This is a genomic window from Ensifer sp. (assembly GCF_035999135.1).
Taxonomy (GTDB): domain Bacteria; phylum Pseudomonadota; class Alphaproteobacteria; order Rhizobiales; family Rhizobiaceae; genus Ensifer.
In genome coordinates this window covers 1-43,963 of sequence record NZ_DASYGZ010000009.1, presented here as the reverse complement: position 1 = coordinate 43,963, position 43,963 = coordinate 1, and the positions used below count along the sequence as shown (strand labels likewise).

The window sequence follows — 43,963 nt, the reverse complement described above, 5'->3', positions numbered from 1 at the left end:
TCAGCCCGCCTTGTTGACCCGCATGTACCAGTCGACCAGTCGCCGGACCTGACGCTCGGTGTAGCCGCGCTGGGTCATGCGCTGGACGAATTCGGCATGCTGTTTCTCGGTCGAGCTGTCCTTCTTCGAGCCGAAGCTGATGACCGGCAGCAGGTCTTCCACCTGGCCGAACATGCGCTTCTCGATCACGTCGCGAAGTTTTTCGTAGCTCGTCCAGGAGGGGTTGCGCCCGTGGTTCTTGGCACGGGTGCGCAGGGTGAATTTCACGACCTCGTTGCGGAAGTCCTTGGGGTTGGCGATGCCGGCGGGCTTTTCGATCTGCGACAGTTCGCTGTCGAGGATTTCCCGGTTGAGGATCTGCCCGGTGTCCGGGTCTTTAAAGTCCTGATCCTCGAGCCAGGCGTCGGCATAGGCGATGTAGCGATCAAACAGGTTCTGCCCGTACTCGCTGTAGCTTTCCAGATAGGCCTTCTGAATTTCGTGGCCGATGAATTCGGCATAGCGCGAAGCGAGTTCCGACTTGATGAAGTCGAGATAGCTTGCCTCGGTCTCCTTCGGGAACTGTTCGCGACGGATCGCCTGTTCCAGGATGTACATGAGGTGCACGGGGTCGGCCGCGACCTCCTTGGTGTCGTAGTTGAAGGTCTCCGACAGCACCTTGAAGGCAAAGCGGGTGCTGATCCCGGTCATGCCCTCGTCGACGCCGGCGGCATCGCGGTATTCCTGCACCGACTTGGCCTTGGGATCGGTGTCCTTCAGGTTCTCGCCGTCATAGACCCGCATCTTGGTGTAGAGCGGCGAGTTCTCGTGGCGGGCAAGGCGGGTCGACACCGTGAAGCGGCTGAGGCTTTCGAGCACTTCCGGCGCGCAGGGGCTCTTCGTCAGTTCGCTTTCGCGCAGGAGCTTTTCATAGATCAGGCGTTCTTCGGTGACGCGCAGGCAGTAGGGGACCTTCACCACCAGGATGCGGTCGAGGAAGGCCTCGTTGTTCTTGTTGTTCTTGAACTGCAGCCATTCGGATTCGTTCGAATGGGCAACGACGATGCCCTGGTAGGGGAAACCTCCGAAGCTCTCGGTGCCGTTGTAGTTGCCTTCCTGGGTCGCGGTCAGAAGCGGGTGCAGCACCTTGATAGGCGCCTTGAACATCTCGACGAATTCGAGCAAGCCTTGCGTCGTGCGGTTGAGGCCGCCGCTGTAGGAGTAGGCGTCGGGGTCGGCCTGGCTGTAGTTTTCGAGCTGGCGGATGTCCACCTTGCCGACCAGCGAGGAAACGTCCTGGTTGTTCTCGTCGCCGGGTTCAGTCTTGGCGATCGCCACTTGGCGCAGGCGCGACGGCATCAGCTTGACGACGCTGAACTTCGATATGTCGCCGTCGACCTCGTCGAGCCGCTTTGTCGCCCAGGGCGAAATCAGGCCGGTCAAGCGGCGTCTCGAGATCCCGTATTTGTCCTCGAGCAGGTCGGCCATGCGGTCCGGATGGAAGAGGCCAAGGGGCGATTCGAAGATGGGGCTGACCTTGCCACCGACCGCCAGCGTGTAGATCGGCTGCTGCTCCATCAGTTTTTTCAGCCGCTCGGCGAGCGACGACTTGCCGCCGCCGACTGGACCGAGCAGGTAGAGGATCTGCTTGCGTTCCTCGAGCCCTTGGGCCGCGTAGCGGAAGTAGCCGACGATCCGCTCGATCGTGTCTTCCATGCCGTAGAAGTCGGCAAAGGCCGGGTAGATCTTGACGGTTCGGTTGGAGAAGATGCGACCGAGGCGCTCGTCCGAGCTGGTATCGATCAGAGTTGGATTGCCGATGGCCGTGACCATCCGCTCCTGCGCGGTGGCATACATGCTTTTGTCGTCACGACATGCGAGGAGGTATTCCTGAAGGCTGATTTCTTCTTGCGCTGCACTGGTATAGATCTCCGAGAAGAGATCGAAGACGTCGCATTCGCTCTTTTGCATCATGCTCTCCCGCGGCCGCTGGCTGAGACGGGGATCGCTGCTTATCGGCTCGCTCATTCGAATAAACGGCGTCCCATTCGCAAAGTTCCTAAAGAGTACTCGCTTTCTTGTGATTCTCGAAGGGGTTGCTTTCAATGTTTGAAAGATCGTGAACGGAGCGTCACGAAATTTGATCGCGTTCCTGCGTCAGCCGCGGGCATGCAGGCTCGCGATCGCCTGCAACTACCTTTTGGCGGACCTTCACGTTTGCGTGCGCGCGAAGGTAGCGGCGCTGATTTTCTCCATCCGGCGGCGGAAATGGAAATCCATTCCTTATAATTCATATAGTCTATGTGTTTTATAGATTAATGCGGTGAGCAACCGCTTTAATCAGGAACACGGCGACATGTCCTATCTGCTCAGCCTTCTCGACAAGAGCCCGCTCGACCCCGGACAAACCGCGGCCGAGGCACTGCAGGCAACGGTGCGGCTTACGGCCCGCGCCGAGGAGTGCGGCTATCATCGCTTCTGGGTCGCCGAGCACCACAACATGTCGAGCCTTGCAAGCTCGGCGCCGGAAACGCTGATTGCCTACCTGCTGGCAAAAACGTCGAAGATCCGCATCGGTTCCGGCGGCGTGATGCTGCAGCATTACAGCGCCTACAAGGTGGCCGAGAGCTTCAATCTGCTCGCAAGCCTCGCGCCCTCTCGCGTCGATCTCGGCGTCGGCAAGGCACCTGGCGGTTTTCCGCTTTCGACAAGGGCGCTTCAGGCAGGAATTGACCCGGCCCTGCGACCGAAATTCGCCGACCAGCTGGCGGACCTCAACCGCTATCTGCTGCCGCAAGAGGGAGAGCATCCCGACCTGCTCGCGACGCCGCTGCCGCCGGCTGCTCCGGAGCGCTTCCTGCTCGGCGCGAGCGTCGACAGCGCCGTGCTGGCCGCCGAAAAGGGCTGGAAGCTCGTTTTCGCCGGGCATCTCAACGGCGATCCCGACAATCTGCAAAGGACGTTCGATGCCTATGAACGCGCCACTGGTGGCGAGCGGCCGTTGCTTGCGCTCGCGGCCTTTGCCGCCAGCAGCGAAGAGCAGGCGCGTGAGCATGTCTCTGATCTGAAGATCTTCAAGGTGCTCTTCGGCAACGGCCAGAGCGTCAATGTCGGCAGCGAGGAGCAGGCGGCCGAGTATGCCCGCCAGGCCGGCATCAGCGACTACCGCGTCGAAGAAAAGAAGCCAAGCGTGCTCACCGGCACGCCGCGGCAGGTACGCCAGGAACTCGACGAGCTGCACCGCCGCTACGGGGTGCAGGAATTCGTCATCGAAACACCCTCCGTCGGCGCCGCCGAGCGCCTCGCTTCGATCGAACTCATCGCACGCGAGCGGCTGTCTCTCGCCGCCTGATCATTCCGGGAAGGATCTGTCATGACCAAGAAGAACGTCACTTTCGGCATCATGCTGCAGGGGCCGGGCGGACACATGAACGCCTGGAAGCACCCAAGCGGACCCGCCGACGCCAGCGTCAATTTCGGCTTCTTCGTGGACACGGCGCGCAAGGCGGAAGCCGCCGGCATCGCCTTCGCCTTCGTTGCCGACGGCCTGTACATCAACGAACAGTCGATCCCGCATTTCCTCAACCGTTTCGAGCCCCTGACGATCCTGTCGGCGCTTGCCGCCTCGACCGCGAAGATCGGCCTCGTCGGCACGGTCTCGACTTCCTACAGCGACCCGTTCACGGTCGCTCGGCAGTTCGCCTCACTTGATCTGCTAAGCGGCGGTCGCGCCGGCTGGAACGCGGTGACCTCGCCGCTCGAAGGCTCTGGCCGTAACTACGGGCGCGAGCATCCGGAACACGAGCTGCGCTACGAAATCGCCGACGAATATCTCGATACGATCAAGGGCCTCTGGGACAGCTGGGACGACGACGCCTTCGTGCGCGATCGCGCAACCGGCGTCTATGCCGACAAGACGAAACTGCGCCGGCTCAACCACAAGGGACGGTTCTTCCGGATCGAGGGGCCGCTCAACATCGAGCGTTCGCGGCAGGGCCAACCGGTCGTTTTCCAGGCGGGGGCCTCCGATTCCGGCGTCCGGCTTGCGGGCAAACACGCCGATGCGGTGTTCACCAATGGCGGGCCGATCGGGGACGCCAAGGTCTTCTACAGGCAGGTGAAGCAGAGCGCGGTGGCGCAGGGGCGCCGTGCGGCGGAAATCGGCATCTTTCCCGGCATCGGTCCGATCGTCGGCGCCACGGCCGAGCAGGCCGAAGCAAAATATCGCGCCATCCGCGATCTCGTAACGATCGAGGAAGCGCTGCTCTATCTCGGCCGGTTCTTCGACCATCACGATTTCAGCGCCTACCCGCTCGACGCACCGTTCCCAGACATCGGTGACATCGGCAAGAACAGCTTTCGGGCCACGACCGACCGCATCAAGAAGACGGCGCGCGAAACCGGCGCAACGCTGCGCGAGATCGCGCTCGACGTCGCAACGCCGAGAACCGCCTTCATCGGAACGGCCGAACATATCGCCGACGAGATCATCCGCTGGATCGACGAGGACGCCGCCGATGGTTTCATCCTCGGCTTCCCGGTGATTGCGGAAGGCCTCGCTGATTTCACGGCCCACGTGCTGCCGATCCTCGAAGAGCGAGGGTACTTCAAGCGCGGGCTCGAAGGCGCGACGCTGCGCGATCACCTGGGGCTGCCGTATCGCGAAAGCCGGTATGCGACGCCGGCGGTGGACGTCGAGCAGGGAAGGGCCGTCGGGGCCTGATGGTCCCGGCGGACATCGGCCCATGAACCTCATCCTCACCGATACACAAAGGTCAGCCGCCGTCGAGCGTGGCCTGGGCACCTTCCTCGACGAGATCGTCGCTATCCGGCGCGACCTGCACCAGCATCCCGAACTTGCCTTTCAGGAGAAGCGCACCAGCGGTCTCATTGGCGACCTGCTGACCGGCTGGGGTTACGAGGTTAACAACGGCATCGCCGGGACCGGGATTGTCGCCACCCTCCGGCGCGGACAGGGCGAAAGGGCGATCGGCCTTCGCGCCGACATGGACGCCCTGCCGATCGAGGAAGCGACCGGACTTGCCTATGCCAGCCGCCACAAGGGTGTGATGCACGCCTGCGGCCATGACGGACACACGGCGATTCTGCTCGCCGCCGCGCGTTTTCTCGCCGAGGAGGGACGGTTCGACGGCACGCTGCGGCTGATCTTCCAGCCGGCCGAAGAGATCGGCGCCGGTGCGCGAAAAATGCTGTCGGAGGGTTTGTTCGAACGCTTCCCGGTCGATGCGATCTTTGGCCTGCACAACTGGCCGGGTGCGCCCGCCGGCCGTTTCGGCTTCGTCGAAGGCCCGGCCATGGCGTCCGTCGACCAGGCCAATATCACGGTCGTCGGCAAGGGCGGCCATGGCGCCGAGCCGCACCTGACGGTCGACCCGGTTCTGGCGACGGCATCGCTGATCACGGCGCTTCAGAGCCTCGTTTCGCGCAATGTCGATCCGCAGCATATGGCCGTCGTCACCGTCGGCTCCATTCACGGCGGCCAGGCGTCGAACGTCATTCCCGAGAGCGTGTCACTGAAGCTGACCCTGCGCGCGTTTAATGGCGACGTTCGCCGCCTGCTCGGCGAGCGTGTCCAGGCGCTGGCGCGGGCGCAGGCCGAGAGTTTCGGAGCGAGGGCTGACGTCGACTACCGGCTTGGCTTCCCGGCGTTGGTCAACCACGCCGCCGAAACGGATTTTGCCCGCACCGTGGCGCTTGGGGCCTTTGGGCCCGACGCAATCGTTGCCGACTTCAAGCCGCGTACGGCCAGCGAGGACTTCGCGTTCTTTCTCGAGGAGAAGGCCGGCAACTACGCCTTCGTCGGCAACGGCGACAGCGCGGCGCTCCACAGCGCTCAATACGACTTCAACGACGCGATCATCGCACCGGCTGCCCGCTACTGGGTCCGGCTGGTGGAAACTTTCCTCGCATGACGACCAAGGGATGGCGAAAGACATGAGTGACACGTTTCTCTACACCACGCCCCTCGATCCCCGCGCCAAGCCGCTGATCGACGAGCTGATCGTCGAATATGACAGCCGCTACGGCAATTATTTCAGCGAGGAAGGGGCGGCTGCCGAAATGAACCGCTACCCGGCGGAAGCCTTCGCCCCGCCGCATGGCGGCAACTTCGTGCTTCTGATCCGCAACGGCGAAACCATCGGCGGTGGTGCTTTCAAGCACTATGACGACCAGACCGCCGAGTTCAAGCGCATCTGGACCCGCTCCGACCTCAGGCGCCAGGGTCTGGCGCGCAAGGTGCTCTTCGAACTCGAGGCGCAGGCGGCGCGGCAGGGCTATTCGCGTGTCTATCTGACCACCGGCTTTCGCCAGCCGGAGGCGGTCGGGCTCTATCTCGCCAACGGCTACACCGCGCTCTTCGATGTCGAGACCGACCCGGAGGTCTACAAGACGCTGCCCTTCGAAAAGAACATTTCCCATCTCGTCGCGACGCTGGCGTTTCTGGCCGAAGTGCCGCCGCCCCAGGCCGCAAGCCACGCCTGACCCCGACCGATCGCGCCGCCTGCTCGGCCGGCCGCCAACCGATTTCTGAGAGAGGATCCACCATGGCAGTTCTGAGCGATCTTGCCGGCGCGCCCGGTGTCAGCCGGACGAGCGAGCCGAACCCGGGCTATGCCCACTACCGCATCGTGCCGGCGCGCCATCCCGGCCGCGCGCTCGGCACGCTGTTTGCAGCCCTCGCCATCTCGGGCGTGCTCTATTCGGTGCTGACCAATCCGCGCTGGGGCTGGCCGGTTTTTGCCGAGTGGTTCTTCGCCGAGCCGGTGCTGGCGGGCCTTGGCCGCACCCTGCTTCTGACGGCGCTGGCGACAGTCTCCGGTTCGCTGCTCGGGACGGCCCTTGCGCTTGCCCGCGTGTCGCGCTCGCCGCTGCTTGCCGGCCTGTCCTTCGGTTACATCTGGTTGCTGCGCTCGATCCCGCTGATCGTGCTTTTACTGGTGCTCAACAATCTCGGCTACCTCTACGAGAGCATCCAGATCGGTGTGCCGTTCACCGACACGGTCTGGCTGAACTACCCGACGACCCAGCTTTTGACACCGTTTGCCGCCGCGTTCCTCGGCCTCACCCTCAACCAGTCGGCCTTCTTCGCCGAGATCGTGCGCGGCGGCATCCTGGCCGTCGACCAGGGCCAGCACGAGGCAGCGGCCGCCCTCGGCCTGCCGCGCCGCCGCCAGGCCGTTCGCATCGTGCTGCCGCAGGCCATGCGCTCGATCCTGCCCACCGGCTTCAACGAGATCATCGGTCTCGCCAAGGGCACGTCCATGGTCTACGTGCTGGCGCTGCCCGAGCTCTTCTACACGGTTCAGGTCATCTATCGCCGCAATCTCGAGGTCATCCCGCTCCTGATGGTGGCGACCGTCTGGTACCTGGTGATCATGACCGGGCTCTCGATCGCCCAGCATTACATCGAGCGCTACTATTCGCGCGGCGCGGTGCGCAATCCGGTGCCGCTGCCGTTCCAGGCGTTGATCACACGCTTTCGCCGGCCGCTGCCGGAGGTGGTGCGCCCGGCTGCCGCAACCACAAAGGTTGGTTTCCGCGACGCCCAGGCGCTTCGCGCCGGCGGCGCGGTGCATGTGCACGGCATCTCGAAGAGCTTCGGTTCGCTGAAGGTCCTCGATCGGGTCGAACTGAACCTGCCGGCCGGCAGCGTCACGGCGATCCTCGGACCGTCCGGTTCGGGCAAATCCACGTTGCTCAGAGCCATCAACCATCTGGAACGCGTCGACGACGGTTTTATCGCGATCGACGGCGAACTCGTCGGCTACAGCCAGAAGGGCGACACGCTCTATGAACTGAAGGAAAAGGACATCCTGAAACGGCGCGCCGATATCGGCATGGTGTTCCAGAACTTCAACCTCTTCCCGCATCTGACCGTGCTCGAAAACCTGATCGAAGCGCCCATCCACGCCCGCGGCATTAGCCGGGAGGCGGCCGTGCACCTCGCCCAGGAACTGCTCGCCCGCATCGGCCTCAGCGACAAGATCGACGCCTATCCGCGTCAGCTCTCGGGCGGCCAGCAGCAGCGTGTCGCGATTGCCCGTGCGCTGGCGCTGCGTCCGAAGGTGCTGCTTTTCGACGAGCCGACCTCGGCGCTCGATCCGGAACTCGTCGGCGAAGTGCTCGACGTGATCAAGGAACTGGCGCGCACCGGCACGACACTTGTCATCGTCACCCACGAGACCGGCTTTGCCCGCGAGGTCGCCGACACCGTCGTCTTCATGGAGGCGGGCCGCGTGCTGGAGGCCGGGCCGCCGGCCCAGATCTTTGCCGATGCCAAACATGCGCGCACCCGCGAATTCCTCGCGCGCGTTCTCTGACAACGACTGCCGTGCATGTCCCGACGGCGAAGCTTCGTCATCATCCGCAACCAATGATTGAAAAGGAGAGAATTATGCCGACATTCAACACTGCAAAGTTGCTTCTGGCCGGCGCCGTTACGGCGCTGACCCTCGGACTTGGCCCCGTCCATGCCGAGGAGAAGTTCGACCTCAGCCCCGACACATCGAACCGCGTACGCACGGAAAAGAACGACGCGGCGATCAAGGCGATCGCCGCCGACTTCAAATTCGTCAATCCGGGCAAGTTCACCGTCGCGATCAATCCGTGGGACCCGCCGATCGCCACCTACGCCTCGGATTCGAAGACCGTCGTCGGCGCCGATCCGGATATCGCTTCGTTGCTCGCCGACAGCTTCGGCCTTGAGCTTGAACTGGTTCCCGTCGCCTGGGCCGATTGGCCGCTCGGCGTCGCCTCCGGCAAGTACGATGCCGTGATCAGCAACGTCACGGTGACCGAGGAGCGCAAGGAGAAGTTCGATTTCTCCACCTACCGCAAGGACGTACTTGGCTTCTTCGTCAAGTCCGACAGCAAGATCGAAGCGATCAAGGAGCCAAAGGACGTTGCCGGGCTGAAGGTGATCACCGGCGCCGGCACCAACCAGGAGAAGATCATTCTCGAATGGGACCGGCAGAACGTCGCCGCCGGGCTGAAGCCGATCGAGGTGCAGTATTACGACGACCGCGCCGCGGGCGATCTGGCGCTGCAGTCGGGCCGCGCCGATGTCGAGTTCAATCCCAATGCGACACGCGCCTATGCCGCATCGATCAAGAACAACACCAAGGTCGTCGGCATCGCCAGCGGCGGCTGGCCGCTGACGGCCGAGATCGCGGTCACCACCCGCAAGGGCGGCGGTCTTGCCGATGCCGTCACCGTCGCGCTCAACGACCTCATCAAGAGCGGCAAATATGCCGAGGTGCTGAAGCGTTGGAGCCTTGGCGCGGAAGCGGTCGATGCTGCTCAGACCAACCCGCCCGGCCTGCCGAAGAGCGGTTCCTGATCTTGTCCCCGCGGATCGGCGGTACCACCGCCGATCCGGATTTTACATTTCAATCGGAGACCTCCCGCATGTTCGGCAAGTCCGCCTTTCGCCCCCTTCTCGCCGCCACTGCGGCAGCCCTTCTGCTGGTCGGCTCGGCCGTTGCCGATACCGGCTTTGATCTCAGCCCCGAACAGCCGGGCCGCATCCACGCTGTTCGCAACGAGGCGGCTGTCGCTGCAATCCCCGCCGATTTCAAGTTCGTGACGCCGGGCAAGTTCACCGTCGGGGTCAGCCCGGGCGGTCCGCCGCTTGCGACCTACGCCACCGACGCGCGCACCGTCATCGGAGCCGATCCGGAATATGCCGGAGCGATCGCCAACAGCTTGGGGTTGGAGCTCGAACTCGTGCCCACAGCCTGGATCGACTGGCCGCTGGGGCTGACATCCGGCAAGTACGACGCGGTCATCTCCAATGTCGGCGTCACCGAGCAGCGCAAGGAAAAGTTCGATTTTTCGACCTATCGCCAGGGCCTGCATGGTTTCTTCGTCAAGGCCGACAGCGGCATCACGGCGATCAAGGAGCCGAAGGATGCGGCGGGCCTCAGGATCATCGTCGGCGCCGGCACCAATCAGGAGCGCATCCTGCTCAAATGGAGCGATGAGAATGTCGCGGCCGGGCTGAAGCCCCTGGAGCTGCAATATTACGACGACGAGGCGACGAGCCTGGTGGCGCTCGCCTCCGGTCGCGCCGACGTCATCGTCCAGCCGCATGCGCAGCTCGTCTTCATCGCGGCGCGCGACCAGAACATCAAGCGTGTCGGCACCTTGAGCGCCGGCTGGCCGGAGCGCTCCGACGTGGCGATCACTACCCGCAAGGGCAGCGGTCTTGCCAATGCGTTGACGATCGCCACCAATGGCCTGATCGAAAACGGCACCTACGGAAAGGTGTTGGAACGCTGGCGTCTGCAGGAAGAGGCATTGCCGAAGTCGGAGACCAATCCGCCCGGCCTGCCGAAGTTCTGAGGCGCCAGGGATGACCAACATATCCATCAGCCAGATCGGATTCCTCAGCCCCGGGAACTATGCGCCCGACAATCCGCTGGATGGGCTCGAGAAAACCCTGTCGCTGCTGCAGTATGGCGAGGCGCTCGGCTTTGCCAGCGCCTGGGTTCGCCAACGGCACCTGGAGCCCGGCATCTCGTCGGCCGCCGCCTTCCTGGCGGCCGCCACCCAGAGAACGAGCGACATCGAACTCGGCACTGCCGTCATTCCGATCGGGTACGAGAATCCCTATCGACTGGCCGAGGATCTTTCGACCGTCGACATTTTGTCGCGCGGCCGGCTGAATGTGGGCCTCAGCGCCGGAAAGCCGCCGCATCTCGATCTCATCGGTCCGCTTGCCTTCGATGGCGACTGGTCGGGCTATGATTTCTCGCATCAGCGGGTGCTTCGCTTTCAGGAGAACCTGCGCAGCAACCTGTTGGGCGACGAGGACACGGTCATCAAGACGCCGTTCGGTGCCAAACGCCCGCGGCTGCAGCCGCATGCCAAGGGTCTCGCCGACCGGCTCTGGTATGGCGGCGGTTCGCTGCGCTCGGCCGCCTGGGCCGGAAGCCACGGCTTCAACCTCCTGATCGGCAACGTGACGACAGGCGAGGAAACGGACGCATTCTTCGTGGCGCAGGCGCGCCAGCTTGAACTCTACCGCTCCTCGGGTGGTGAGGGCAGGCGCGTGGCGCTTGGTCGGGTGATCGTGCCGATCGATGGTGCCGATACAATCACCCGCAGACGCTATCGCGACTATGCGGCCGGCCGGCACGAGCGGACGCTGACGCCGCAAGGCGAGCGCCGGACGCTCTACGCCGGCGATCTGGTCGGCAGCGCCGAGGAAATCCTGGAGCGGCTCTATGCCGATCCGATCCTGCCCGGCGTCAGCGAGCTGCGGCTGGAACTTCCCTATGAATTCGCCGAGGACGAGTATCGGCAGATCCTCGAGGATTTCGTGCGGCTGATTGCGCCGGAACTCGGGTGGAACCGCGTGGAGACCTCGAGGCCAGCGTCGAGCGACGCCGCGCCGCTCCGTCGTCCGGCCCGCGGGGGCTGATTTGGGATCCGGCCGGAGGTCGATACCGCGGATCAGGCGTGCTTCCGCGCACCCAGATGATGTCCCAGGAACGCGAGCACCGCGTCGCGCATCGACGCGGTCTCGACGTGCCCGACGCCGGGTTCAGTCAAAAGCGAAAGAGCTTCCTCGGCTCCGGCGGCGCGATAGGCCGCATGGGTCTCCGCATAGGCGAGCTCCAGTGCCCGGGGCGGTGTCAGCGGATCGTCAAGCCCGACGCAGATCAGCTGCGGTCGTGGCGCGACGAGGCCGGCGATCGCGCCGGTCGAGGTCTCCGACAGCAGGCCGGGGATCGTAAGGTAGTGCCCGTGGCGATCGTGGGCGCCGGTTTCGACCAGTGACGCGAAATCGGCATAGCAGCAGAGATGGGCGATTGCAGCGATCCGTTCGTCGAGTGCCGCCAGGAAGTAGGAGAGCGTCGCACCCATCGAAATCCCGGTCATACCGATCCTGCCGGCATCGACATCGGCACGCGATGAAAGCCAGTCGAGCGCCGCCCGCTGCTCTGCGAGCATCTGGCCGAACAGGGTGCGGCCGTACCAGAGGGCTGCCTTGGCCGCCGCACTTTCGGTGACGATCGAGCGCTCGCCGAAGGTCGGCATGTCGATGCAAAGGGTGACGAAGCCGTGTTCGGCGAGGAGAGGTCCGGGCGGGCCGAGCAACGCCGGGCGGCCTTCAAGCAGTTCGCTGGCGCCGATCTCGTAGCGTCCGCCATGGGCATGGGCATAGAGAATTGCAGGACGGCGATCACCGGTACCGGATGGGCGCGTCAGCAAGCCCCTGATCTCGGCGCCGTTGCGAAGGCTGCGAAAGCGCAGCCGTTCGACACTGTGTGAACCCCGATCCTCCGTCTCACACGCTTCCAGCACGAGCTCGGTCTCGGCAAGGCCGAGAAGCGTGTTGAGGCGCTCGGGAGAGATGGACATCGCGGCAGTCTATCGAACCAGCCAGCCGCCGTCGACCGGCAGCACCGTGCCGGTGACATAGCTGGAGGCGGGGGCGGCAAAGAACAGCACCGCGGTGGCGAGATCATCCGGTGTGCCCCAGCGCCCCATCGGAATGCGGGCGGAGATCTGGGCGTTGCGATCGGGGTCGTTGCGCAGCGCCTCGGTGTTGTCGGTCGCCATATAGCCCGGCGCGATAGCATTGACGGTAATCCCGCGCGGCGCCAGTTCGTTGGCCATCGCCTTGGTCAGCCCGGCAATGCCGTGCTTGGAGGCGGCATAGGCCGGAACGCGGATGCCGCCCTGGAAGGTCAGCATCGAGGCGACGTTGACGATGCGGCCCGCGCGTCCGGTCGCAACCATGTGTCTGGCCGCTGCCTGCGACAGCAGAAAGGCCGCCTTGAGGTTGACGTCGAGCACGCTGTCCCAGTCTTCTTCGGCGTAGTCGAGCAGGTCCGCGCGGCGGATGATGCCGGCATTGTTGACAAGGATATCGACGCCGCCGAAAGCCCTCGCGACGTCGGCGATCGTCGCGGCGGCATCGAAGGGCTTCGAGAGATCGACGACGAGTTCGCGAAAGCGCACGCCGGCGTCCCGCATCAGGGCTGCCGTCTCGGGCATCGGCGACGAGCCGATGGCCGCAATATCCGCGCCGGCCCCGGCGAGCGCCAACGCCATGCCCTGGCCGAGCCCGGTGCGGGCTCCGGTGACGAGCGCGGTCTTGCCGGAGAGATCAAACAGCGTGTTCAAGGCGAAGCCCCTTGTCGTTGAAGAGGTGGATGGGCGCGGCCGTAAGCGATAGCCGGATGTCGTCGCCCTGCACGAGGTTATGCTGGCCGGGAGCAACGACCAGCAGCTTCTGGCCGGCGACGTCGGCATGCAGAACGGTTTCCGAGCCGAGCGCTTCGACGAGACGGATCTTCGCCGGAATGCTGTTTTCGCCGGCATCGAGCGTGATGTGATGTGGCCGCACGCCCAGCGTTACGGGCGCACCGGTTGCCACAGCACCACCCGCCATTGGAACCTCCAGGCGGTGTCCACCCTTGAGCGTCGCGACTGCCCTGTCGAAGCCTGCCGCTTCCAGCGTGCCTTCAAGGAAGTTCATGTGCGGCGAGCCTATGAAGCCGGCGACGAAGCGGTTGGCGGGCCTGTTGTAGAGTTCGAGCGGCGTGCCGATCTGCTCGATGCGTCCGGCGCGAAGCACGACGATGCGGTCGGCGAGCGTCATCGCCTCCACCTGGTCGTGCGTCACATAGATCATCGTCGCCGAAAGGCGGGCATGCAGCGCCGCAAGTTCGGCGCGGGTCGAGCCGCGCAGTTCGGCGTCGAGGTTCGACAGCGGCTCGTCGAGCAGGAAGGCGACCGGACGACGGACGATCGCCCGGCCGATCGCAACGCGCTGGCGCTGACCGCCCGAGAGCTGTCCGGGGCGGCGCTCGAGATAGGGCTCGATCTCCAGCATGCGTGCGGCCTCGGCGATGCGCGCGGCGATTTCCGCCTTCGCCATGCGGGTGTTCTCAAGCCCGAAGGCGAGGTTCTGGCGCACGCTCATATGCGGATAGAGCGCATAGGACTGGAACACCATGGCAAGGCCGCGGTCGGCAGCCGGCACGTCGTTGACCACCTTGCCGTCGATCGCGAGCTCTCCGCCGGACGGCTTTTCGAGCCCGGCGATCATGCGCAACAGCGTGGACTTGCCACAGCCGGACGGCCCGACGAAGACGAGGAATTCGCCGTCCTTGATCTCCAGGTTGATGTCATGAAGCACGTCGACGGCGCCGAACGACTTGGTCACATTGGTAAGCTTGATGTGGCCCATGTGTGCCCCCTTATTTCAGTCCGGTGCCGGCAATGCCGGTGGTGATGAAGCGTTGCAGGAAGATGAAGACGAGCACGACCGGGATCATCGTCACGACGGTCATGGCGAGGATGAAATGCCACTGCACGTTCAGCTCGCCGGAATAGATGCTCAGGCCCACCTGCAGGGTGTAGAGTTCCTTGCGCGACAGCACGATCAGCGGCCAGAGGAAGTCGTTCCAGCGCCAGACGACCGAGAAGATCGCAAGCACCGCAAGGGCGGGCGCCGTCAGCGGCAGGATGATGCGCCAGTAGATCTGCCATTCGGACGCTTTGTCCATGCGCGCCGCGTCGATCAGCTCGTCGGGGATGGTCAGCATGTACTGGCGCAGGATGAAGACACCGGTCGGCGTGGCGACCGTCGGCAGGATCACGCCCCAGAGATTGTTGAAGAGCCCGAGCGCCGAAACGATCGAATAGAGCGGCACCATGATCACCGAGAGCGGCACCATCAGCGTCGCGAGGATCAGGAGCATCGCGAAGGTGCGGCCGCGGAACTCGTATTTGCTGAGCGCGAAGGCGGCCATCGAGTTGACGATCAGCGTGATCAGCGTCGCCGTCACCGTGACGAAGACGGAGTTCCAGAGATAGCGGACGAAATCGAAATGGGTGAAGGGCTCGCTGTAGTTCGAGGTGGCAAACGACATGGTGCGCACCGGCGTGCGGTCGGCGATCTTGACCTTGATGATCTCTGTCGGCTTTTCGGGCGCCACCATCTGGGCGACGATGCCGATGCGGCGGACCTCGGCGAGCACCGTCTTGCTGCCATCCGGCATGGTCACCTCGTAAAGATCGAGCGGCTTGTCGTAGCCTTCGACCGATGCCTTCTGCGTGACATAGGGCATGATCGAAGGCGGGAATTCGGCAAGGGCCGCCGGCGACTTGAAGGAGGAGCCGACGAGCCAGACGACCGGGCCGAACATGATGAAGAGACCGCCGATCAGCCAGACCCAGGTGAAGACGTCGGTCCAGTGCCAGCCGTTGCGGCCGCGGCGGCGGAAGATGAATTCGGCGACGCGGCTCATTTGCGACCTCCCTTGTTCTCGCCTTTGCGCCCAAGGCCGAGCTGTACCAGTGTCAGGACGACGAGAACGGCGCCCATCAGGATCGAGGCGGCGGCGGCAAGGCCCGGATTGCGCAATTGCGTCGCAAAGCCGGTCTCGTAGATGTACTGCGTGATGTAGAGCGTGCTGGTGCCCGGCCCGCCCCCGGTCAGCACGTAAACCTCGTCGAAGATCTGCACGGCGCGGATCAGCACGAGCACGATCACGACGAGCAGGTTGGGCATCAGCAGCGGCAGGGTGATGCGCCAGAAGGCGCGCGCCGGGCGCGTACCATCCATTTCGGCCGCCTCATAGAGATCCTTCGGGATCGCCTGCAGACCGGCAAGCAGGATCAGCGTGTAAAAACCCATATGCGCCCAGATCGACACGCCGATGGTGGCTGCAAACGACCAGTTGCGGTCGTTGAGCCAGGTGTGCGGCTCGAGCCCGAGGCTGTAGAGGCCGAAATTCAGAAGGCCCTGTCGCTGCAGGATCCACTTCCAGATCAGACCGACGACGACGGGCGACAGCAGCACCGGGAAGAAGAACACGGCCCGCCAGAAGCTGCGCGCCGCAAGCTCCCGGTTGAGGATGAGGGCCGTCACCAGCGAAAACAGGATCATCAATGTGACCTGCAGCACCACAAACCAGGCGGTGTTGCCGACGGCGGTCCAGAAAGTGTCCTCGGCGCAGGAGTTCGGGTCTGTGTAGTTCACGCAGTCGAAGAGCCGCGCATACTGGTCGCCCCCGACGAAACTCCGGTCCGGCAGGAAGAGCGCCGTTCCGCCGGACATGGAATAGGCGAAGTTGATGAAGAAGGGCAAAAGCACGAAGACGCCGAAGATCAGCATGTTCGGCATCAGGAAGAACGTCGCCATGCCGCCGATGCCGAGCCGCCGCTGCACCCAGCGCAACGGCGCATCGATGGCCCCCATCACCAGGCGAACGGGGACCATGACCGCTTCGCCAAGGCCCGAGCCTGCTCTTCCTCTGGGAACATCTGCCTTCATGCCTGGCTTCCTCACCACCTTGCGTGCTCACGTGCACGATATGCAAAGACCGCTGCCGGATCTTGATGCGCTGGTCACCGGATGGGCAATCGCTGTTTGCCACAGGAATTCCAGCGCTTCGGCCTGTTTTGGGTAAGCGGGTGCTTACTTAACTGGTCGACAACGCATGCGCGACCGCCCGCACCGGACCCGGCAGCAGGATAGCGCTGCCGGGCACCGGAATGGGAGAGACCCGGGTCAGTTGCCGCTGTCTTTCACCTTGGTGGCGATATCCGAGTCGATGCGGGTGAACGCCTCGTCCGCCGTCATTTCGCCCGCGGCCGCCTGGCTGACGCGGGTCACCAGCGCGCCATAGACGGCATCGGACCAGAGCCAGCCGGGCAGCTTGCGCGCCTCGTCGGAGAGCGTCTTGCTGGCATCGACGAAGGCGTTGAGCGCCGCCTTCGCCTGGGCGTCGTCGGTCTTGAAGTCGAGGCCCTTGGCAAGCACGCCCTTATGCGCGGGCAGGAACAGCGTGCGTTCGGAGAACTCCTTCACGATGGGCTCGCTCGCGAGATAATCCATCACCTTGGCGACGTCCTTCGGATTCTTGGTGTACTTCACCGCAACCAGTCCGGCGCCGCCGGTCATGCCGGTGCAGTTTGAGGGACCGCAGGGACTGCCGGTCGCCACCCAGTCGAAATTGGTTCCGATCTTGGTCGAGAAGTTCGGCACCTGCCAGGAGCCGGAGTAGTAGTAGACAAGCTGGCCGTTGATGAAGTCGTCGGCAGCTGCCCGGTAGGTGGAACCCGCCGCCGAAACCCAGACGTCCTTGCTCATCGTGCCGTCTGCCACCCAGCCGACGAAGGTCTTCAGGAAGGTCTTCGAACCGTCGTCGAGCGGTGCCGGCTTGCCGTCGGCGCCGATGTACTTGCCGCCATAGGCAAGGTTGGGGCCGCTCAGGCGGTGACCGGAACGGTCGAGCGCCATCGGGAAGGGAACCTGCTGGTTCTCTGCAACCTGCTTGGCCGCCTTTGCCCAGTCGTCCCAGGTTGCATCCTTGCCGGGGATGGCGACGCCCGCCTGGTCGAACAGCGTCTTGTTGGCAAAGCCGCCGGCAATCGTGATCTGGGTCATGAAGCCGGAGATCTGGTTGGAGCCGTCAGGCCGCATCCAGTCCGCCTGGCCGCCGAAATTCTCGTCCCAGTAGGCCGCATCGGCAACGAGCGGTCTGAGGTCGAGCCAATGCTGGCTCTGGGCCTTGAGGTTGGTGACGCGGGCGATATCCGGGCCGTTTCCGGCCTCCAGCTGCACCGGCAGTTGCTCCTTGACGACGCTGTAGGAGACGTTGTCGAGGATCACGTTGATCCCGGGGTTTTCCTTCATGAAACGGTCGAGCAGGTCCTTCAGCACCTCGCCCTCGACGCCGTCGGAGTACCACATGATGCGCACGTCACCGGCGAGCGCCGCCGTCGACGTCATCAGCCCGATGGCAAGCGCCGCGAGCAGTGTTCTGGTCTTCTGCATAGTCTTCCTCCTCCACGTGTCCTTGAACCGAGCGTCCTCCCGCTCGTTTCCATCTGGCGCCGGCTTCTCCCGGCCGGCGCAACTCTTCATTCCCTAGCCGGCGGCCAGCATCGTGACCTCGCCAGAGACGGTGAAATCCTTGGCGACGATTGTGCGCCCTTCCGCTTCCGTCGAACCGTCCTGGCGGAAGACGACGCGGCCATATTCGGGGTCGTTGATGACAAGCGATCCGTCACCGGTCTCTTCGACCGCAAGTGCTGCAAATCGGTCCTCCACGCCGGCGAGATCGGTGGCTTCGCAGACGCGCACGATCCAGCGTGTCCTGTGTCCGGCCTGGCGCAGTTCCGCATTCGCAGACGGGCCGTCGTTGACGGCGATCAGGTCACCTGCACCGATCAGAACCACGGCGCCGCGGCCGCTGCGGGCGAGCGCCAGTTTGCCATTGACCCTGCTCTCATCGAATTCTGCGATGGGAAACCAGGCATGGGTGAAATCCGGTTGCTCGTTGACGGTCGAAAAGTCGAGTACGGCCAGCCCCCTGTACTGGTGGGCACGAGGGAGGGTGCCGCAACCACCCCAATAGGATGGCCGGCCGTACCCGAACTGAATGGTTTCGCCCGGATGGTTGATCCAGATCGCCGCTTCGGGGCGCTGACCAAGGCGCAGGTGCAGCACAGTCTCCTGGTAGCCCCATTCGTTCCAGCGATAATGCGCCGCCGAGCCCATGGCGAAATGCCGGCCCTTGTAGTGATAGAGTGCAGCGAAGCGGTTTTCGCCCTGGGCGAAGCGCCACTCCTGATGGGCCGCCTCGTCCTCATGGCAGGCAACGGCGGCAAGCGTCTCCGGCACAACGAGGCCGTGGTCGCGCAGGCAGACGGCAAGCTGCGGCAGTGCATGCACCCGGCGGCCGTACCAGCCCTTGCCCCAGAGCAGGCGGGCGACGCCCGAAAGTTCGAGCGAGCGGCCGGCGCAGAGCGTGTGCTCATAGGAGCGCCCCTGGGCTGCCGTCACCATGCCGTGGTGGGCCGAGCGGGCGATGATCTCGCAGAGGCGGACGATGCCGTTCTTGGCGCGTTCGGCGATATCGGCGTCCGGCGAAAGTGCGGCCAGTGCCGTGAGCCCCTTGAGGTCGATCGGGAAATAGGGCGCGGAGTTGAACTCGGCCATCTCCCAGGCTTCGAAGTGGTCGAGCCAGGCACGCACGCGGGCAGCACCGACGGCGCTTTGCTCGCTTCCCTTGCGAGCAGAGCGGCGGAACGTCGCCTCCGGGAACAGGTGGCCGGCGAGATAGGCTGATGTGTGGAACAGCAGCGCGTGGTTTTCGGAGAAATACCACTGCACGTCGTTACCGGGCTCGTCCATCCAGTAGCGGAAACCGAGGATCGCCTGGTCGATGCGGTCGCGGGTCTTCTCGCCGATATCCTGGCCGAAGCTTACGCGCGACCAGATCAACGGTACCAGCGAGAAGTCGGCGCAGTCATGGCAGTCCTCGATCGAGGGCAGGATCTCCTTGATCATCGCATCGGTGTCGGGCCCGCCGCGCCCGCTGGCAAGCCGTGCAAAGGCGCGAACCGTGTCGCGTTCGGAAAAGCCGGAGATTTCGTCGAGGGTTTCGATGATGCGGGCGCCAAGCGTTTCCGCTGGTTTGCCCTGGCGGCCGGAATGGCAGATCTCGACGCCGAGCGAGCGCGAGGCGACGAAGCCGCCGGCATCAAGCGTGATGCGGAAGTGGCGGAAGTCGGCCGGCGTTTCCTCGGATGCGCCGACCCGCAGGTGGCGGTCGCCGGCCTTCAGCACGAAGTCGTGGTCGAAGCGCTCGGTCGACATGAAGTCGCCTTCGACCGCAACATTGACCTTGACGTCGAGCGGAAGTGCCGCGGCGAAATTGAGAGTGATGTCGCCCTCGAAATAGGCGGTGCGGTCGAAATGCATGCCGTCGAGCGCGGTCTCGATCTCGGCCGCGGCGTCGCTGGCGCAAGGGACCGGCAGCGCTACACAGGCAGAAGGACCGGAAAGGTAGTCGAGCTGGAAGAAGTAGCGTGCGTCGCGCTCGGCAAGATCGTCGAAGAAGATCGTGACTTCGTTGAGACCGGCGTTGAGCGGCAGCTCGAATTCGGCCTTGGCCTCGAGGTTGCGGCTATAGGGTGCCATCCAGCCGATTTCGGCGCCGTTCAAAAAGACAACCGCGCCGCCGCAGGTGCCGAGGCGGATCTTGGCGGTTCCTGCAGCGTCGGCTTCGATCGAGGTGCGCGCCCACGTCGCAAGCCGCGTCGGCCGGAACCAGAAACCCGAGAGATCGAGCCGCGGCGAGCCGAAGGGCAGCCACCAGCGGGTGGCCTCGAATGTGCCGCGCACGTCGGGCCGCTTGCCGCGATACTGCTCGGCAAAGATCGTACGGCAGGGATACTCGTGCGGAATGAAGTTCTTGTGCTTGGTCAGGAAGAAGAAGGGGTCCATCTCGCCCTTCATCGGCTGGTCCGGCGCGTCGAAACGCTCTTCGGCAATCGCGCCGAGCTGCCAGTAACCGACGGCCTGCCCCGGAACGAGGCTCTTCTTCAGATGGAAAATCGTATCGCTCATTTCAGCTCAGCCAAGGCTACGGGGGTGACGTCGTTGTATTCCTGGTTCTCGCCGGTCATGCCCCAGACGAAGGCATAGGGTCCGGTGCCGGCGCCCATGTGGATCGACCAGGCGGGCGAAAGCACGGCGTCGCAATCGGCGACGATCAGGTGCCGGGTCTCCTCCGGTTCGCCCATCACGTGGACGATCCGGTCCTCGGGCGCCATGTCGAAGTAGCAATAGGCTTCCATCCGGCGCTCGTGCACGTGCGGCGGCATGGTGTTCCAGGCGCTGCCTTCGGCCAGATCGGTAATGCCCATCAAGAGCAAGCAGGAGGGCATGACCTCCGGGTGGATGTACATCACGAGGCGGCGCTTGTTCGAGCGTTTGACATCGCCGAGGTCGAGCGCCTTTGCCTCCGCCCGTTTGATCAGCCGGTGCGGCAGGTCGGCGCCGGCCGGAACCGAGTTCATGTAGAAGCGCGCCGGGCGATCGGCGCTCTCGCTCGATACGACGATCTCCTTGGCGCCACGCCCGACATAGAGCACGTCGCGATTTTCGACTGTGAAATGCTTGCCATCGACTGTGATCGTGCCGGTGCCGCCAAGATTGGCGATGCCCATTTCGCGCGCCGAAAGCAGGTAAGGCGTGCCGATGTCTGCGCCCGAGCCGAACGAGACGCTCTTCGTCTTCGGCATGGCGCCGCCGAGGATCAGGCGGTCGACATGGGTGTAGGTGAAGCTGACTGCGTCCTCGGCGAAGAGATCGCCGATCAGGAACTCGCGGCGAAGCCGCGCCGTGTCGTACGTTTTGATATCCTCGGGATTGGCCCCGTAGAGAACCTTCATCGTCATGCTGCCAGTCCTTCCGCGCCGACATGCTGCAGGGCTTCGGAGAGGCACAGGATTGCCAGTGCCTGGCCATAGCCGGTCGGTTGAATGGGGATGTCCTTGTAGAATTGCAGGTCGTGGCCCATGCGCGTGCCGTAGGAGACGTTGAGCACGGTGCCGGTCTCGTCGATGTTGCGCATCACCGCGTCGAGCGCGCTGAGGCCGGCGGTGCGCCAGGCCGGCGTGCCGTAGCCGAGGCGATAACCCTTGAGCAGGCCATAGCCGATGCCGGCGGTCGCCGAGATCTCTTCATAGGAGCTCGCATCGTCGAGCAAGGTGCGCCAGGCGCCCGACGCGGCCTGCAGTGGCAGGAGCGCCTCGACCTGGGTGACGAGCACGCCGCGCAGGTAGTCCTTCACCGGTGCGGCGAGTTCCGCGAGATCGAAGAGATCAAGCATGCCGGCGGTGATCCAGGCATTGCCGCGGGCCCAGCGGGCGCGGGCGAAATTGTGGCGGCCGTCGAAGGTCCAGCCGTGGAACCAGAGGCCCGACTGCGTGTCGGCAAGATAGCGGGCGTGGACGAGAAACTGCCTGGAGGCCTCGTCGACCAGTTCGCGCCGGCCGCTCGCCTCACCGTAGGAGGCAAGGAAGAGGGCGACCATGTAGAGCGTGTCGTCCCAGAGTTCGTTGTCGTTGACCTTGTCGGAGACGTGGTGCTCGAAGCCGCCTTCCGGCGTGCGGCCCATGTCGCTCATCACCCGGTTCGCCCACGCGTCGAGCAGGGGCTGCCATCGCGGATCGCCGGTTTTCGCCCAGAGCACGGAGAGCCCCAGCATCGGTGCGGTCGTGTTGACGTTGAGTTCGGGCAGGCCCGCTGCGAGGCGTGCTTCGTACCAGCCTTCAATGAGCTGGCGGACGTCGTCGCGACCGGTAAACAGCCAGAGCTTGATCAGGCCGTAAAGGCCGACGCCCTGCGGCCATTCCCAGCTGTCGAAGCTGATGTAGTCGCCGGCTGAACCGTCGAGGTTCGGCTCGTCGAACCGGCCGTCGTGCTTGAGACCGGTCATGCCGCCGACAAGGCGATCGAGACCCGTGCGGATATCGTGGGCGTTGAGGCCCATGGCGCTCCTCCTCCTTGAAGCCGCTCTTCCCTCGGCTTGCTTGAGAGAGATAAAGGCATGACGTTTTTTCTTGCGCAATATGAAAATTTTTCTCAGTATTGCGGCGAGGGAGAAGCGGATGACCGTCAAACCGTTGGCCGGAAAACGCGGCAAGAAAACCAAGAAGGTCCGGCTGGAGGATATCGCCGAGGCCTGCGGTGTCTCCTTGAGCACCGCGTCGCGGGCACTTGCCGGCGAGAAGGGTGTGCGCGCCGAGATCCGCCAGAAGGTGCTGGAGGCGGCCAAGAACGCCAACTACATGATCCCTACAGCGGTCGCCGGACAGAAGGTCATCGTGGCCGCGTCGAGTGCGGCGATGATCGACTATGTGCGCAACCAGTTCACCCACTATGTGCTGGAGGGCCTGAAGGAGCGGGCGCAGGCGCTCGATCTTGAAATCGTCACCCGTCCGATCGCCGATCAGAGCGAAGAACTGGCCGTCCTTGCCGAGGCCGAACGGGACGAAGAGGTTGCCGGCCTCCTGTTTCTGACCATCGACGACGAGGGCATGATCGCCGCCACCCGCGGCTTCGACAAGCCGGTGGTGCTATTGAACAGTGACGACCCGTTCATGCGGCTGTCAAGCGTCACGCCCTGCAATCGCTCGAGCGCGCGGCTTGCGACCGACCACCTGACCGAACTTGGACACGAGCGCATCCTGTTTCTGAGGCGGCCGGGCCGCCGTACGATCGAGCGGCGTTACGAGGGCTGGCGCGACGGGCTGCTGGCGAAGGGCCTGCCTGTCGATGACGACCTGCTGGTGACCGTCGAGGACTGGTTGCCGGAACTGGCGATGCAGGCATTGATGCAGCGGATTGCCGATCGGGGCCTGGACTTCACGGCGGTGCTGGCCGCCGGCGACAGCCTTGCCGTCGGCGCCATGGTCGGCATCCAGCAGAAAGGCTTCTCGGTTCCGGGTGACGTCTCGGTCATGGGCATGGACGACCTGCCGCAGGCGGCCTTCCTCAATCCGCCGCTGACGACGATGCACATCCCGATGCGCGAGATCGGCTCGGTCGCGCTCGATCTCTTGCGCGACACTCTTTCGGGCATCCCGGCGCCGCCACGCCGCGTCGAACTTGCCTGTCACCTGGTGCAGCGCGCCTCAACGGCGGCGCCGCGCAGCGCCTGAGACTGGCTCAGGCGCAGTCTTTGCGGGGCGCCACCGCGGCTGCGTGATGCCTCAGGAAAGCCAGGCGGGCAACCGCGCCGGGACGCGACCCGTGAGCGCCGCCTCGACGCAATCGGCGAGATTGCTGAAGCGGACGGCGCGGCCGGAAAGGCCGGGGCCGTAATGGGCATACTTGCCGGAATTGGTCATCAGAGCGCGGGTCTTGGTCGGGAAGACCGGTTCGGAGATTGAACACCAGCAGAGATCGGGCAAGACCTGGATGCCGCTTGCCTGCAGCCGCTCGAGCAGGCCTTCTTCGCGCGCTGCCGCAATCGCATCGCGTCCGGCGGTGACGATAACGGCGACATCGCCGTGCCGCTTGCGGCCGTTAAAGGCATCGGCGAGCGCGCGGCACTCCTCAAGCGAGGCATGCGGGCTGCCGATCGCAACAAGCTCGACGTCGGCAGGACCGTCGTTCAGCAGTGACCAGGCTGCGGTCATGTCGGCACGGGTAATCGTCGTGTGATCGGCGTCATTGGCCGCAGCACCTTCTGCTTCCGGGGTCACGCCGTCCACATGCAGCATGGGTGCCGCCGAAGTGGTGCCGAAGGCGGCGCAGAGCGCCTTCAGGTCGTCCCGCGACGGCCTTGCCGAAGCGATACCGCGCAGCAGCGGGATGCGGTCGGGTGCCGCCTTGCCAGCGAGATAGCCGATCAGCGGCCAGAAGGCATCGTCGATCGCATCGGGCAATTCGACGTCGATGACGCGCGTCGCCTTGCGCGGCTGGTCGAGATAGACGCCCGAGAGCGGCGCGCGGCCGGTGAGCGCGATGCAGAGATCGAGGAAGTCAGGGTGTTTCGCCGTACGGGCGCCAAGCACCGTATTGGCGAAGATCACCGCGTTGGATTCCGCCCAGGCGATCGCGTCACCCGCCTTCGGCGCGCTGTCGAGCAGATAGGGCGAACAGGTGAAAGTGGGGCGGCAACCCATGCGCACATAGGCGTCGGCAAGCCGCGCGGCCGGATCGCCAAAGTTTTCCGGCACGCCCTGTGCCTGCCAATTGGCGCGGTCGACCGAGATTGCGTTCATCGTCGTCGGAACGCAAACCCTGGCGCCCATGTCCGCCATCTTCTCGGCGAAGGTGAGATTGGCGGGGCTTGCATAGATGCAGCCGTCGATATGGCCTTGCACCACGTCGATCAGCTTCTCAGCGCCCTGCTGTGCCGCCATTGCTGAAATGATGCGCATCGCCTGCTGGACCGCGACACCGTCGCGGCCCTCGAGCATGGCGCGGTCGTTGCCGGTCAGGTCGAGTGCGGTTGTCGCCGGTGGTTCGACTGCGACCGTCAGGCCATCGGCCTCGATCGCGCCGTCGCTGATCCGCGCCGATTTCGCCTGGGAGAGAGCCTTGAAGGCGTCGTACGAAAGGCGCAGCACCGGCAGGGACTTACCGAACATCTCGGCCGCGATCAGTGCGCCGAGCGTCAGAACGTCCTCGGCTTCGCAAAAGACCAGCGCTGCCGGCGCACGACCGGTCAGCGCCATATCGAGCAGCACGCCCGAACCGGTGCAGGAGCCGCGGCTCGACGGCATCATCAGGATGCCGCCGGTCAGACAGAGGCCGTGCAACGGGTGGTGCACGTCGATCACCCGGCCGGTTGCCGGATCGACTCCGCCCCAGAAACTCAACGCCTCCTCGGTGGCGATGATGGGGCCATCGGCGGAGCCGGAAAGAATGCTGCGGGCGGAGATCGCTTGGGTCATTTTACGACAAATCCATGAGCAAAGGGGTCGCGGTCATCGATGAAGATGGTGTTAAGGCCGGTCATGCGGGCCCAGCCGGCAATCGACGGAATAATGGCGTCGCGATCGGCAACCTTGGTCGCCGCCTCGACGTGGCCCTTGAACAGCGAGCCGATGATCGACTCGTGCACGAAGTCGTCGCCGACCTTCAGCTTGCCCTTGGCGGCAAGCTGCGCCATGCGCGCCGAGGTGCCGGTGCCGCAGGGCGAACGGTCGATCGCCTTTTCGCCGTAGAACACGGCGTTGCGTGCATGCGCTTCGGCCTGTGTCGGCTTGCCGGTCCACTGGATGTGGCTGAGGCCCTGGATCTCCGGATGCTCCGGGTGGACGAACTCATATTTGGCGTTGAGGGCTGCGCGTAGCTTCGGGCTCCAGCCGACGAGTTCGCCGGCCGTGTGGTCGGCCATGTCGCGAAAGTTCTTCTGCGGCTCGACGATGGCGTAGAAGTTGCCGCCATAGGCGACGTCGACGACGATCTCGCCGAGGCCCTCGACTTCGGCCGTCAGCCCTTCGGCATAGAGGAACCCCGGAACATTGGTGAGGCGCACTTCCTCGACGAAACGGCCTTCCTGGCGGTAGGTGATGTCGACCTTGCCGGCCGGGGCGTCGATCGACAGCTTGCCCGGCTCGCGCGGCGTGATCAGCCCGTTTTCGATCGCCATGGTGATGGTGCCGATGGTGCCATGGCCGCACATCGGCAGGCAGCCTGACGTTTCGATGAACAGCACCGCGACGTCGCAATCGGGCCGCGTCGGGGGATAGAGGATCGAGCCCGACATCATGTCATGGCCGCGCGGCTCGAACATCAGGCCGGTGCGGATCCAGTCGAATTCGCGCAGGAAATGCGCCCGCTTCTCCAGCATGTTGGCGCCTTCGAGCCGCGGTCCGCCGCCCGAAACGAGGCGGACCGGATTGCCGCAGGTGTGGCCGTCGATACAGGAGAAGGTGTGGTTGGCCATTGATTGAAACTCTGTCAGAAACGCTGCGGCGAGAAGGGTTGCATGTCGATGGCCGGCTGGTGGCCGGTCAAGAGGTCGGCAACGAGCCGGGCGGTGCCGGCCGATTGCGTGAGACCGAGATGGCCGTGGCCAAAGGCGTAGATCACGCGGTCCGTCGCACGGGCGCGGCCGATCGCCGGCAGGCTGTCGGGCAGCGACGGGCGGAAGCCCATCCATTGCACGCCGCCCTCGCTCTTCAGGCCCGGCAGGAAGGCCTGCGCCTTCGTCAGCATGGCTTCGGAGCGGCGGAAGTTCGGCGGCAGCTTCAGGCCGCCGAGTTCGACGGCGCCGCCGACGCGGATGCCGGTCGAAAGCCGTGTGACGACGAAACCGTGACCGCCGAAGGTGACCTGGGTGCGCAGATCGAAGGCGTTTTGGGGCAGCGTCGTGTTGTACCCGCGCTCGGTTTCGAGCGGAATGCGTTCGCCGAGCGTGCGGGCGACCTGGTGCGAGAAGGCGCCGGCCGAAAGCACGACCTGGTTGGCGCGCCGCGACGCGCCTTGCTTGGTCGTGAGCTCAACACCGCCGCCAATCGGCTTGAGGGCCGCAATGTCGGCGCGTTCGATGACGCCGCCTTTGGCGCGGAAGTGATCGGCGAGCGCCAGCGTGTAGAGCTTGGGGTCGGCGATCGAGTACCAGCCGGGGGTAAAGGTACCGTGGGTGAAGCGAGACGCCAGACCGGGCTGGATCTCGGCCATTTCGGCCGCACCCATGTGGCGGAATTCGATGCCGTGCTCGGCGCGGGCGATCCAGCCCGGAAACGATGCCTTCAGTTCGGCGTAGCTTTCATAAACCTGGAGATTGCCGTCCTTGCGCAGCATCGGCAGCGTGCCGGTGGCCGACAGGAACGGTTCCAGTTCGGCCCTGGAAAGGTCCATGATCGCCGTCTGCGCCGTCGTCGAATGGGCGACGCGGCTCGGCGAACAGGCGCGCCAGAAACGGAACATCCAGGGCGCGATCTGGGCGGCATAGGCCGGCGGAACGCTCAAGGGGCCGAGCGGGTCGAGCAGCCACTTCGGCGCCTTCTTCAGGATGCCGGGAGAAGCGAGCGGCAGGATGTCGGTGAAGGCAAACGCACCGGCATTGCCGGCCGAGGCGCCGGCCGCCGGGCCTTCGCGGTCGAGCACGGTGACATGAAGCCCCCGTGCCTGGGCGGCAATCGCCGCCGATAGGCCGACGACGCCGGCGCCGATGACGATGACGTCAGGCTGGATTGCATCGGTCATGGTCGGCTCAGTGCGTCGCGGCCAGGAACTTCTGCAGTTCCGGATCCTTCGGCGCGCCGAAGAGCGCTTCCGGTGCGGCGATTTCCGCCATCACGCCCTTGTGGAAGAAGGCGACGCGGTCGGAGACCTCGCGGGCAAACTTCATTTCGTGGGTGACGCAGATCATCGTCATGCCTTCGGACGCGAGCATGCGCAGCGTGTCGAGCACTTCGCCGACGAGCTGTGGATCGAGCGCCGAGGTCACTTCGTCAAACAGCATGTACTCCGGCGACATGGCAAGTGCGCGGGCAATCGCCATGCGCTGCTGCTGGCCGCCCGACATGCGTGTCGGATAGACGCCGAGCTTTTCGCCGAGGCCAACATGTGTGAGCTGCTTGACGGCGATCTCCTCGGCCTTTTCCTTCGAGAGGCCGAGCACCTTGCGTGGCGCCAGCGTGACGTTTTCAAGCACGGTCAGGTGCGGGAAAGCATTGAACTGCTGGAAGACGATGCCGAGCTTGCTGCGCAGCTTGTTGAGGTTCGTCGATTTCGCGTGGACCTCGGTGCCGTCGACGAGGATGCGGCCGGCATCGATCGGCTCGAGACCGTTTATGCAGGTGAGCAGCGTCGATTTGCCGGAACCGGAGCCGCCAATGATGGTCAGCACCTCGCCCTTGTTGACGGTGAGGTTAATGCCTTTGAGAACCTCCAGCGAGCTGAAGGATTTGCGAACGTTCTGGATCTCAATCATTGGACCACCGTTTTTCAAGGTAACCGCCGAGCCGGGCGATCGGGAAGCTGATGAGGAAGTAGATGGCGCCGCAGATCAGAAGGATCAGCAGCGGTTCCTGTAGGCGGGTGACCAGCACCTGCGAGGCGCGCAGCAACTCGATCAGGCCGAGCCAGAGGACGAGTGCCGAATCCTTCATGACGCCGAGCGTCAGGCCGATCCAGGAAGGCAGCGATACGCGGGTCGCAAGCGGCGCCACGATGTAGCGCATGTCCTGCCACCAGGTCATGCCGAGCGAACGGGCCGCACGGCGGGTCGTCGGCGGGACCGACGAGATGCCGCCGCGAACGATCTCGGTGCAATAGGCGGCCGTATAGAGCGACAGCACCACGCAGGAGGTCGTGAACGGCGCCCAGCCGAGCTTGGCGATCGCCTGGAAGGCGTTGGCCAGCACCAACTGGATGAGCAGCGGCACCGAACGGAAGATGTCGAGCACGAAGGTGAGCGGCGCTCCCCAATAGGGGCCGATCTGGTTGCGCACGACGCCGAAGATGATGCCGAGCACGGTGCCGGCCGTCACAGAGACGGCGGTGACCGCGAGCGTCATCAGGGCGCCCTGCAAGAGGAAGCCGAGATCAGCGAGGGTGAGGGCGGTATTGAACATCTCTCACCTCTCCTAGTAGCGGAACATGCGCGCGGCGAGCAGACGTGCTCCGAGCGTCACGGCCTTGGCGATCAGGTAATAGATCACCGCGGCAATTGCGAAGAATTCGAACGTGCGGAACGAACGGGCGTTCAGCTCCTGGGTGATGCCGGCAAGGTCGGTGTTCATGCCGACCGTGACGCCGAGCGAGGTCATCAGGATCGCCCAGACCATCTGGTTGGTGACCGGCAGGAAGGCGATGCGCAGCATCTGCGGCATCACGATGTAGCGGAAGGCCTGGACCGACGTCATGCCGAGCGATCGGCCGGCGCGCGTCTGGGTGTCGGGAATGGCCTTGAGCGCGCCGCGGAAATTCTCGGCGAGGTAACCGGCATTGTTGAAGGCGATCCCGACGAGCAGCGCCGTGTAGGGGCTCAGATGGATGCCGAAATTGCCGAGGCCGAAATGGGCCATATAGATCTGGAACAGCGCCGGCGTGTTGCGAGCGATCTCGATCCAGGCGGTGGCGAAGCCACCGAGGATGCGATTGCCGGACAGGCGGCAGGCCGTCAGCGCAAGTGCCAGTGCCAGGCCGATGACCATCGAGAGCAGAGCCACCTGCAGGGTGACAAGCGCTCCATCGAGCATCTGTGGCAGGGCTTTGAGCGCCTGGTTCCAATGGAAGGTGTAACTGAACATGTTTCGTCTCGCCTCTTCGGAAACGAATAGCGGCGCGAAGCTAGACTTCGCGCCGCCAGATGGACGGCATATTAGCGGTAAACGCCCTTAGCCGTAAGGTCGGGCAGTTCGCCGCCGACCCACTTTTCATAGAGCTCAGCATAACGGCCGGTACGGACCTGCTGGTTGATGAAAAGGTTGAGGAAGTTGATGAAGCCGTATTCTTCGCGGTTGGTGAAGAGCGCGACGTAGTCGGTGTCGAACGGGGCCTTGCCGACGACGGCGATGCCCGGGAACTTGCCGGTCTTGACGTTGGCCTGGGCAACGGTCGAGGTCGAAACCGTGGCGTCGATCTGGCCCTGGCTGAGGGCGAGGAAGACGTCGGCCTGGGTCTGGTACGGACGGAACTCGCCGGCGCCCCATTCCTTGACCTGCTTTTCGAGCGCGATCGCTTCGAAGGTGCCGGCGGTGGCGCCGACGGTCTTGCCCTTCATGTCTTCGAACGACTTGACGCCGGACTTTTCGTTGGCGGTGACGGCCATTTCGAAGGCGAAGTAGGGGATCGTCATGCCAACGGTCTTGGCACGCTCAAGCGTGTCGGAGGTCGAGGCTACGCCGACGTCGACACGGCCCGACATCAGAGCGGGGATACGCTCCGGGAACGGGGTCTCGACGATTTCGGCAGTGACGCCGAGTGCCTTGGCGAGGTCGTTGCAGTAGTCGACGTCGAAACCGACCGGGTTGTTGTTCTCGTCGCGAGAACCCATCGGCGGGAAGTCGAGCACGACTGCGCAGCGCAGCGTACCCGAGCCGATCACGTCATCCAGCTTGTCGGCATGGGCCTGGCTGGTCAGAGCAGCGGCCGCAACGAGGCCGAGCGCGAGCACCGAAGTTTTCATTATCTCTCTCCCTGAGGTGGTGTGCCGTTTGACGGCTGACGCACTATTCCGGTTTAGAGAGCGTAAATCAATAGAAAAATACAATTAGTATACAAAAAGTATAAGATGATAACGCGGAACGCGCCAAACGATCCCATTTGTTTCGCCAAATGGGGTCCTTGCGCAGCGATCTGTCTTTGCTCGTCGGGGCGGAAAGCGTGCGGGCGGAGGGCCGCCCGCACTTATCCTCGATCTGCGTTAGCCCTGGAAGTCTTCGGGCAGCAGTGCTTCCGGCATGTTCTGGTAGGAGACCGGGCGCAGGAAGCGGCGGATCGACATGGTGCCGACGCTGGTCGCGCCGAAATTGGTCGAGGCCGGATAGGGGCCGCCATGGACCATGGAATCGACCACTTCGACGCCGGTCGGGAAGCCGTTGACGAGCACGCGGCCGGCCTTGCGCTCGAGGATCGGACGCAGGCGACGGGCGGTTTCGAGATCGGCGTCATCCATGTGGATGGTCGTCGTCAGCTGGCCTTCGAAGCCGCGGGCGAGCTGTTCCATTTCGCTGGTCGAGCCGACGCGGACCACAAGGCCGAGCGGGCCGAACACCTCTTCGCCGAGCGCATGGTCGCCGAGGAACTGGTCGCCAGTCGTCTCGAACAGGTTCGGCGAGACCGAGCGGCCGGACGATTCTGTCGTCAGCAGCGGCTTGACGGCGTTGCGGCTCTCAAAGCGCGCCTGCCCGTCATGATAGGCCTTGGCGATACCGTCGGTCAGCATCGTCTGCGGTGCCACCTTACCAAGCGCCTCGACGGCGGCGGCGGTAAAGCGGTCGGCGTCAGCGCCTTCGACGACGACGGCGATGCCAGGATTGGTGCAGAACTGGCCGGCACCCATGGTGAGCGAGCCCGCCCAGCCCTGGCCGAGACCTTCTGCCCGCGCCTTCAGCGCCTCCGGCAGCAGGAACATCGGGTTGACGGAGCCGAGCTCGCCGAAGAACGGGATCGGCTCCGGACGTGCGGCGCAGAGATTGAAGAGCGCACGGCCGCCGGCGAGCGAGCCGGTGAAGCCGACCGCCTTGATCAGCGGATGCTGCACCAGCGCTTCGCCGACCTGGCGGTTGCCGCCCTGGATCAGCGAAAAGACGCCCGGATGAACGCCGGTCTTGCGGATGGCTGCCTCGACGGCCTGGGCGATGATCTCGCCCGTGCCGGGATGGGCCGAGTGACCCTTGACGACAACAGGGCAGCCGGCCGCAAGCGCCGCAGCCGTGTCGCCGCCGGCGGTGGAAAACGCGAGCGGGAAGTTTGAGGCGCCGAAGACGGCGACCGGGCCGATCGGCCGCTGGATGAGACGGATTTCCGGGCGCGGCGCCGGCTGGCGCTCGGGGAGGCTCGCATCGAAGCGGCGGTCGAGATAGTCGCCCTTTTCGATGTGGTCGGCAAAAAGCCTGAGCTGGCCGGTGGTGCGGCCGCGCTCGCCCTGCAGGCGTGCGACCGGCAGGCCGGTTTCCTGGGTGCCGATCTCGGTGATGGCATCTGCACGCACCTCGATCTCGTCGGCGATCGCGCGCAGGAAGGCGGCGCGTTCAGCCCGGGTCGAATAGCCGTAGCTCAGGAACGCATCTTCGGCAGCTTCCGCGGCGCGGTTGACCAGATCCACCGTGCCGGTGGCAAACTGATGGACCGGGCCGTGGGCGGGTGCGGATGCGAAAGTGCCCGCTCCGTCGAGCCATTCGCCGGCAACCAGGTGTTTTCCATTGGGAGTGAAGGCCATCTTGCGATCCTTTCTTGCGATCCCGGATTGCCTTTTGTGGCAGAGGAGATCATGGCTGAATTGCACTTGTCGGATCTTTGTATACTATATGTATGCAGAACATCAATCGTCTGACTGGCCCATACCGATCAGGCGTCCATAGGAAAAGGGAGAGAGATGAGCGAGACCAATACCCTGACGATCGCGGCGCTGTTTGAGCGCGTCGAGGCGATCTTCCGCAAGGCGGGCCTCAACGACGTTCAGGCAGGCGCCCTTGCGCGTGTCATCGTCGCCGGCGAGCGCGATGCCTGCAAGTCGCACGGCATCTACCGCATCGAAGGGGCGCTGCGCACGGTCAAGGCCGGCAAGGTCAAGCCGGATGCTGTGCCGGAACTCGACGCGGGCGAAGGCTCCGCCATCGTCAAGGTCAATGCCAAGGGCGGTTTCGCCAATCCGGCGTTCGAGCTTGGCCTGCCTGTGCTGGCCGAGCGCGCCCGTACGCTCGGCGTCGCCGCTCTCGTCATCAACGACTGCACGCACTTTTCCGCCCTCTGGCCTGAGGTCGAAGGGCTCACCGGCGAAGGCCTTGCCGGCCTCGTCATGTGCCCGAGCTACGCGACGGTTGCGCCGACCGGCGGCAACAAGCCGCTGCTCGGCACCAACCCCTTCGCCTTCGGCTGGCCGCGCAAGAACCAGCCGCCTTACGTCTTCGACTTTGCGACCTCGGTCGCCGCCCGTGGCGAGATCGAGCTGCACCGCCGCGCCGGCAAGCCGCTGCCCGAGGGTTGGGCGATCGATGCCGAGGGCAATCCGACGACCGAGCCGGAAGCGGCCCTTGCCGGCGCCATGCTGCCGTTCGGCGGCCACAAGGGCTCGGCGATCGGCACCATGATCGAGCTTCTGGCCGGCATCATGATCGGTGATCTGACGAGCCCGGAAGTGCTCGATTATCTCGGCACGACGACGCTGGCACCCTTCCACGGCGAACTGATCGTCGCCTTCTCGCCGGAAAAATTCGCAGCCGGCCGCCCGGGCGATCCCTTTGCCCGTGCCGAAGTGCTGTTCGAGGCAATCGTCGGCCAGGGCGCCCGACTGCCGTCGCAGCGCCGCTTCATTGCACGCGCCAAGTCGGAAACGGAAGGCGTCGTGCTCAACCAGGCCGAGACGGAGCAGCTCGACCGGCTGCTCGCGCTCGGACTGGAGGCCGTCGCGTAACATCCAATCCGGGCATTCAGCCCTTCTGATACCGCCATCCGGCGGCACGACCCGTATCAAAATGCGGAACCAGGTTGCTCCGGTTCCGCATTTTGAGATTCCGCGAAAGGCATCTGGCGACAATACCGCGAGACCTCTGCGACCTGGTCGAGAAAACCCGTCGATGCCCTCTCCGGCGCAGTGCGTCACGGCAGCAGTGATCGTGCCGTCGGTGTCAGGCGCAACACTTCGTTCTTTCGCCACGTCCGACGCTCCATTTCCGCAACGACCTCTGTCGTCCAGTTCTCGGACTGCGCGAGTGCTGCAAGGTGGTCCTCGTATGCGGCCAGACTGGGGAAAGCCGAGAACCAGACGAAGACCGTTTCCCCTTCGCGAACAGGCAGCCTCGGAAACGTGTTCGGGCTCTGCTCGGTGACCAATGCAGCCAAAACGGTCGCCGACGCTTGCACCAACTGTGGCTTGACGCGGGTCTCGAAGAACGTGGCAAACGCCTCGTCCGTGCGCGGTGCGAGATAACAGCAAGTCGCAACCACAATGCCCGCCCGCCCATCAGCCGTGCCAGGCTGGGCGCGCGTGGTGCGGGACGGCGCAAAGCCGGTATCGGGCGCTGCTGGCCTCAGCAGCAGAACGTTCTCCGAATTGATCATCGTGCCGTTCGCCTGGTCGCGGTGAGCGGCCCACACCGGCCCGGTATAAAACGCGTTCAGCGCCTCGGCGCGAGACGGCATGTCGCTGAAGCCTCTGAGCCACACGAAACTGTCGGGGTCATCAAGATCTCGGAACTGCCCGATCACCGACATTCCCTCCGCTTCCTGGGTTTCAATGAACTCGCGGTCGAACAGGTCGATCAGCGTCTCCCTGGCTTGCGGTCGGAGCCGATACCGTCGCAGTTCAACGATGGCATTGGTGCTAGCGCCTTCGGAGTGCGCCATGGATTTGCCCTCCGTGATCACAGTCATGTCCATTCCTCCATAAAACAGGACGGTTGTCCCGTTTTTAATACAGGGCAGTTGTCCTGTTTTGTCAATCTGCTATAACTCTGGAAGGACGGAAGGAAATCATGGCGCGCACGAACGATCCCGAGGGACTAAGGCAGCGGCTCGTGGATGCGGCCTATGTGGCCTTCACGACGCGTGGCTATCATTCAAGTGCCATCCATGACCTGAAGCGCGAGGCGGGCGTCACGGGTGGAGCGCTTGCCCATCACTTCCCGACCAAGAAGGCCCTTGGCCTTGCCGTCATTCAGGATCGTGTGGCGGAAGCCGTTGAAACGACCTGGATTGCCCCGGTCAGGGTTGCGACCACGACGGCCGATGGAATCCAGGCGGTGTTCGCAACGATCGTTTCCGAACTCGAGCGGAAGGGGGCCGTGTCGGGCTGTCCGTTGAACAACCTCGCGCTTGAACTGTCGCGCGAGGACGAGGCTTTCCAAGCCGCGATCGAGGCCATTTTCTTGCGCTGGAGGACAGCCATCGCCGACAAGCTGCGGGCAGACCTGCGTGCGGCCCGCATTGACGATTTCGATCCGGATGCGATGGCAACCCTGGTCGTGGCGGCCTATTCCGGTGCGATGGCGATGGCGAAGGCATCCCAATCCGTGGTGCCCCTGACGGTCTGCGCCGAGCAATTGACGTCGATCCTTCAAAATCGGACGTCGCAGTGACGCGACGCTTGAGGGCGGGCAAGTGCGCCGCTCGCATCCTCATGGTTTCCGCGCAAAAACAAACCCCCTATGTCCTTGCGGCATAGGGGGTTCAGCAGCAACGTCACCTGAGATCCCGCACTCCGACGAACCCTCTTCGGGAGGGCTCCCCGGCGTGCGGCAGACCGATGATCAGGCCTTGTACTTCTGCACGGCGCCCGGGAGCTTGCTCCACTCGGCGTACCAGCTGTTGAACAGCTTGAACTGGGCTTCGACATAGCCGCGCTGGCTGTCGGAAAGCACGTCGCTCTCGTTGAAGTGCAGCGTGTATTCCTTGTCGCCCTTCAAGACCATCATGTGCTTGAAGTAGAGAACCAGGTCCGGGCCTTCGTCGAAGGAGGAGAGAACGGCAAGCGCCTGTTCCAGTTCCAGAGCGCGCAGGCGGGCGTCGACGTCGCCTTCGGCAGCGGCGCGCGACAGGTTGCACATGTGGATGACTTCCTTCGGCAGCACGCAGCCGATGCCGGTGATCGCACCGGTCGCGCCGCAGTTGACGAAGCCGTGGAAAACGGCCGTGTCGACGCCGATCATCAGCGAGACGCCATCGTCACGGCTGGTGATGTTCTCGGCTGCGTAGCGCATGTCGGCGGCGCCGCCGAATTCCTTGAAGCCGACGAGGTTCGGATGCTCGGCGCGCAGCGCGAAGAACAGGTCGGCGCGGGTGGCAAAGCCGTAGTAGGGGCTGTTGTAGATGACGGCCGGCAGGCTAGGGGCGGCCGAAAGAATGGCCTTGAAGTGGTTCTTCTGGGCGGCGACGACCGAACCGCGCGACAGAACGCGCGGGATGACCATCAAGCCCTGGGCGCCAACCTTTTCGGCGTGTGCCGCGTGGGCGACGGCCGAAGCGGTGTTGACGGCGCCGGTGCCGACGATAACCGGAATGCCGGCCTTGACCAGGCGTTCGACGCCTTCCATGCGCTCAGCGTCGGTGAGCAGCGGCCAGTCACCCATCGAGCCGCAATAGACGACGGCCGACATGCCTTGAGCGATCAGCTCCTTGCCCTTGCGCACCAGCGCGTCGAAGTCGGGCGTGCGGTCTTCCTTGCAGGGGGTCATGAGCGCCGGGATGACGCCGGTGAAAATCTGAGCCTTCATGTGAAACTCCTCTCGGCTGTGTTCCTCGACAGGTTGCGGATGCGTTGACCGCACGTCAGCCTGCCTTTGATCTAGACAATAGCCGTTTGTATTTTATTTGTCGACAAGAAAAATACAAAGATCGCTACAGGGCGATATCGAGCTTGTTGTTGCGGGCAAAAAGCTTCTGCACCTGCTCGACGATCTGCTCGGCATGCGCCTTGCCGAGACGGTCGGCCGCTTCGACGTCGCGCGCCGCGATCGCGGCAATGATCGCCGCGTGTTCGTCGACGAAACGTTGCGGGAACTGCTCCTCGTAGGATTGGTAATAGAGCCTGAGAATGCGCCGGCCCTCGTCCAGCAGCCGGCGGAACAGGCTGGTGAAATAGGGGTTGCGACCGGCCTCGGCGATCGCCGCATGGAAGGCGGCGTTGGTGGCGATCATCGACAGCGCGTCGCGAGTCTTGACCGCCGCCGCATAGTCCTCGTGGAAGCCGCGGATGATGGCGAGGTCTTCCGGGCGGTGGCTTTGCGCTGCAAGCCGCGTCGTCACGCGGTACATCAGCACCAGCGCGTCGAAGAACGGGTTGAGATTGAGAAAGTCGATGTTGGCGACCATCGTCGAGCGGTTCGGCAGCGTATCGATCAGTCCTTCGCCGGCAAGCCGTACCAGCGCTTCGCGGATCGGCGTGCGCGACATCCTCAATCGCTCGGCAAGCTGCACTTCGTCGATCGGGCTGCCAGGGGGCAGGACGAGATCGAGGATTTCGTCGCGCAAGAGGTCATAGACCATTTTGACGCCTGAGCCGCGCTTGCGCTCGGGGATGGGGCTGTTGTCGGTATCGATATCGGTCATCACGGATTCCTTTGTCGACAAAAGAAATACTTGTCTCTGTCGTCGGGATCAACAGGTAGCTTGGGATGATTCTGCGGCAAGGCCGAATACCGGCATGCGTGTATCGCCCTTTGCGCACACTCTGCGGAGAGTCGTCGCCGAGCGCAACGCTCGCGCCGGCGAGAAGAGTGGGCTTCAGGGGGCGTGGCCTCCAAAGAGGGCGGTTGGACGACCCATGCATTTGCCACATGGGAGCGCTGAGTTTTGAGCGCTGCAACTTACCAAGGGCCTGAGTTATAAGGTGTTCATCGAAGCGAAACGAGGCGCCAAGGACTGGCTGCCAGGCTTCGAAAGCCCATTGAAAGGGGGATCACATGAACATCGCACGCTCCATCAACAACTGGCGCAAGTATCGTCAGACGGTCACCGAGCTGGGCCGCATGTCGAACCGGGAACTCCGCGACCTCGGCATCGAACGCGCCGACATCGACCGCGTCGCACGCACGGCCTTCGCCCGCTAAGGCGACCCACACAGACTGAAAATTGCCCGAGCGCCTGCATCTCCTGTGGGCGCTTTTGCTTTTTGCCGCCACCATTGCGCCATTGTCCTTCGTCAATCCGAAGCCCTTGCTTCACGAATTGACGAGTTGATCCATTGAGAAAGCGCCGCGACCCATGCGCGTTCGCCGGTCTGTTTTAGAAGGCGGAGGCCATGGCCCAATTTTCCCCAGAGATCACCGACCACTGGCGGGCGACGCTTTCGTCCGGCACGGTCGTGCAAGGCGAAAGCGGGTTCACCGTCGCGATCACCTCGGCCCTTGACGGTGACAGCGAAGCGATGGTGCTGAAGACCGCGGACCGCCAGGTCATGGCCGCAGTCTCGCCGGCGCTTGCGGAAAAGCTGGCAGTGTCCGGCCGGCCCGACCTCTGCGAGCCCGTATTCCTTCACATGTTGCAGGAAGCGGGCGTTACGCTGCACGACGCGGATTACATCTTCTATTTTGCCGAAGCGGAAAAAGCGGCATTGCTGCGGGAGCAGCCGGCAAGCTCGGTGCGTTTGCTGACGGCCGACGATGCGTCGGTCTTTGCCGAATTTCAGTCGTCGGCTTCTGAAGAAGACCTGGATGCTGCCTATGTCGAACTCGACCATTGGCTTGTGTTCGGCGCGTTCGATGGCGACCGACTGGTCTGTGCCGCAAGCATGTATCCCTGGAAAGAAGAAAGCCGCATTGCCGATATGGGTATCCTGACCTTGGCGACGCATCGCGGTAAAGGCCATGCCCGTTGCGTCGTTCGTGCCATCAGCCGTCATGCGCTCGGGCAGGGGTACGAGCCGCAGTACCGCTGCCAGCTCGACAACGACGCCTAGGCTGCACTTGCCAATGCGGCGGGCCTGAGCCTGTTTGGCGAATGGCAGCCGGTTTCGCCGCCTTCGGACGACTGAAATCGCGGTGATCGCTTGCCTGATCAGAGGGGTGCGGGACCGTGACGAAGGAGAACGAGGCGTGAATCAATGCTGACAGAATCTGGCAGGGGTCGCGCGTAGAGTGTTGTCATGATCAGAGATCGAGGGATGACCATGTCAGCGCAGAACGTATTTCAGACGGGCGGAGCAGCCAAGCCGGGCGAGCGCAATTTCTGGATCGGTGCGGTCTCTGGCGACGATATGCAGGATGCGTACGAAGGCGGCCTCTCTCGCTATGGCTTCGGCAATGTGCAGTCGATGACGCGGGTGAAAGCCGGCGACGGTTTCGTCGGTTATTCGCCGAACGCGGCATTCTGCGGCAGGCGTGCGCTTCCCTGCTTCACGGGCATCGGCACGATCAGGGAACGCCTTCCCTATTTCTTCGCCATGGGCGGCGTCGCGCCGCATCGCGGCGACGTCGACTGGGCCGACAGCATCGAGGCACCGGTGCGGCCGTGGCTCGACAGCCTGGAATTTGCCGAAGGCAACCGCAACTGGGATCAGAAGCTCCGTTTCGGCTATCTCGCCATCAGCGAGCGGGATTTCCGTGTGATTGCGCGCGCCATGCACGCGGATCTCGGCATGGTTATGCCGCGCGCATCGACGATGCGCCAACAACTGGCCGGTTGAAGCGCCTTACTCCACCTTCGCCAACGTGTCGGAGGCTTCCTCCACGGAACCGGCTGGCACACTCGCATACATGCCGGTCGTTCGAAATTCGGTCGGGCTGAGGCCGAAGGACCGGCGGAAGACCTTGGCGAAATAGTTGGGATCCTCGAAGCCCGAGAGGATCGCCACCTCCTTGACCTGCAGGCTTGCGGTCTTCGTCAGGAGCTTGACGGCACGCTTCAAGCGCTTCTGCAGCACATATTCGGCCGGGGCCATGCCTTCGCTGGCGGCAAAGACGCGTGAGAAATGCGCCCGGCTCAGACCCGAGACGCGGGCCAGCTCCTCGACGGGCAGCGGGTTCTGCAGGTTGTTCATGATGTGGTCGACGACGCGGTTCATTGTGCGGTGTTCCTGGCTGAACACCGGATGCGAACCGAAGACGTCGTCATAGAGCGCCATGGCCGCCTCGTAGGCGATCGCCGAGGCGCGGCCCGGCGTCTCGCCGCCGCGAATCAGCCTGAGGCTGCAATCGGCCAGATGCTCGATCGTCTCGGGCTGCAGCTTCAGGACCGGGCCGGTGACGGCGAGAATGGCGCGGTGGACGCGCAAGGCCTCGTCGCCATTCATCGAGATCCAGAAGAACTCCCAGCGCCCGCCGTCTTCCAGCCAATAGCGGTGATTGTGCGGCACGAGCAACAGCAGCGTCTCGCCTTCGCGCACCCGATAGCTCCGGTTTTCGTAACGCAGGTTTCCGGCGCCAGCGATGCTGTGCTGCAGCACCGTGAACGGCGTGTTGCCGCGCTTTCGCCCGTCCCAGTCATAGGTCGCATTGGTGCGCATTTCATAGCCGGTGCTGGTCGGCATGGTGTGCAGGCTCTGGCGTCCCCTCGGCAAGGAAACCGTCCGCATAATCGGGCCGTTGTCGATCAAATCTTGCAGCATAAAATTACCCATGAAAGCACAATACCGCTCTGGCGGGGTCGGTGATTATACACATAATGACCGCCAACACTGCAACAGGCAGCGCTTCCGGCCCATAAGAAATGAGGGGATGCATCGAAGTTGCGTGCCGAGACGGCGAAAAACCGTGAATTGATTTTACCCTTTGTCAGAGACGCATGCAGTTCATGAGGAGTGAAAGGGCATGGCAACATTCAAGATCGCCATCATCGGCGCCGGCAGCATCGGCTTCACCAAGAAGCTCTTCACCGACATTCTCGCCGTGCCGGAACTGCGCGATATCGAGGTGGCGCTGACTGATCTTAGCGCCCGCAATCTCGACATGATCAAGGCGATCCTCGACCGGATCGTCGAGGTCAACCACCTGCCGACCAAGGTGACGGCGACGACCGACCGGCTGCAAGCGCTCGATGGCGCGCGCTACATCATCAGCTGCGTGCGTGTCGGTGGGCTGGAAGCCTATGCGGACGATATCCGCATCCCCTTGAAGTACGGCGTCGACCAGTGCGTTGGCGATACGATCTGCGCCGGCGGAATTCTCTACGGCCAACGCAACATCCCTGTCATTCTCGACTTCTGCAAGGATATCCGCGCTGTCGCCGAGCCGGGTGCGAAGTTCCTGAACTATGCCAATCCGATGGCAATGAACACCTGGGCGGCGATCGAATACGGCAAGGTCGATACCGTCGGGCTTTGCCATGGCGTCCAGCACGGGGCCGAGCAGATCGCCGAAATCCTCGGCGCGGCGGAGGGCGAGCTCGACTACATCTGCTCCGGTATCAACCACCAGACCTGGTTCACCGATGTCAGGCTCAAGGGCCGCAGGATCGGCAAGGACGAACTGGTCGCCGCCTTCGAAGCCCATCCGGTGTTCTCGCAGCAGGAGAAGCTTCGGATCGACGTGCTGAAGCGTTTCGGTGTCTATTCGACCGAGAGCAACGGTCACCTCTCAGAATACCTGCCCTGGTACCGCAAGCGCCCGGAGGAAATTTCCCGATGGATCGACATGTCCGACTGGATCCACGGCGAGACCGGCGGCTACCTCAGGCATTCGACCGAGACCCGCAACTGGTTCGAGACCGAGTTTCCGCAGTTCCTGGAAGCGGCCGGAAAGCCACTCGACCACAAGAAGCGTTCGAACGAACACGCAAGCCACATTCTGGAGGCGCTGGAAACGGGGCGCGTCTATCGCGGCCATTTCAACGTCAAGAACTCCGGCGTCATTACCAACCTGCCCGCTGACGCCATCATCGAGTCGCCAGGGTTCGTCGATCGCTTCGGCATCAACATGGTTGCGGGCATCACCCTTCCGGAAGCCTGCGCCGCCACCTGCCTGTCGTCGATCAACGTCCAGCGCATGTCGGTGCATGCGGCCGTGACCGGCGACCTCGACCTCCTGAAGCTCGCGGTGCTGCATGATCCGCTCGTCGGCGCGATCTGCACGCCGGAGGAGGTCTGGCAGATGGTCGACGAAATGGTCGTCGCTCAAAGTCAGTGGTTGCCGCAATACGCCCACGCCATCGACGGGGCCAGGGAGCGGCTTTCCCGCGCCACCGTCAAGACGCGCGACTGGGCCGGTGCCGCGCGGCGCCAGGTGCGCTCGCTCGACGAATTGCGCGCCGAGCGACAGGCGGCTCGCGCCGCAGGCTGATCGATTGCGGTTCCGGCCATGGGAGGAGACATGGCCGGCTGATGCCGTAACAGCAGACTTTCAAGGAGGAGGCCACGCTCCGGCGCGGCGAATAGAGGGAGAAACTGAGCCAATGACCAGCCACAGACTGATGAAGATGGCGAGCCTGCTGCTCGTCGGCATCTCGACCTTCGCGCTTCAAGCGGCGGCCTCCGATCCGACCGTCGTGCCGGAGCAGCCGCCATTCCCGGCGCAGGGCAAGATCACCTATGTGCCGCGCGACTCGATCGCCGAGTTCAAGGCGCTGCCGGAATATAAAGAGCCGGCCTGGGTCACCGAGAAATACGTCAAGGCCGGCAAGCTGCCGCCCGTCGCCGAGCGCCTGCCGAAGGAGCCGATGGTCTTCAAGTCCGGCAACATGCCCGACGGCGTCGGTGTCTATGGCGACACGCTGCGCCACGTGATCGGCGGGCGGCCCGAGGGCTGGAACTACTCGGCCGGCCAGAGCCAGGGCTGGGGTGGCATCGACATCGGCATGTCCGAGTGCCTGACCCGGACCGCACCGCTCTTCCAGGTGGAAGCAAACGACGTCGAGCCGCTGCCGAACCTCGCCAAGAGCTGGGACTGGTCGGCAGACGGCCACAAGCTGACGATGCATCTCGTCGAAGGCGCCAAGTGGTCGGACGGCGACCTCTTCGACGCCGACGACGTGATGTTCTACTGGGACGATAATGTCCTTGATCCGAATGTCAGCCCGCTCAACGGTGCGACACCCGAGACCTTCGGTGTCGGCACGACGCTGAAGAAGATCGACCAGTACACGGTCGAATGGACATTCAAGGAGGCCTTCCCGCGCCAGCACCTCTATGCCATGGCCTACGGCACCTTCTGCCCCGGCCCATCGCATATCCTGAAAGCCAAGCATCCGAAATATGCCGGCACCACCTATGACCAGTACAAGAATGCCTTCCCGCCGGAGTACATGAACATTCCGGTCATGGGCGCCTGGGTACCGGTCGCCTATCGTCCCGACGACATCATCGTTTTGCGCCGCAATCCCTACTACTGGAAGGTCGACGAGGCCGGCAACCAGCTGCCCTACATCAACGAGCTGCACTACAAGCTCTCGACCTGGGCCGACCGTGACGTGCAGGCGATTGCCGGCTCCGCCGATCTTTCCAACCTCGAGCAGCCGGAAAACTTCGTCGAGTCGCTGAAGCGCGCGGCGCAGGACACGGCGCCCGCCCGCCTTGCCTTCGGCCCGCGCCTCATCGGCTACAATCTGCACATGAACTTCTCGGCCAATGGCTGGGGCGAGCCGGATGAGCGGGCCCAGGCGGTGCGCGAACTCAATCGCAACGAGGATTTCCGCAAGGCCGTGACCATGGCGGTCGACCGCAAGAAGCTCGGCGAAGCGCTAGTGAAGGGCCCGTTCACCGCGATTTATCCGGGCGGGCTTTCGTCCGGCACCAGCTTCTATGACCGCCAGTCGACCGTCTACTATCCCTTCGACCTCGACGGCGCCAAGGCGCTGCTCGAAAAGGCCGGTCTCAAGGACACCGACGGCAACGGCTTCGTCAATTTCCCTGATGGGAAGGCCGGCGGCAAGGACGTCGAGATCGTGCTTCTGATCGACAACAGCTATGCAACCGACCGGAACCTTGCCGAAGGCATCATCGGCCAGATGGAAAAGCTCGGCCTGCGCGTCGTCCTCAATTCCCTCGACGGCAAGCAGCGGGACGCGGCCAACTATGCCGGCCGCTTCGACTGGATGGTCCACCGCAACGGTCCGGAATATGCCTCTGTCGTGCAGAACACGCCGCAGCTTGGCGCAACGGGCCCGCGCACCAGCTGGCACCACCGCGCGCCAGAGGGCGGCGAGGTCGATCTGATGCCGTTCGAGAAGCAGCTTGTCGACACCATCAACAAGTTCATTGCCAGCAACGACAATGCCGAGCGCGTGGCGCTGATGAAAGAGTACCAGACGATCGCGACGACGAACCTCGATACGATCGGTCTTACCGAATATCCGGGCGCGCTGATCATCAACAAGCGCTTCGCCAACGTTCCGACCGGCGCGCCGATCTTCATGTTCAACTGGGCGGAGGACACGATCATGCGCGAGCGCCTGTTCGTGCCTGCAGACAAGCAGGGTGACTTCGAGCTCTTTGCCGAGCAACTCCCGGGCAAGCCCGGCGAGAAGGGCCTGAGCAACTAAAGCAACCGCTCCTCCGGTTGAAAGGCCGGAGGAGCGCTCGATCACCCCAACGACAGAAGGAAACGGCATGTTCAGGTTTCTGCTTGTCCGCATCGCCTCTGC

At 63.9% G+C, this 43,963-nt stretch carries 38 protein-coding genes; 16 read left to right on the top strand and 22 right to left on the bottom strand.

All coding sequences use genetic code 11. The annotated features are described in order from the left end of the window. Complete coding sequence (locus VGO12_RS00620; RefSeq protein ID WP_327510821.1) at nt 1-1,950, bottom strand: PrkA family serine protein kinase; 1,950 nt, start codon at nt 1,948-1,950, stop codon at nt 1-3. A 385-nt stretch (nt 1,951-2,335) separates the two neighbouring features. On the opposite strand from VGO12_RS00620, the gene VGO12_RS00615 reads away from it, so the two are divergent. From VGO12_RS00615 to VGO12_RS00580, 8 genes are all read left to right on the top strand, one after another. Next, nucleotides 2,336-3,331 carry an MsnO8 family LLM class oxidoreductase gene (locus tag VGO12_RS00615; protein ID WP_327510820.1) on the top strand — a complete coding sequence of 332 codons (996 nt, stop codon included), beginning with the start codon at nt 2,336-2,338 and terminating at the stop codon, nt 3,329-3,331. A gap of 21 nt (nt 3,332-3,352) precedes the next feature. After that, on the top strand, nt 3,353-4,702 hold the full coding sequence (locus tag VGO12_RS00610; RefSeq protein ID WP_327510819.1) for an LLM class flavin-dependent oxidoreductase: 1,350 nt from the start codon (nt 3,353-3,355) through the stop codon (nt 4,700-4,702). A gap of 22 nt (nt 4,703-4,724) precedes the next feature. Then, nucleotides 4,725-5,912, top strand: a complete 1,188-nt coding sequence (locus VGO12_RS00605) for a M20 aminoacylase family protein (RefSeq protein ID WP_327510818.1) — start codon at nt 4,725-4,727, stop codon at nt 5,910-5,912. A gap of 22 nt (nt 5,913-5,934) precedes the next feature. After that, nucleotides 5,935-6,483, top strand: coding sequence for a GNAT family N-acetyltransferase (locus tag VGO12_RS00600; RefSeq protein WP_327510817.1), 549 nt, complete (start codon nt 5,935-5,937; stop codon nt 6,481-6,483). A gap of 62 nt (nt 6,484-6,545) precedes the next feature. After that, a complete protein-coding gene (locus tag VGO12_RS00595; RefSeq protein WP_327510816.1) occupies nt 6,546-8,321 on the top strand; it encodes an amino acid ABC transporter permease/ATP-binding protein in 1,776 nt (591 codons plus the stop codon). Between the two features lie 74 nt (nt 8,322-8,395). Next, entirely contained in the window at nt 8,396-9,340 is a 945-nt protein-coding gene (locus tag VGO12_RS00590) for an ABC transporter substrate-binding protein (RefSeq protein ID WP_327510815.1), read from the top strand. 68 nt (nt 9,341-9,408) lie between these two features. Next, a complete protein-coding gene (locus VGO12_RS00585; protein ID WP_327510814.1) occupies nt 9,409-10,344 on the top strand; it encodes an ABC transporter substrate-binding protein in 936 nt (311 codons plus the stop codon). A gap of 10 nt (nt 10,345-10,354) precedes the next feature. Continuing rightward, nucleotides 10,355-11,425 carry an LLM class flavin-dependent oxidoreductase gene (locus VGO12_RS00580; protein ID WP_327510813.1) on the top strand — a complete coding sequence of 357 codons (1,071 nt, stop codon included), beginning with the start codon at nt 10,355-10,357 and terminating at the stop codon, nt 11,423-11,425. Between the two features lie 32 nt (nt 11,426-11,457). Here VGO12_RS00580 and VGO12_RS00575 read toward each other — a convergent pair whose 3' ends face one another. The 9 genes from VGO12_RS00575 to VGO12_RS00535 form a co-directional block, all read right to left on the bottom strand. After that, on the bottom strand, nt 11,458-12,369 hold the full coding sequence (locus VGO12_RS00575) for an alpha/beta hydrolase family protein (RefSeq protein WP_327510812.1): 912 nt from the start codon (nt 12,367-12,369) through the stop codon (nt 11,458-11,460). A gap of 9 nt (nt 12,370-12,378) precedes the next feature. Continuing rightward, entirely contained in the window at nt 12,379-13,137 is a 759-nt protein-coding gene (gene kduD / locus VGO12_RS00570) for a 2-dehydro-3-deoxy-D-gluconate 5-dehydrogenase KduD (RefSeq protein WP_327510811.1), read from the bottom strand. Next, nucleotides 13,121-14,206: a sn-glycerol-3-phosphate ABC transporter ATP-binding protein UgpC gene (locus tag VGO12_RS00565; protein ID WP_327510810.1), complete on the bottom strand. Its 1,086-nt coding sequence runs from the start codon at nt 14,204-14,206 to the stop codon at nt 13,121-13,123. The genes kduD and VGO12_RS00565 overlap by 17 nt, the downstream gene beginning before the upstream one ends. Before the next feature lie 10 nt (nt 14,207-14,216). Further along, nucleotides 14,217-15,269, bottom strand: coding sequence for a carbohydrate ABC transporter permease (locus VGO12_RS00560; protein WP_327510809.1), 1,053 nt, complete (start codon nt 15,267-15,269; stop codon nt 14,217-14,219). After that, nucleotides 15,266-16,297 carry a sugar ABC transporter permease gene (locus VGO12_RS00555; RefSeq protein ID WP_327510808.1) on the bottom strand — a complete coding sequence of 344 codons (1,032 nt, stop codon included), beginning with the start codon at nt 16,295-16,297 and terminating at the stop codon, nt 15,266-15,268. The genes VGO12_RS00560 and VGO12_RS00555 overlap by 4 nt, the downstream gene beginning before the upstream one ends. A 237-nt stretch (nt 16,298-16,534) precedes the next feature. Continuing rightward, nucleotides 16,535-17,803: an ABC transporter substrate-binding protein gene (locus VGO12_RS00550; protein WP_327510807.1), complete on the bottom strand. Its 1,269-nt coding sequence runs from the start codon at nt 17,801-17,803 to the stop codon at nt 16,535-16,537. Nucleotides 17,804-17,896: 93 nt separating this feature from the next. Further along, nucleotides 17,897-20,383: a hypothetical protein gene (locus VGO12_RS00545; protein WP_327510806.1), complete on the bottom strand. Its 2,487-nt coding sequence runs from the start codon at nt 20,381-20,383 to the stop codon at nt 17,897-17,899. Further along, nucleotides 20,380-21,216 carry a 5-dehydro-4-deoxy-D-glucuronate isomerase gene (gene kduI / locus VGO12_RS00540; RefSeq protein WP_327510805.1) on the bottom strand — a complete coding sequence of 279 codons (837 nt, stop codon included), beginning with the start codon at nt 21,214-21,216 and terminating at the stop codon, nt 20,380-20,382. The genes VGO12_RS00545 and kduI overlap by 4 nt, the downstream gene beginning before the upstream one ends. After that, complete coding sequence (locus tag VGO12_RS00535; RefSeq protein WP_327510804.1) at nt 21,213-22,313, bottom strand: glycoside hydrolase family 88/105 protein; 1,101 nt, start codon at nt 22,311-22,313, stop codon at nt 21,213-21,215. Before VGO12_RS00535 ends, kduI begins: the two co-directional genes overlap by 4 nt. A gap of 118 nt (nt 22,314-22,431) precedes the next feature. Here VGO12_RS00535 and VGO12_RS00530 point away from each other — a divergent pair, with 118 nt between their 5' ends. Next, nucleotides 22,432-23,484, top strand: a complete 1,053-nt coding sequence (locus VGO12_RS00530) for a LacI family DNA-binding transcriptional regulator (protein WP_327510803.1) — start codon at nt 22,432-22,434, stop codon at nt 23,482-23,484. A 51-nt stretch (nt 23,485-23,535) separates the two neighbouring features. Here VGO12_RS00530 and VGO12_RS00525 read toward each other — a convergent pair whose 3' ends face one another. The 8 genes from VGO12_RS00525 to VGO12_RS00490 all read right to left on the bottom strand — a co-directional run bounded on the left by VGO12_RS00525 (nt 23,536) and on the right by VGO12_RS00490 (nt 32,174). After that, on the bottom strand, nt 23,536-25,227 hold the full coding sequence (locus VGO12_RS00525) for an aconitase X (protein WP_327510802.1): 1,692 nt from the start codon (nt 25,225-25,227) through the stop codon (nt 23,536-23,538). Then, nucleotides 25,224-26,225, bottom strand: coding sequence for a 4-hydroxyproline epimerase (locus VGO12_RS00520; protein ID WP_327510801.1), 1,002 nt, complete (start codon nt 26,223-26,225; stop codon nt 25,224-25,226). The genes VGO12_RS00525 and VGO12_RS00520 overlap by 4 nt, the downstream gene beginning before the upstream one ends. Before the next feature lie 14 nt (nt 26,226-26,239). Further along, on the bottom strand, nt 26,240-27,490 hold the full coding sequence (locus tag VGO12_RS00515) for an FAD-binding oxidoreductase (RefSeq protein WP_327510800.1): 1,251 nt from the start codon (nt 27,488-27,490) through the stop codon (nt 26,240-26,242). 7 nt (nt 27,491-27,497) lie between these two features. Beyond that, a complete protein-coding gene (locus VGO12_RS00510) occupies nt 27,498-28,220 on the bottom strand; it encodes an amino acid ABC transporter ATP-binding protein (RefSeq protein ID WP_327510799.1) in 723 nt (240 codons plus the stop codon). After that, entirely contained in the window at nt 28,213-28,863 is a 651-nt protein-coding gene (locus VGO12_RS00505; protein WP_327510798.1) for an amino acid ABC transporter permease, read from the bottom strand. The genes VGO12_RS00510 and VGO12_RS00505 overlap by 8 nt, the downstream gene beginning before the upstream one ends. Before the next feature lie 12 nt (nt 28,864-28,875). Beyond that, on the bottom strand, nt 28,876-29,541 hold the full coding sequence (locus VGO12_RS00500) for an amino acid ABC transporter permease (protein WP_327510797.1): 666 nt from the start codon (nt 29,539-29,541) through the stop codon (nt 28,876-28,878). 71 nt (nt 29,542-29,612) lie between these two features. Further along, a complete protein-coding gene (locus VGO12_RS00495) occupies nt 29,613-30,419 on the bottom strand; it encodes a transporter substrate-binding domain-containing protein (protein ID WP_327510796.1) in 807 nt (268 codons plus the stop codon). A 237-nt stretch (nt 30,420-30,656) separates the two neighbouring features. Then, nucleotides 30,657-32,174 carry an aldehyde dehydrogenase (NADP(+)) gene (locus VGO12_RS00490; protein WP_327510795.1) on the bottom strand — a complete coding sequence of 506 codons (1,518 nt, stop codon included), beginning with the start codon at nt 32,172-32,174 and terminating at the stop codon, nt 30,657-30,659. Nucleotides 32,175-32,330: 156 nt separating this feature from the next. Between VGO12_RS00490 and VGO12_RS00485 the strand changes: the two genes are divergently transcribed. Then, the gene (locus VGO12_RS00485) at nt 32,331-33,368 is read left to right on the top strand and encodes an Ldh family oxidoreductase (RefSeq protein WP_327510794.1); all 1,038 of its coding nucleotides are present in this window, start codon (nt 32,331-32,333) and stop codon (nt 33,366-33,368) included. Between the two features lie 185 nt (nt 33,369-33,553). Here the strand turns inward: VGO12_RS00485 and VGO12_RS00480 are convergent, their stop codons facing one another. Beyond that, complete coding sequence (locus VGO12_RS00480) at nt 33,554-34,327, bottom strand: NIPSNAP family protein (RefSeq protein ID WP_327510793.1); 774 nt, start codon at nt 34,325-34,327, stop codon at nt 33,554-33,556. Between the two features lie 101 nt (nt 34,328-34,428). Here VGO12_RS00480 and VGO12_RS00475 point away from each other — a divergent pair, with 101 nt between their 5' ends. After that, nucleotides 34,429-35,031, top strand: a complete 603-nt coding sequence (locus tag VGO12_RS00475) for a TetR/AcrR family transcriptional regulator (RefSeq protein ID WP_327510792.1) — start codon at nt 34,429-34,431, stop codon at nt 35,029-35,031. A gap of 171 nt (nt 35,032-35,202) precedes the next feature. Here VGO12_RS00475 and VGO12_RS00470 read toward each other — a convergent pair whose 3' ends face one another. Then, nucleotides 35,203-36,165, bottom strand: coding sequence for a dihydrodipicolinate synthase family protein (locus VGO12_RS00470; RefSeq protein ID WP_327510791.1), 963 nt, complete (start codon nt 36,163-36,165; stop codon nt 35,203-35,205). Nucleotides 36,166-36,289: 124 nt separating this feature from the next. Further along, a complete protein-coding gene (locus VGO12_RS00465) occupies nt 36,290-37,000 on the bottom strand; it encodes a GntR family transcriptional regulator (protein WP_327510790.1) in 711 nt (236 codons plus the stop codon). 353 nt (nt 37,001-37,353) lie between these two features. On the opposite strand from VGO12_RS00465, the gene VGO12_RS00460 reads away from it, so the two are divergent. From VGO12_RS00460 to VGO12_RS00450, 3 genes are all read left to right on the top strand, one after another. Then, nucleotides 37,354-37,500 (top strand): DUF1127 domain-containing protein, encoded by a 147-nt coding sequence (locus VGO12_RS00460; protein ID WP_064817045.1) that lies wholly within the window; start codon nt 37,354-37,356, stop codon nt 37,498-37,500. A 191-nt stretch (nt 37,501-37,691) separates the two neighbouring features. Next, the gene (locus VGO12_RS00455) at nt 37,692-38,348 is read left to right on the top strand and encodes a GNAT family N-acetyltransferase (RefSeq protein ID WP_327510789.1); all 657 of its coding nucleotides are present in this window, start codon (nt 37,692-37,694) and stop codon (nt 38,346-38,348) included. A 204-nt stretch (nt 38,349-38,552) separates the two neighbouring features. After that, nucleotides 38,553-39,074, top strand: coding sequence for an EVE domain-containing protein (locus VGO12_RS00450; RefSeq protein ID WP_327510788.1), 522 nt, complete (start codon nt 38,553-38,555; stop codon nt 39,072-39,074). 6 nt (nt 39,075-39,080) lie between these two features. Here VGO12_RS00450 and VGO12_RS00445 read toward each other — a convergent pair whose 3' ends face one another. Then, nucleotides 39,081-40,007, bottom strand: coding sequence for an AraC family transcriptional regulator (locus tag VGO12_RS00445; RefSeq protein WP_327510787.1), 927 nt, complete (start codon nt 40,005-40,007; stop codon nt 39,081-39,083). Between the two features lie 190 nt (nt 40,008-40,197). On the opposite strand from VGO12_RS00445, the gene VGO12_RS00440 reads away from it, so the two are divergent. Together VGO12_RS00440 and VGO12_RS00435 are read left to right on the top strand one after the other, a co-directional pair. After that, complete coding sequence (locus tag VGO12_RS00440; protein WP_327510786.1) at nt 40,198-41,664, top strand: alpha-glucosidase/alpha-galactosidase; 1,467 nt, start codon at nt 40,198-40,200, stop codon at nt 41,662-41,664. 112 nt (nt 41,665-41,776) lie between these two features. Beyond that, a complete protein-coding gene (locus VGO12_RS00435) occupies nt 41,777-43,861 on the top strand; it encodes an ABC transporter substrate-binding protein (protein WP_327510785.1) in 2,085 nt (694 codons plus the stop codon). Nucleotides 43,862-43,963: the final 102 nt, after the last annotated feature.

What these genes read in the sequence shown, in the direction of transcription:
- VGO12_RS00620 (WP_327510821.1), bottom strand. Translation starts at nt 1,950, where the DNA reads ATGCAAAAGAGCGAATGCGACGTCTTCGATCTCTTCTCGGAGATCTAT.
- VGO12_RS00615 (WP_327510820.1), top strand. Translation starts at nt 2,336, where the DNA reads ATGTCCTATCTGCTCAGCCTTCTCGACAAGAGCCCGCTCGACCCCGGA.
- VGO12_RS00610 (WP_327510819.1), top strand. Translation starts at nt 3,353, where the DNA reads ATGACCAAGAAGAACGTCACTTTCGGCATCATGCTGCAGGGGCCGGGC.
- VGO12_RS00605 (WP_327510818.1), top strand. Translation starts at nt 4,725, where the DNA reads ATGAACCTCATCCTCACCGATACACAAAGGTCAGCCGCCGTCGAGCGT.
- VGO12_RS00600 (WP_327510817.1), top strand. Translation starts at nt 5,935, where the DNA reads ATGAGTGACACGTTTCTCTACACCACGCCCCTCGATCCCCGCGCCAAG.
- VGO12_RS00595 (WP_327510816.1), top strand. Translation starts at nt 6,546, where the DNA reads ATGGCAGTTCTGAGCGATCTTGCCGGCGCGCCCGGTGTCAGCCGGACG.
- VGO12_RS00590 (WP_327510815.1), top strand. Translation starts at nt 8,396, where the DNA reads ATGCCGACATTCAACACTGCAAAGTTGCTTCTGGCCGGCGCCGTTACG.
- VGO12_RS00585 (WP_327510814.1), top strand. Translation starts at nt 9,409, where the DNA reads ATGTTCGGCAAGTCCGCCTTTCGCCCCCTTCTCGCCGCCACTGCGGCA.
- VGO12_RS00580 (WP_327510813.1), top strand. Translation starts at nt 10,355, where the DNA reads ATGACCAACATATCCATCAGCCAGATCGGATTCCTCAGCCCCGGGAAC.
- VGO12_RS00575 (WP_327510812.1), bottom strand. Translation starts at nt 12,369, where the DNA reads ATGTCCATCTCTCCCGAGCGCCTCAACACGCTTCTCGGCCTTGCCGAG.
- VGO12_RS00565 (WP_327510810.1), bottom strand. Translation starts at nt 14,206, where the DNA reads ATGGGCCACATCAAGCTTACCAATGTGACCAAGTCGTTCGGCGCCGTC.
- VGO12_RS00560 (WP_327510809.1), bottom strand. Translation starts at nt 15,269, where the DNA reads ATGAGCCGCGTCGCCGAATTCATCTTCCGCCGCCGCGGCCGCAACGGC.
- VGO12_RS00555 (WP_327510808.1), bottom strand. Translation starts at nt 16,297, where the DNA reads ATGAAGGCAGATGTTCCCAGAGGAAGAGCAGGCTCGGGCCTTGGCGAA.
- VGO12_RS00550 (WP_327510807.1), bottom strand. Translation starts at nt 17,803, where the DNA reads ATGCAGAAGACCAGAACACTGCTCGCGGCGCTTGCCATCGGGCTGATG.
- VGO12_RS00545 (WP_327510806.1), bottom strand. Translation starts at nt 20,383, where the DNA reads ATGAGCGATACGATTTTCCATCTGAAGAAGAGCCTCGTTCCGGGGCAG.
- kduI (WP_327510805.1), bottom strand. Translation starts at nt 21,216, where the DNA reads ATGACGATGAAGGTTCTCTACGGGGCCAATCCCGAGGATATCAAAACG.
- VGO12_RS00535 (WP_327510804.1), bottom strand. Translation starts at nt 22,313, where the DNA reads ATGGGCCTCAACGCCCACGATATCCGCACGGGTCTCGATCGCCTTGTC.
- VGO12_RS00530 (WP_327510803.1), top strand. Translation starts at nt 22,432, where the DNA reads ATGACCGTCAAACCGTTGGCCGGAAAACGCGGCAAGAAAACCAAGAAG.
- VGO12_RS00525 (WP_327510802.1), bottom strand. Translation starts at nt 25,227, where the DNA reads ATGACCCAAGCGATCTCCGCCCGCAGCATTCTTTCCGGCTCCGCCGAT.
- VGO12_RS00520 (WP_327510801.1), bottom strand. Translation starts at nt 26,225, where the DNA reads ATGGCCAACCACACCTTCTCCTGTATCGACGGCCACACCTGCGGCAAT.
- VGO12_RS00515 (WP_327510800.1), bottom strand. Translation starts at nt 27,490, where the DNA reads ATGACCGATGCAATCCAGCCTGACGTCATCGTCATCGGCGCCGGCGTC.
- VGO12_RS00510 (WP_327510799.1), bottom strand. Translation starts at nt 28,220, where the DNA reads ATGATTGAGATCCAGAACGTTCGCAAATCCTTCAGCTCGCTGGAGGTT.
- VGO12_RS00505 (WP_327510798.1), bottom strand. Translation starts at nt 28,863, where the DNA reads ATGTTCAATACCGCCCTCACCCTCGCTGATCTCGGCTTCCTCTTGCAG.
- VGO12_RS00500 (WP_327510797.1), bottom strand. Translation starts at nt 29,541, where the DNA reads ATGTTCAGTTACACCTTCCATTGGAACCAGGCGCTCAAAGCCCTGCCA.
- VGO12_RS00495 (WP_327510796.1), bottom strand. Translation starts at nt 30,419, where the DNA reads ATGAAAACTTCGGTGCTCGCGCTCGGCCTCGTTGCGGCCGCTGCTCTG.
- VGO12_RS00490 (WP_327510795.1), bottom strand. Translation starts at nt 32,174, where the DNA reads ATGGCCTTCACTCCCAATGGAAAACACCTGGTTGCCGGCGAATGGCTC.
- VGO12_RS00485 (WP_327510794.1), top strand. Translation starts at nt 32,331, where the DNA reads ATGAGCGAGACCAATACCCTGACGATCGCGGCGCTGTTTGAGCGCGTC.
- VGO12_RS00480 (WP_327510793.1), bottom strand. Translation starts at nt 34,327, where the DNA reads ATGACTGTGATCACGGAGGGCAAATCCATGGCGCACTCCGAAGGCGCT.
- VGO12_RS00475 (WP_327510792.1), top strand. Translation starts at nt 34,429, where the DNA reads ATGGCGCGCACGAACGATCCCGAGGGACTAAGGCAGCGGCTCGTGGAT.
- VGO12_RS00470 (WP_327510791.1), bottom strand. Translation starts at nt 36,165, where the DNA reads ATGAAGGCTCAGATTTTCACCGGCGTCATCCCGGCGCTCATGACCCCC.
- VGO12_RS00465 (WP_327510790.1), bottom strand. Translation starts at nt 37,000, where the DNA reads ATGACCGATATCGATACCGACAACAGCCCCATCCCCGAGCGCAAGCGC.
- VGO12_RS00460 (WP_064817045.1), top strand. Translation starts at nt 37,354, where the DNA reads ATGAACATCGCACGCTCCATCAACAACTGGCGCAAGTATCGTCAGACG.
- VGO12_RS00455 (WP_327510789.1), top strand. Translation starts at nt 37,692, where the DNA reads ATGGCCCAATTTTCCCCAGAGATCACCGACCACTGGCGGGCGACGCTT.
- VGO12_RS00450 (WP_327510788.1), top strand. Translation starts at nt 38,553, where the DNA reads ATGACCATGTCAGCGCAGAACGTATTTCAGACGGGCGGAGCAGCCAAG.
- VGO12_RS00445 (WP_327510787.1), bottom strand. Translation starts at nt 40,007, where the DNA reads ATGGGTAATTTTATGCTGCAAGATTTGATCGACAACGGCCCGATTATG.
- VGO12_RS00440 (WP_327510786.1), top strand. Translation starts at nt 40,198, where the DNA reads ATGGCAACATTCAAGATCGCCATCATCGGCGCCGGCAGCATCGGCTTC.
- VGO12_RS00435 (WP_327510785.1), top strand. Translation starts at nt 41,777, where the DNA reads ATGACCAGCCACAGACTGATGAAGATGGCGAGCCTGCTGCTCGTCGGC.